Consider the following 55,726-nt stretch of genomic DNA (forward strand, 5'->3'; position numbering starts at 1 on the left):
GGATCCCACCATGGGTAAAGTTATCGGTATCGACCTCGGCACCACCAATTCCTGCGTGGCCGTCATGGAAGGCACGCAGCCCAAGGTCATTGAGAATTCGGAAGGCGCCCGCACCACGCCGTCCATCGTCGCCTTCACGGATGACGGCGAGCGCCTCGTCGGCCAGCCGGCCAAGCGTCAGGCGGTCACGAATCCAGAGCGTACGTTCTTCGCCATCAAGCGGCTCGTCGGCCGGACCTACGACGACCCGATGACCCAGAAGGACAAGGGCCTCGTGCCCTACCCGATCGTCCGCGGCGACAACGGCGATGCCTGGGTCGAGGCCGACGGCAAGAAGTATTCGCCCTCGCAGATCTCCGCCTTCACGTTGCAGAAGATGAAGGAGACCGCGGAGTCGCATCTCGGCCAGCCGGTCACGCAGGCGGTCATCACCGTCCCGGCCTACTTCAACGACGCCCAGCGTCAGGCCACCAAGGATGCCGGCAAGATTGCGGGTCTCGAGGTGCTGCGCATCATCAACGAGCCGACCGCCGCGGCGCTGGCCTACGGCCTCGACAAGAAGAAGGCCGGCACGATCGCGGTCTACGACCTCGGCGGCGGCACCTTCGACGTGTCGATCCTGGAAATCGGCGACGGCGTGTTCGAGGTGAAGTCCACGAACGGTGACACCTTCCTGGGCGGCGAGGACTTCGACAACCGCATCGTCGAGTACCTGACGGCCGAGTTCAAGAAGGAGCAGGGCATCGACCTGACCAAGGACAAGCTCGCCCTTCAGCGCCTCAAGGAGGCGGCCGAAAAGGCCAAGATCGAGCTGTCCTCGGCGACGCAGACCGAGATCAACCTGCCCTACATCACGGCAGACCAGACCGGCCCGAAGCACCTCGCGCTGAAGCTGTCGCGCGCCAAGTTCGAGTCGCTGGTGGACGATCTCGTCCAGCGGACGATCGAGCCCTGCCGCAAGGCGCTCAAGGATGCCGGCGTCTCGGCCTCCGAGATCGACGAGGTGGTGCTGGTCGGCGGCATGATCCGCATGCCGAAGATCCAGGAGGTGGTGAAGTCCTTCTTCGGCAAGGAGCCCCACAAGGGCGTCAACCCGGATGAGGTCGTGGCCATCGGCGCCGCCGTGCAGGCGGGCGTGCTCCAGGGCGACGTCAAGGACGTGCTGCTGCTTGACGTGACCCCGCTGTCGCTGGGCATCGAGACGCTCGGCGGCGTGTTCACCCGGCTGATCGACCGCAACACCACGATCCCGACCAAGAAGTCCCAGACCTTCTCGACCGCCGAGGACAACCAGAACGCGGTCACGATCCGGGTCTTCCAGGGCGAGCGCGAGATGGCAGCCGACAACAAGCTGCTCGGCCAGTTCGATCTCGTCGGCATCCCGCCGGCGCCCCGCGGCATGCCGCAGATCGAGGTGACCTTCGACATCGACGCCAACGGCATCGTCAACGTGACCGCCAAGGACAAGGCGACCAACAAGGAGCACCAGATCCGCATCCAGGCCTCGGGCGGCCTCTCGGACGCGGATATCGATCGGATGGTGAAGGACGCCGAGGCGAATGCCGAGGCCGACAAGAAGCGGCGTGAGCTGGTCGAGGTGAAGAACCAGGGTGAGAGCCTGATCCACGCCACCGAGAAGTCGGTGACCGAGTACGGCGACAAGGTCCCGGCCGCCGATAAGGGCGCGATCGAGACCGCGATGGTTGCGCTCAAGACCGCGCTCGAGGGTGAGGACGTCGAGGCCATCAAGGCCCGCACCACGGATCTGATGCAGGCTTCGATGAAGCTCGGCGAGGCCATGTATGCGGCCAACCAGGCCGCGGGTCCGGATGCCGGTGCTGAGGCGGCGGCCTCCTCCGAGAAGAAGGACGACGTCATCGACGCCGACTTCCAGGAAGTGGACGACAAGGACCAGAAGAAGCGCGCATAAGGGCACGCATGGTTCGCGAACGGGGCCGGAGCGATCCGGCCTCGTTCGCTGTCGTGCGGTCACGGGTTTCGAAAGGGACAAGTCCCTTTCGTGGGTACAGGGCAGAGCCCTGCAGTTGGGGGTGAAACCCCGATGCGTCGGGATATCACCCCGACGCCCCACCAAGGGGCTTGCCCTTCGGAAACCCGAATGACGCGTGGATCGGATTGTCCGGAGACGGGGCGGGATGTCGAAGCGGGACTATTACGAGATCCTGGGGGTCACCAAGACCGCCACGGAAAGCGAGATGAAGGTCGCCTTCCGCAAGCTCGCGATGACCTATCATCCCGATCGCAATCCCGGCGACAAGGACGCCGAGATCAAGTTCAAGGAAATCAACGAGGCCTATCAGTGCCTCTCCGACGGCCAGAAGCGCGCCGCCTACGACCGGTTCGGCCACGCGGCCTTCAGCCAGGGCGGCGCGGGCGGACCCGGATTCGGCAACGAGTTCGGCGACTTCATGTCGGACATCTTCGACAACTTCTTCGGCGACGGCCGTGGCGGCGGCGGTGGCCCAGCCAGGGGCCGGGGCGGAGCGCCGGGCCGCGAGCGCGGGGCCGACCTGCGCTACAACCTGGAGATCACGCTGGAGGAGGCCTACGCGGGCAAGGCCGAGACCATCAAGATCCCGACCTCGGTGACCTGCGAGGCCTGCGACGGTTCGGGCGCCAAGCCCGGCTCGAAGCCCCGGACCTGCCAGACCTGTGCGGGCTACGGCCGGGTGCGGGCCGCCCAGGGCTTCTTCGCCATCGAGCGGACCTGCCCGAACTGCCACGGCCGCGGCGAGATCGTCGACGATCCCTGCACCTCCTGCCAAGGCGCGGGCCGGGTCAACCGCGAGCGCACGCTCTCGATCAACGTGCCGGCCGGTGTCGATGATGGATTGCGCATCCGGCTGTCCGGCGAGGGCGAGAGCGGGTTGCGCGGCGGGCCGCCAGGGGATCTCTACGTCTTCCTGTCGATCAAGCAGCACGAGTTCTTCCAGCGCGACGGGGCCGATCTGTTCTGCCGCGTGCCGATCTCGATGGTCACGGCCGCGCTTGCGGGTGAGATCACCGTGCCGGTGATCGACGGCACGCAGACCCAGGTGCGGATTCCCGCCGGCACACAGACCGCCAAGCAGTTCCGCATCAAGGGCAGGGGCATGCCGGTGCTCCGCTCTCGGGAGGTCGGCGACCTCTACATCCAGGTCTTCGTCGAAACCCCGCAAAACCTGACCAAGCGCCAGCGCGAACTCCTGCAGGAATTCGATCAATCGGCCTCGCCGGAGAATCATCCGGAGTCTGCGGGCTTCTTCTCGAAGGTTCGGGACTTCTTCGGCGGCGCGGTCCGTCCGTGAGGGCGGATCCGAACGGCCCGCCGGCCTGTTATGCAACCGGCCGGCGTGGCTTGCGTACCCTAGGCGCCGTTGCAGCTTGACTGTAAGACAGCGGCGTCGATAGCCTTTCATTCTTATTCGGCATCAAGGAATCCAGGACTTGCCGCCGCTCCGCCGTCCTACCGCGAAGGCTCCCGTCCCCCGGAGCGCGATTTTCGGGCCGCGGCGCGACCCCCTGGAGGACGAGGCGCGGTTCCTCCGCTCTTGGCTGGAACGCCCACTCGTCACCGGCGCGGTGACGCCGTCCGGCAAGATGCTGGCCCGCACCATGGCGGCCTATGTCGATCCGCGTCGCGAGGGTCCGGTGGTCGAGCTCGGCCCCGGCACCGGTCCGGTGACCGAGGCGCTGATCCGGCGGGGCATCGCCCCTGAGCGGCTCATTCTGGTCGAGTTCAACCCCGATTTCTGCAAGCTCCTGACCCGCCGCTTCCCCGGTGTAACGGTGATCCGGGGCGATGCCTACGACATGCGAGCGAGCCTGCGGGACGCGCTGACGGAGCCCGCCGCGGCCACGATCTCGAGCCTGCCTCTGTTCACCAAGCCCCTGGAGCAGCGGCTCGACCTGCTCAACACGGCCCACGACCTGATGCAGCCGGGGGCGCCGTTCGTGCAGTTCACCTACGCGGTGGTGCCGCCGATCCCGGCCCGCTGCGAGGCAGGCAGCTACACGGCCGACCGTTCCAACAGGGTCTGGTTGAACCTGCCGCCGGCCCGGGTCTGGGTCTACCGCCGGCCCTGAGCTGAACACGGTCTGAGCGAGCAGCTCACATTCGCGTCAACTGCCGGGTGTCAGACCTGAGCCATAGCCGGTCGCGGTACCGCGACCCGCGTGGAGCAGGAGAACACCGATGTTCACCAAGACCGCACGCACCCGCTTGGCCGCCGCCCTGGCGGTCGGAGGACTGGCCATCGCAGCCCCCGCCATGGCGGCGCCCCTCGGGATCGATTCCGGATTGCGCCAGGGTGCCAGCGATGTCGTGACCGTTCAGTACGGCTACGGCTATGGGCCGCGTCATCACGGCTGGCGCGATCAGGGCGGCTTCGGTCCGCGCCATCACCATCACGGCGGCTGGGGCCGCGGTCGTCATGACGGCTGGGGAGGCCCGCGGGGCTTCGGTCCGCGCCACCATCACCACGGCGGCTGGGGCCACCGCCACGGCTACGGCCGCTGGTAAGTTAGCGCTGCGCCCGCTCGTAAAAGTCGTGCCCCTCGCGGCACGGGAACCTTCCTCCCCCTTTGCGGGGGAGGGAGGAACACAAGCGCTGCTCAACGCGTCGTCCTGTCCTGAAACTCGACGGCCGGCCTTCGACAGCAGGCCCTACAGCGCGATCTGCTCCCGGACCGCCACGTCCGGGTTCGAGGCGCCGCAGGTCGGCAGGCTCTCGACCGGGCCGTGGACCGCCGAGGTCGTCGCCGACAGGTCGTGGTAGCAGACGCAGCCCTCGGCGAAGTAGTGGTGCACGAGCGCCTTGCGCGACCGCTGAATATCGGCTCGGGCCGAGCCGCCATGCAGCAGATTCGCGTGCCAGAACAGCACGTCGCCCTTGCGGGCCGTGAAGTATTCCGGCTTGGCCCCGTGGTCCTGGATCTCGCGCTGGATCGCCGGCTCGTAGTGCTCGACATAAGCGCCGTAGCCGCGCTGTTGAAAATCCTCCGGCGAGATGCCGACATCGTGGCTGAACAGGTACGGCAGGCGGTGGGTGCCGGGATAGTAGACCAGCGGCCCCGAATCCGCGTGGATGTCCTCCATGGCGATCCAGCAGGCGGCGAGGTAGCCGACCGGGTAGGTCGTCATGTGGATCGAGTCCGAGTGTTCGGCCTGCTGGCTGCCCTTGTGGGACGCGATGGTCTGGAACGGGATCGCGGGGCGACCCAGCACCATGCTGCTGAAGTTGACCAGCACCGGATGCTTCAGGAGTTGGCCGATCTCTTCGACCTTCAGGTGCGGATTGAGGTAGCGGCCGGGATGCGGATCGTCCTCGCCGGCCTTTTCGGGGGCGAGGGTCACGTCGCCCCGGGCGATCGCAGCCTCGTAGGCGCCCCAGGCCTCGTCGATCGTGTCGGCATCGATGGCGCCGCGCAGGACGTAGTAGCCGTGCTCCTCCCAGGACCGGCAGATCTCGGCCTGCCGGGGCGTGATCTCCCGCCGCGCGACGCGCCGCGTGATGATCTCCTGCGCGTCCGGCTGGTCGAGCCACGGGCTGGGCCCGGATTCCGGAAAGTTCTCGGCCCGGAACACCTTGATGCAGCCGATATCGACCGGGACGTCGGCATCGACCACGAAGGGCGTTGGCGGCGGCGGCGCGTTAGGATCCCGTCCGGAATCTCGGTTTGATCGCGTCAGCGCGCGGGCAAGGTCCGCGACACGGCGGAACGGTCGAGCCATCATATCCTCCGCCCAACGGGCAGTGCTGCCGCATCTGCGGCGCGGGATCTACGCGACGCGTGGGACTTGCCGACGGACGTCACAAAGCTTCGCGGCATTCGTGAGACCGACCGAGCCGACGCTCGCATCGGCCGCTGCCTCAGGGCGCGATCGTCCTCGTACCCCGCACGGATCCGAGGATCGGCGGCCGTTCGGCAGGTGCCTCGCCCATCCGGTAGGCCGCGCGAAGGGCCGCCTCCGCCCGATCGGCGGCGGCCTCGTCGGCCGCGTGGACGATCCCGAGCAGCCCCCCGGACGATCCCGGTTCGGCGAGATCCGTGAAGCCGACCCGGGGGTCGATGGTATCCTCGGGGCGGGTGCGTCCGCCGCCGAGCCCGATCACCGCCAAGCCGATATCCCGCGTGGCAATAGCCGCTACCGTCCCGGCCTGATGGACGGGCCGCCGCACGGGCGCGGCGGGCAGGTGTCGTTCAGGCTCGTCGAGCAGGTCCGCCGGGCCGCCCAGTGCCGTGGCCATCTCGGCAAAGATCTCGGCCGCCCGACCTGAAGCCAGGACGGCTTCGAGCCGCTCCGCCGCGCCGGCCGCGTGCCGCGCAAGCCCCCCGGCCACGAGCATCTCGGAGGCCAGCGCCAGCGTGACCGCATGGAACCGTGGCTCCCGGCGCAGGCCCTTCAGGTAGTCGATCGCGTACACGACCTCGACGACGTTGCCGGCGGCACTGGCGAGCGGCGCATCCATGTCGGTGATGAGCGCCACCGTGCGCAGGCCCGCCCCCTCCGCTACCGTGACGATGCTCCCGGCCAGCGCCTCGGCTTCGGGCAGCGTCGCCATGAAGGCGCCGGAGCCCTGCTTGACGTCCATCACCAGCCCATCAAGCCCGGCGGCGAGTTTCTTAGACAGGATCGACGCGGTGATGAGGTCGAGCGACTCGACCGTGCCGGTGACGTCGCGGATCGCGTAGAGGCGCCGGTCGGCCGGGGCGAGATCGGCGGTCTGGCCGATGATCGCGCAGCCGACATCCCGGACGACCTTGCGGAACGCGTCGAGCCCCGGCGTCGCATCGTAACCCGGGATGCTGCCGAGCTTGTCGAGCGTCCCGCCGGTATGGCCGAGGCCACGCCCCGAGATCATCGGCACGTAGCCCCCGCAGGCCGCCACCATCGGAGCCAGGACGAGGCTCACCGTGTCGCCGATGCCGCCGGTGGAGTGCTTGTCGAGCACCGGGCCCGGCAGCGCCCAGCTCAGCACCGTGCCCGAATCCGCCATGGATCGGGTGAGCGCCACCCGCTCGGGCAGCGCGAGGCCGCGGAAGAACACCGCCATGGCGAAGGCCGCCGCCTGCCCCTCCCCAACGGTGCCGTCCGTGAGGCCCTGGATGAAGGCCCCGATCGCGTCCGGATCGAGCGGCAGGCCGTCGCGCTTGGCCCGGATGATCTCCTGCGGGAGCCGCATGTCAGAGGTCTCGCGCTTGAACCAGTGTGCCGTACAGGCTGCTCGCCCCGAGCCGGAAGGTTTCTGGAGTCACCCAGTCGGATCCCATGATCCGGTCGGCGAGCGCGAGATAGGTCGCGGCGTCGGCGACGCTGCGCAGGCCGCCCGACACCTTCAGGCCAGCGGGGCGGCCGCTCGCCCGAATCTCGGTCAGCATCAGTTCGGCGGCCTCCGGGGTGGCCGAGACGGAGCTCTTGCCCGTGGAGGTCTTCAGGAAATTGGCACCCGCCTCCAAGGCGAGCCGGCTCGCCGCCCGGATCGTCTCCGGATCGCCGAGTTCACCCGTCTCCAGGATCACCTTGAGGGTGGCCGTGCCGCAGATGTCGCGCACCGCCTCGACCATGTCGCGGGCCAAAGCCGCATCGCCCCGCTGCAGGGCGCGGTAGGGCAGGACGAGGTCGATCTCGTCCGCGCCGTCGCGCAGGGCCTCGGCCGTATCGTCGGTCGCCCGAGCGCAATCGTCACCACCTTCGGGGAAGTTGATCACTGTGGCGATCCGGATCCCGGTGCCAGCGAGCGCCCGCCGGCCCTGGGTGACGAAGCGTGGCCAGACGCAGATCGCCGCCACGGGGCCGACCTTCGCATCCCGGCACAGGACGTCGATCTTCGTCTCGGTGCAGGTCTCACCGAGGTCGGTGAGGTCGAGGAGCGGCAGCGCCCGGCGGGCGACCGCGCCGGTTCCGGGATCGGTCATGGCGTGTCTCCAACGGGCAGGCCGGCCACGAAGGCCCGGATCAGGCGGCCGAGCGCCGCCGCGGCCCGGGCCGCCACCGCCTTCGTCTCCGCATGGTGCGGTGCCCCCCCGGCGATCCCGGCGGCGAGGTTGGTCACCACGGAGACCGCCGCCACCGGCAGGCCGAGGAACCGGGCCAGGATCACCTCGGGCACCGTCGACATGCCGACTAGGTCGGCCCCCAGGATGCCGGCCATCCGGACCTCGGCGGGCGTCTCGAAGCTCGGGCCGGAGAACCACGCGTAGACCCCCTCCCCCAGCGGGACGCCGCAGGCGCTGGCCGCCGCGTGCAGGCGCGCGCGCAGGTCGAGGTCGTAGGCGTCGGTCATCGGCACGAAGCGGGCATCGCTCGCCTCACCGATCAGGGGGTTGAGGCCGGACAGGTTGATGTGGTCGGCAAGCAGGACGAGGCTGCCGGGGCCCACCGCCGGCCGCAGCGACCCGGAGGCGTTGGTGAGCAGCAGCCGCCGGGCCCCGATTTGCCGGGCGCAAGTAAGCGGCAGGCGCATCACCGCTGGGTCGCCCCGCTCGTAGGCGTGCGCCCGCCCCTCGAAGACCAGGACAGCCCGCCCCCCCAGGGACCCACGGTGCAGCCGCCCGGCATGGCCGCTGACTCCCGCTCCCGGGAAGCCGGGAATCGCTGCGTAGGCGAGGGAGACGGCATCCTCCAGGCTCCCCGCGATCCCGCCAAGGCCCGTGCCTGTCACGAGGGCGCAGGCGTAGTCCCCCGCGAAGCCCGCAGCGTGCAGCGCGTCGAGGGCGGCGGCCTCACTCACCGAGTGTCTCCGGTCCGAAGGATTCCGGCAGCAGCTCGGCGAGGGTGAAGGTTCTGGCGATGCCGTCCGGCGTGGCGGCGTGGATCGGCGTGTCCGGCCCCGCGAACTCACGGATGCGCTGGCGGCAGGCGCCGCAGGGCGTCACCAGGCCCGCGCCGTCGCCACAGACGAGGATCTCGGTGATGCGCAGCCCGCCGCTCGCCACCATGGCGGCAATCGCGCCGGCCTCCGCGCAGGTGCCGACCGGATAGGCGGCATTCTCGACGTTGCAGCCGGCATGGATGGTGCCGTGCTCGTCCCGGAGCGCCGCTCCGACGCGGAAGCGGGAATAGGGCGCATGCGCCCGCTCGCGGACATCCCGGGCGGCCGCCAGCAGGGCCGCCCCATTGTCCTCCACCCGTGCTGAATCCGTAGCCTGCATGACCAATCTTTGGCACCCGCTGGGGCGGAATGTCGAGGGTCATGGCGGGCCGGGATTCGGCATCGCAGCGGGTGCGGGTCCCAGCTTTGTGCGGGCCACGGCTTCACGATATGTACAGCATCCTGTACAGGTGCTGGCGGGCGGATGAGCCAGGTCAGCTACACCGAGTTCCGTGCCCACCTCGCCACGTATCTTGATCGTGTTGAGGAAGATCGGGCAGAGCTGATCGTGACTCGGCAGAACCGCCCGGACATCGTGGTACTGCCGCGGGCCGAGCTGAACAGCATCCGCGAGACGCTGCACCTGCTTTCGACGCCAGCGAACGCCAAGCGCTTCCTCGACAGCGTCGCACAGCTCGATGCCGATGCCGGTACCGAGCATGACCTCATCGAGCCGTGAAGCTCGTCTGGTCGGCGAACGCCTGGGAGGATTACCTGCACTGGCAGGCGACCGACCGGGACACGCTCGTCCGCATCAATGACCTGATCACGGTCAGCATGCGCACGCCGTTCGCGGGTATCGGGAAGGTCGAGCCTTTGAGAGGCAATCTCAAAGGGTGGTGGTCACGCCGGATCACGGGGGAACATCGTCTCGGCTACCGCGTGAAGGGCGTCGGGGACGACCAAGTCCTCGAGATCGCCCAATGTCGCTGGCACTACGACAGCTGAGGCGGCCCCGTCAGCGCGCCGCCGGCCCCGCACCGAGGAGCCCCGCCACCTGCCGGAGCCCGGCATCGTCCCGCGGGCCGATCAGCGCGTAGGCGGTTTCGCCCGCGTTCCAAGAGACGATATCGCCGTCCTCGGAGCCGGTGAGCGTTGCGGGGCCGCCGCGAATGCCACGGGTGGCGAACAGCGATGCCTCGCCGTAGTCCCCGGCCTCCAGCGCGACCTCGATACCGGTGCCGTGCCGGGCCGGGAAGATCTGGATGTCGCGCACCCGCCAGCCGTCCGGCAACGCCGGCAGGTCGATGCCCGTCACCGAGCGCAGGCGCACCCGGTCGTAGACCGGCCCGTCGGCCTGACCGCTGACGCTCTTGCGCAGCTGCGCCACGGCCCGGGCCTGCCGGGCATCGGCGATCAGCGCCGGGTCCGGCGTCGCCGCCAGGGTGTCGGGCACGCCGAAGCGGCCGATCTCGTCATGGGCGAGCCAACCCGCGCCGACCAGCACCGCGATGGCGGCGGCCCGCTTGAGGCGGGAGGCGACGCGGCGCCAGCGCATGTTCCGGTCGAAGCGGCGGGCGAGCGCGACGGTGCGGTCGGGCCCGGGGCCCGGGGCCCGCTCGAAACAGGCCCGCAGGGCATCGCGATCGTGCATCTCGGCCATCACCCGGGCGGCGGCCGCGGGATCAGCCGCCAGATGGGCCTCGACGTCCAGACGGCGCATCGGCTCGATCTGCCCGTCGACGAAGGCGATGAGATCGTCGTCTGTGATCGGATCAATCATCGTGAAGTCCTCGGTGCCAACGTGCCCCGGATCGCGCCGCCCTTCAACGGCGGTGGCCCCGGGCCTGTGTTACCGCATGGTGGAGTAGGAAAACCGGATGCCGCGTTCCCGCACCATGCCGCAGAGCGATCCGCCGGCCGCTGTCGTCAGTCCGCGCCGGCGCCGGGGACTGACCGATATCCTGATCCGATTGCTAGTTCTCTCCGGCCGCACGCCGGAGAGGCCAGGCGGACCGGCCCGGCGGCGTGTCGGACACGACGAGCCGGAGGGTCGAGGGCGCCCCGCGCCCCTTGTCGGGTGTCCGGTCGGCGGCCCTGGTTCTCAGCCTCCCCCCCGGAAGTCCGGTCGGTCCGCGCGCCCTCCTCGAAGGCCCGCAGGGCAGCCCGTCCGCGGCCGAGGCGGGACATCAGCGTCCCGATCGGAATGCCGAGGACCGCCGCCGCATCGGCGTAGGCCATGCCCTCCAGGGTCACGAGGTGCAGGGCGGCGCGCTGCTCCTCGGGCAACGTGAGGAACGCCTTCCGGATCTGGGCGAGGCGGACCTGCCCCTCCTGGGCGGGGGGCGCCATGTCCTCGGCCATCCGGACCAGCGTGTCGGCGTGGCGCGCCTCCACCTGCCGGCGGCGCTGCTCGTCGATGAAGGCGTTGTGCAGCACCGTCATCATCCAGGTGCGCAGATTGGTGTTGGGCCGGAGCGCGCCCTGCATCTCCAGGGCGCGCACCAGCGTGTCGTGCACGAGGTCGTCGGCCCGCAACGCGTCGCGGGTGAGAGACCGAGCGTAGCGCCGCAGGGGCACCAGCAGGTCGAGGAGGTCAGAGCGCTTCTGCTTGTCTGAGGCCATGGAGCGTCAACGCAGGGGCCCGGCGCTTTAATCCCGCGGTCCTGTGTTGCGGTGTTCAGGCCTGGTCGAGGTTGGCCGCGATCCCCGAGATCACCCGCGGGTCGGTGGGTTCGACCTGCGTGGCGAAGGCGGCGGCAAGCGTACCGTCCCGGGCGATCAGGTACTTGTGGAAGTTCCAGCGCGGCGTCTCGGCCGGACGCTCGGCAGCCGCCCACCGGTAGAACGGATGCGCCGCCGGCATCTTCACGTGAGTCTTGGCCGTGAGCGGGAAGGTGACGCCATGATTCTTCCGGGCGGCCTCCGCGATGGCCGGACCGTCCAAGGGCTCCTGATTGCCGAAATCCGGCGAGGGCACACCGAGCACAGTGAGACCCCGGTCGCCGAACCGTGTCCACAGGGTCTGGAGGCCGGCGAGCTGCCCGGCATAGCCGCAGGCCGTGGCGGTGTTGACCACGAGGATCGGCTTGCCCGCATAGGCCGATAGCGGCATCGGCGCGCCCTCTGGCGTCTCGAAGGCGAAGTCGGTGGCCCGCGTGGCCTCGGCGGCGCGGGCGCCGCTGGCCAAGCCGGCGCCGATCAGGATCAGGGCCTCGCGGCGCAGCAATGTCATGACGTCAGCCTCATCCGGGACGCAGTTCCCGGAACGCGGCACGAGGCCCGACGTTTCGCCCGCCGAGCCGGTCGATTCGCCGCAGGGCCGTGCCGCGCAGGGCTCTCTGCCCGAAACCGCCTCTCGGAACGACTCCCGAGAGCGCTCTCCGCCGAAGTGGATCCAGTTCGGCGCAAGAGAGCGCGTCACAACAAAGGCTTGGAGCGACGTCCGATCGCAGCGCGATCGGGCGTCGCTCTAAGCGGCCCGGACCGAGTCGAGGAAGCGACGGACCTCCGCCTCGAGGCTCTGGGCCTGGGTCGAGAGGCCGGAGGCCGAGCCCAGGACCTGGGCGGCGGCGGTGCCGGCATCCTCGGCCGCGCGGGCGACACCGACGATGTTGGTGGTGACCTCGCCCGTGCCCTACGCCGCCTGCCCGACGTTGCGCACGATCTCCTGCGTCGCCGCGCCCTGCTCCTCGACCGCCGCGGCGATCCCGCCGGCCAGCACGCTGATCTCGCTGATGCGGCTGACGACGACGGCGATCGCGTCCGACGCATCCCCGGTCCAGGACCGGATCTCCCCGATTTGCCGCGCGACGTCCTCGGTGGCCTTGGCGGTCTGGCTGGCGAGTTCCTTGACCTCCGTCGCCACCACGGCGAAGCCCCGGCCGGCCTCCCCGGCTCGGGCCGCCTCGATCGTGGCGTTGAGCGCCAGGAGGTTGGTCTGAGCCGCGATGCCCGAGATGAGGCTGACCACGTCGCCGATCCGGGCCGCACCCGCGCGCAGCGTCTGCATCAGGGCGGCGGACTTTTCGGCTTCCGCGACGGCCGCGGTGGCGAAGCCCGCCGAGCCGTGCACCTGCCGGCCGATCTCCGAGACGGAGGATCCGAGCTGCTCGGCCGCCGCCGCAACCGTGCCGACGTTCGAGGCCGCCTGCTCGGCCGCCGAGGCCACGGTGACCGATTGCTGCGCAGTCTGCGTGGCAGCCGCGCTCATGGTCTCGGCGGTGGATTCCAGCTGGGTCGCCGCCGCTGCGACGGCGCGCACGACGCCGCCGACCGCCGCCTCGAAGCGATCGGCCAATTCGCGCATTGCGGTCTTCCGCTGCGTCTCGACCGCCGACCGCGCCTCGGCCGCCTCCGACTCCAGCACCTGAGCCCACGCGAGCTTCTCCCGGAAGACCTGTACGGCGTCGGCCATGGCTCCGACCTCGTCGCGGCGCCCCGCGCCCGGCACCGCGACCGACAGATCGTCGGCGGCGAGCCGGGTCATCGTGCCCGTAATCGCGCGGATCGGCCGGGCGATGCCGATCTGGAGGAGGACCAGCCCACAGTGGGCCGCCAGCACGATCGCTCCCAGACCGGCGCAGCTGGCCCAGCGCGAGGACGCGATGGCAGCCGTCGAGGCCGTCGTGCGCACCTTCAGGAGGCCCCCTTCGACCTCCGCAAGTTCGGCCGCCTTGGCGCGCAGGCCGTCCATCGTGGCCCTGCCGATGCCCGAACCTTCGAGATGGCGCGCCTCCTCACGTGTCGCGGGCTCCTGCATCAGGGCGATTTCGCGATCCGCGACGGTCCGGCCCCACTCCTCGGCCACCCGCTTCAGCTCCGCGAGGCGCGCCTGCTGGGCGGCGTTGTTGCTGGTCAGGCTTCGTGCTGCCTCCCAGGCTGCCGCGAAGGTCTTCCGGCCCGTCTGCTCGGGTCCGAGAAAGGCGGCATCCGCGGAGATCAGGTAGCCGCGCAAGCCCGTCTCCCGGTTGATCATCGCGGCGGTCATCCGGTCGATCTCGGACAGGACCTTGTGGGTGTGGACGGTCCAGGCGTCCGACTCCTCGATGACGCCAACGTTTCGGAGCGAGATCGCCGCGACGCCGATCGTGATCGCCAACATCACCGCCATGATCAGCGCGATCTTCGCGCTGATCTTCAAATTGACCAATCTTTCGCTCATGGGCCGCCTCTGCCTACAGGCGAAGGCGCCCACTCTGGCCCCATTCCACCGGTCGCAGGCAGAAGATAGCGGCTCAGATCCGGTTCAGCGTAATAAAAAAACTTAGCGCTCAAACAAGACGCAAATACATTTTCTGATGCCCATAAAGACTCAGACCCGACGCCTGCGAAGATACCCGCCGCACGGGCACTGGACTACCATCGAATCTTGATACTATTTCGGGCCTGCGAACCTACTGATACGTCTGCTGCAGGTCGATGGTGCAGCTCCGGCCGACGGCGTCGTAATTCTCTGCCAGCCAAGCCTGCGCGGCGGCGCGGCCCTTGTCGCGCAGGCGCTTGAACACGGTCCAGCGGGCGTCGAGCTTGGAGGCGGCGTTGTAATCCTCCAGGGCGTCGGTGCCGTCGATCCGGTGCACCAGCACCCGGCGGTACTGGCCCTGGCCGAGGGTGCCTTCCTCGATCAGCCCGTCGAGGAAATCGATCGCCCGCAATTCCCGCATCAGGTTCGCGTTGAAGGTGATCTCGTTCAGCCGGTCGCGGATCTCGCTCTCCGTGCGCGGGGTCTCGCGCCGCTCCACGGGGTTGATCTGGACGAGGAGGATGTCGCGCGTCTGGGCCCCCCGGTGGAGCGGGTAGAGCGGCGGGTTCCCGAGATAGCCGCCATCCCAATAGGGCACGCCGTCGATCTCCACCGCCTGGAAGACGGTGGGCAGGCAGGCCGAGGCCATCAGGTGATCGACGGTCAGGCGCTCGCGCTCGAACACGGCCAGCTTGCCGGTCCAGACATTGGTGGCGGAGACGAACAGGCCGGCTGTGTCGGCCTCACGCAGGCGCTCGAAATCCACCTGATCGGCCAATGCCTTGCGCAGCGGGTTGATGTTGAGCGGGTTCGACACGTAGGGGCTGGGCGAGAACGCCTTGGCCCAGAACTCGGCGACCGGATTGCCCTTCCACAGGCTGAACAGCCCGCTGACGAAGTTGCGCTGGGCCGGGCCGAGGTCGCCATCGAGGCTGACCTCCCGCCAGAACCGCTCCAGCCCCTCGCGGGCGCCGTCCGGGCCGCCCTTGAGCCAGCCATCGACCAGCACGACGGCGTTCATCGCCCCCGCGCTCGCTCCGGTCACGGCCTCGAAGCCGAGACGCCCATCCTCGATCAGCGCGTCGAGCACGCCCCAGGTGAAGGCTCCGTGCGCGCCGCCGCCCTGGAGGGCCAGGGCCACCGACTTCTCGGCGTTCGGCCCGGCCAGCATGTGGTTCGGGCTCTGTGCGGGCAGCGCGTCGATCGCGTCCGAGACGGGCGTCTCGGGCACCGCGGTGACGGGGTTGTGCGGCTCGGCGCCGCCGTGTTGCTCGCTCATGTCGGCCTCCTGACGTCCCGTGAGAGATGGGATGCTGCGCTGCAACATCAACGGTTCGCCAGGGTTGCAAGCCGCGAGGAGCGGACGCGCGGCCGTCAGCGAATCGGCAACAGGGCCGGACGAAAACACGTTTGCGGCCGCGGTGGGCCATCGAGCGGGCGCAGGAAACTCGACATCCGCGCCCGGATACGACATGACAGCCGCGATGCTGTCTTGCACGATGCCGTCCTGCGCGGCGCCGGCTTGAAGCGGCACCGGGTCATCCGCAGCTAACCCGCGGCAGCCCCGAAGTTCCGGCGAGGCGTGTCCCCGGGGACCGGCCCGGCAGCCATCAAGGCTCCGGCACCCCGCGAGGCGCGCACGCGAAGGTCCGCGATGGAAGTCATGGAAGCCACCCGTTCCGATAACCTTGCCGAGGCCCCGCTGTCCTATGGCGGCCCGGAGATCGCCGGCCCAACGCCACGGCACCGCACGGTCGGCGTCACGGTCGGCGAGGGCGAAGGGGCAGTCACGGTCGGCGGCGGCGCCCCGATCGTCGTCCAGTCGATGACCAACACCGACACGGCCGACATCGACGCCACGGTGGCGCAGGTGGCCCAGCTCGCCCGGGTCGGCTCGGAGCTGGTCCGCATCACGGTCGATCGCGACGAGGCCGCCGCCGCGGTGCCGAAGATCCGCGAGCGCCTCGACCGGATCGGCGTCCACGTGCCGCTGGTCGGCGACTTCCACTATATCGGCCACAAGCTGCTCGCCGATCATCCGGCCTGCGCCGAGGCGCTGGCCAAGTACCGGATCAATCCCGGCAATGTCGGCTTCAAGGACAAGAAGGACACGCAGTTCTCGTCGATCATCGAGCAGGCGATCAAGCACAACAAGACCGTGCGGATCGGCGCCAACTGGGGCTCGCTGGACGGCGAGCTACTCACCCACCTGATGGACGAGAACGCCAAGCTGCCGCGGCCGATCGATGCCCGCGCGGTGATGCGCGAGGCGATGGTGCGCTCGGCGATCGGCTCGGCCGACCGGGCCGTGGAACTCGGCCTGCCGCAGAACAAGATTATCCTGTCGGCCAAGGTCTCGGCCGTGCAGGACCTGATCGCGGTCTACCGCGAGGTCGCCCGCCGCTCGGATTACGCGATCCATCTCGGGCTGACCGAGGCCGGCATGGGCTCGAAGGGCCTGGTCGCGGCCTCCGCCGCCATCGGCGTGCTGCTTCAGGAGGGGATCGGCGACACGATCCGCTACTCGCTGACGCCCGAGCCCGGCGGCGACCGGAGCGTCGAGGTGAAGGCGAGCCAGGAACTCCTGCAGACCATGGGGTTCCGCACCTTCGTGCCGATGGTGGCGGCCTGCCCGGGCTGCGGCCGCACGACCTCGACGACGTTCCAGGAGCTGGCCCGCGACATCCAGAACTGGCTGATCACCTCCATGCCGGAATGGAAGAAGACCTATCCGGGGGTCGAGGGGCTGAACGTCGCCGTGATGGGCTGCATCGTCAACGGCCCGGGCGAATCGAAGCACGCCGATATCGGCATCTCGCTCCCCGGCACCGGCGAGACCCCGACCGCCCCGGTCTTCATCGACGGCAAGAAGGCGATGACGCTGCGCGGCGCGACGCTCGCCAAGGATTTCGAGACGGTGGTGATCGACTACATCCAGCGCCGATTCGGCCAGCAAGGCGGCGGGACGCGCACCGCGGCCGAGTGAGGGAGCAGAAACTCGCGCCTTTCCTCTCCCTTTGCGGATTCCGACCTCTCCACGCGGCACCAACGCTTTGAGAGCAAAACGCTTTTCCCCTCCCCCTTGTGGGGAGGGGTGAGGGGTGGGGGTGGTGCAGGATCGAGCGGTCCGGTGCCTGCTGCACCACCCCCACCTCCAACTGCTCCCCCGCAAGGGGGAGGAGCGCGCATCGGCGCAGTTGGGTGAACCTCGTAGCCCACAGAGGGGGAGGAAAACCGCGCATCGCGGCCTGACCTTCGCACTTGCTGCCTCCCACGGCCCGACCGCGCCGAGACCCTGCCCCCCACCCTTCGCAACGCAACACGGTTTCCGCCCGCACGCGGCCGTGGTAGCAACGCACCACGATCCCGTGAGTGGTCGGCCCGGTGGCCGGCCCGCGCGGTTCGGCGGAGTCTTCGCGTTTGCCGCATGGCCCCGACGGGCCCCCTGAGCCGAATCGCGAAACGCCGGCCACGCCCGAGCCTCCGACAATCCGCATGAGCCAGACCTTCGCACCCGGCGTAGACGCCCAACCCGTGCCCGCGGCATCGGACGCCGCGGCGACCGGCGGCCCCGATGTCGGGCAGGGACCGGCCCCCGCCGGCTCCCTCGATTCCCCCGAGAAGGCCGAGACCCGCCACGGCCATGCCGGGTTCTGGACCCTGCTGGTCGGCTCGGTGGGCGTCGTCTACGGCGATATCGGCACCAGCCCGCTCTACGCGTTCCGCGAGGCGCTGGTCCCGGCCCGGACCGACGGCATCCTGCTGCCCGAGGAGGTGATCGGCACCGTCTCACTGATCCTCTGGGCGCTGTTCATGATCGTGACGGTGAAATACGTCGCGATCCTGCTGCGCATGGACAACAACGGCGAGGGCGGCATCCTCTCGCTGATGGCTTTGGCCCGCAAGGCGCTCGGCGGCTCGCGCATCGTGTTCATGCTGGGGCTGCTCGGCGCCTCGCTGTTCTACGGCGACGCGGTGATCACCCCGGCGATCTCGGTGCTCTCGGCCGTGGAGGGGCTGAAGCTCGTCACCCCGGCCCTGAACGATTACGTGCTGCCGATCACCGTGACGATCATCGTCATCCTGTTCCTCGTGCAGAATCGCGGCACCGCCAAGGTCGCGGCCTTCTTCGGGCCGATGACCGTGGTGTGGTTCGTCGCCATGGCGCTCGCGGCCCTGCCGCATATCGGTTTGCACCCGGAGGTGTTCCGGGCGATCAACCCCTGGTACGCGGTGCATTATCTGCTCGGCCATGGCAGCGGGGCGCTGGTGGCGCTCGGCGCGGTGTTCCTGGCGGTGACCGGCGCCGAGGCGCTGTTCGCCGATCTCGGGCATTTCGGCCGCAAGCCGATCCAGGTCGCCTGGGTCTGCCTCGTCTTCCCGGCGCTCGCCCTCAACTATCTCGGGCAGGCGGCCCTGGTGCTGGAAAAACCCGACACCGCCGATCCGTTCTTCCAGCTTGTCCCGGCCTGGGGCCTGCTGCCGATGGTGGTGCTGGCGACGCTGGCCACGGTCGTGGCAAGCCAGGCGGTGATCACCGGGGCGTTCTCCCTGTCCCGGCAGGCGATCCAGCTCGGCCTGCTGCCGCGGCTGGAGATCCGCCACACCTCCGAATCGCATGCCGGCCAGATCTACCTGCCGCAGATCAACGGGCTGCTGATGGTCGGCGTCGTGCTGCTGGCCGTGCTGTTCAAGACCTCGTCGTCGCTGGCCTCGGCCTACGGCATCGCGGTGACCGGCACGATGCTGCTCACCGCCTCCATGACCTTCCTGGTGATCTGGCGGATGTGGGGCTGGTCGCCGGTGGCGGCCGCCGCCGTGATGCTGCCCTTCATCATCCTCGAATTCCTGTTCCTGCTCTCCAACCTGATCAAGGTGGTGGAGGGGGGCTACGTGCCGCTGCTGCTCGCGGGCGGCCTCGTCATCCTGATGTGGACCTGGGTGCGCGGGGTCACGATCCTGTTCAACAAGACCCGCAAGACCGACGTGCCGCTGGTGGAGCTGGTCGGCATGCTGGAGAAGAGCCCGCCCCACCACGTGCGCGGCACCGCGGTGTTCCTGACCAGCGACCCCGAGATCGCCCCGGCCGCGCTCCTGCACAACCTGAAGCACAACAAGGTGCTGCACGAGAAGAACGTGATCCTCACCGTCGAGACGGTGGACACGCCCCGCTCCAACCAGGCCGACAAGGTGCGGATCGAGCCGGTCGGCCCGCATTTCTACAAGGTCGTGATGAAGTTCGGCTACATGGAGACGCCGAACATCCCGAAGACCCTGGTGCTGCTGCGCCGCCAGGGCTTCAAGTTCGACATCATGGCGACCTCGTTCTTCCTGTCGCGCCGCTCGATCCGGCCGGCGGCCCATTCGGGCATGCCGCTCTGGCAGGACCGGATCTTCATCACGCTGGCCAAGAACGCCAACGATGCGACGGACTTCTTCCAGATCCCCACGGGGCGGGTCGTGGAGGTGGGCACTCAGGTGACGGTTTGAAAAATCATATGGACTGATTTATTTTCCTTCCTCTAAGGCTCAGTAAAGCAAGTCAAGAATTCGATTTGCGCAATTTTTACTTACAATTGCAGTGTAGTTTCGCTCTGCCCAAGGTTGCCGTCCAGCGCGCGAGACCGCAGATAGGCTCTTTTTCGTTGATTTTTTGATAAAAACCTATGCCTGTCGGGGCTAATAGGAGGACGCAATGCGGACTGGCCCTGGCATCGACAGTGCAATTGCTGCGCGGCGCGCAGAACTGGACCATCTCCAGCACGTCGTCGACGAACTTAGAATTGCGCTACGGACAAAGGAATACGACCCTAATCAACCCCGCATTCCTGCTCATCAAACTGGCGCGGGGCGCTGGACAAAAGACGGGAGCGCTGCAGGGATAGATGTTACAAAAACTGATCAATTCAAGAAACAACTCTACGCTACATCAAGTCGGCTAGAGGAATGCGCAGAAATGAATCGGCGCGATTTGATCGTTTGCAAATTTACTGGCCTTAGGCCCTGCTATGCGCAAGCAATGGTGAGATTTTTCGCATGTGAGAACGGCCACCCAATCCCTCCATTGAACTTGTGATGGTGATATCATGATCATTGCGGAGCGATCACTTTCAATTCAAAGCGGCACAGAATCTAAGGAGTGCAAAATATCCATAAGCGCTCCAGAATTTTCCGATGGCATGTGGATCTGTCGCTACACTATTGGGTGGCCAGATGCCGCTTGGGATAGTTTTGGCGCAGGCGTGGATTCTGTGCAGGCTATTCATCTAACCCTGCAGAAAATCGGCGTTGAGCTTTACGGCAGCGCTTATCACAAAGCGGGCATCTTGGTGTTCGACAAGCCCGGCGATGGATACGGCTTTCCTATCCCGAAAAACGGTCGCTATCTCTTGGTTGGTGCGGACAAGACCTTCGAGGGGTGAGCGGACGGTAGGATTCGCTCATCGAGTTGGTAGGCGGCGCCACCAGGAGGGGCGCGCCCAGAATCACAACAGTTCCGTCGGCACCCTCAAAGCGCTCCCCGCCTCGGCGAGCTTGCGATCGAGGGGTGCAATGCCCCATCCGGCCCCGAATGCGATGGCAAGGTGCAGCGCGTCGCCGGCTCGCACTCCGAACGGAGCTAGGCGGCAAATCGAGCTGCAACCCGGTAATGCCGGTCGCACACCGCGAGGACGTGGAACGACTCTGCCGTGATCCGAGAGAAGGCGGACAGGGCCGCGGCCCGATGTTCGAGCCCGAGCTGGCCTGAGCGGATCTTCAGCGAGAGAGCGGCCGAGAACTCCCTCACGACCCAAGGACTGATCGCCAAGCCGCCTGGATTCTGATGCGCCATCCAGGCCTGCACATCCGCAGTCCGGGTCTCGTTGGTCAGCGCTGAGACCAAGACCGAGGTGTCGACATAGGATCTCAATAGCGGTCTTCATCCCGCATGGTGCGGATGAAGGACCCAGCGCTCTCACCTTGCTCCGGCATGGCGACGGTCACCGCGCGGAGGACGTCAAGACTGATGGGCTGCAACGGGATGTCGGTACGGGTCAGAAGCGCAACCGGACGACCGTCACGGGTGATCGCGACCGAGTCGCCGATCGCGACGCGGTCGATCAGAGCGCCGAGCTGTGTCTCCGCATCCGCGAGGCTGATCGTGTCCATCAGCCGAGATCCGAAGTTAGAACCAGGGGGCTCGTTTTATACCGCGTCGCAGCGCGGTGGGCCAGCGGGCGCCGTCGGCCAGAGCACGATGACCGCGCGTGTCTTATCAGCTCGATTCACGTGCGCCACCGCACGTGGCATACCCGGAACGCAACCACGGTGGGATGACCCGCCCCCTCCCCGCGTTGCGCCCGACCCAGAGCCTGCTTTAGAATATTTATTATTCTGAGCTTGAGCGTTCGACCGGCGGCGTGGCCGCCCGGCAGACGTGAGCCGGCAAAGCTGGCCTTGGCCCCCGGCCCGGCTCGGACCCGACTGAACGCCGCTCCGGCGCCGCCAGACAGGACGCAACGATGATCAAACTCACCGTGAACGGGGCTGCGCGCAGCTTCGACGGCGACCCCGACATGCCGCTGCTGTGGTACCTGCGGGACGAGCTCCAGCTCACCGGCACCAAGTTCGGCTGTGGCGTCTCGCTGTGCGGAGCCTGCACGATCCATCTCGGCGGCGCGGCGACCCGCGCCTGCATCACCCCGGTCTCGGCGGCGGCCGGCCAGGAGGTCGTCACCATCGAGGGGCTGTCGCCGGACGGCAACCATCCGGTGCAGGCGGCGTGGCGTGACCTGAACGTCGCCCAATGCGGCTTCTGCCAGTGCGGCCAGATCATGCAGGCCGCCGCCCTGCTCAAGGACACGCCCAAGCCCTCCGATCAGGACATCGACGACACGATGAGCGGCAACATCTGCCGCTGCGGCACCTACCCGCGCATCCGCGCGGCGATCCATCAGGCTGCCGGCCAGACGGCCCCCGCCACCAAGGGAGAGCGCCTGTGATTCACGACGCCAAATTGTCCGCTGAACTCGTCGCCGGCACCAAGCCGGCCCTCGACAACGTCAGCCGCCGCGGCATCCTCGGCGGCGCCGGCGCCCTGGTGTTGGCCCTCTCGCTGCGCCCCGCACGGGCCGACGAGACCCAGACCAAGGAGCAGAAGGAACAGAAATTCGGCGCCGACGGTATGCCGCACGGGTGGCGCGACGATCCGAAGGTTTTCGTCGCCATCGCGCCGGACGGCACCGTCACGGTAACCAACCACCGCTCCGACATGGGCCAGGGCATCCGCACCTCGGTGGCCTTCACGGTCGCCGACGAGCTGGAGGCCGATTGGTCGAAGGTGAAGGTGGTCCAGGCTTGGGGCGACGAGAATCGTTTCGGCAACCAGGACACCGACGGCTCGCGCTCGACCCGCCACTTCTTCCAGCATTTCCGCCATGCCGGCGCCGCCGCACGGCTGATGCTGATCCAGGCCGCCGCCAAGCAATGGGGCGTGCCGGCCACCGAGGTGACGGCCGTCAACCACACCCTGACCCACGCCAAGTCGGGCCGGACCCTCGGCTACGGCGCGGTGGCGCAGGCCGCCGCCGAACTGCCGGTGCCCACCGACGTCAGGCTGAAGGACCCCAAGGACTTCCGCTACATCGGCACCGGCAAGGTCGGGTTGATCGATAACTTCGACATCACCACGGGCCGGGCCATCTACGGCCTCGACACCAAGCTCGACGGGATGCTGTACGCGGTCGTCGCGCGCCCGGCCGTCTATGGCGGCACGGTGAAGTCCTTCGACGACAGTGAGGCCAAGAAGGTCCCGGGCGTCGTGAAGATCTTCAAGATCGACGGCGGCGCGATCCCCTCCGAGTTCATGCCGCTTGGCGGCGTGGCGGTGGTGGCCAAGAACACGTGGTCGGCCATGAAGGCGCGGGACGCCCTCAAGATCACCTGGGACGACGGCCCGAACGCCGGCTACGACACCGACGTGTTCCGCAAGGAGCTGGAGGCCGCTGCCCGCAAGCCCGGCAAGGTCGTGCGCACGCAGGGTGACGTCGACGGCGCGATGGCCAAGGCCAAGACGAAGCTTCAGGCCGAGTACTTCGTGCCCCACCTTGCCCAGGCCCCGATGGAGCCCCCGGCCGCTGTGGCCCGGGTGAAGGACGGATTCTGCGAGGCCTGGGCCTGCGTGCAGGGTCCGCAGGCGGCCAACGACCGCCTGATGAAGGCGCTCAAGCTGCCCGACGACAAGGTCAAGGTCAACGTGACGCTGCTCGGCGGTGGGTTCGGGCGCAAGTCCAAGCCCGATTACGTGGTCGAGGCGGCGCTCTGTTCGCAGGCCGTCGGCGGCGCGCCGGTGAAGCTCGCCTGGACCCGCGAGGACGACATCCACCACGGCTTCTACCACACGATCTCGGTGGAGCACCTGGAGGCCGGCCTCGACGAGAAGGGCATGCCGGTGGCGTGGCTGCACCGCTCGGTGGCGCCGACGATCGGCTCGATCTTTGCGCCGGATCCGAAGCACGAGCTGCCGTTCGAGCTCGGGATGGGGCTGGTCAACACCCCGCTGAACATCCCGAACATGCGGCTGGAGAACCCCGAGGCCGCCGCCCATGTCCGGGTCGGCTGGTTCCGCTCGGTGTCGAACATCCCGCACGCCTTCGCGATCCAGTCCTTCGTGTCGGAGCTGGCGCATGCCGCCGGCCGCGAGCCGAAGGAATATCTGCTCGAACTCCTCGGCCCCGATCGGAAGATCGACCCGACCGAGATCGGCGATGTCTGGAACTACGGCGAGGACCCGAAGCGCTACCCGATCGACACCGGCCGCCTGCGCGGCGTGATCGAGGCGGCTGCCAAGGGCGCGGGTTGGGGTCGTGAGATGCCCAAGGGCCGCGGCCTCGGCATCGCCGGCCATTACAGCTTCGTCACCTACACGGCGGTGGCGGCCGAGGTTGAGGTCGACGACAAGGGCCAGGTCCAGGTGAAGGCAGTCGACATCGCGGTCGATTGCGGGCCGCAGGTCAACCCGGAGCGCATCCGTTCGCAGATGGAGGGCGCGGTGGTCATGGGGATGGGGCTCGCCCTCACCTCCGAGATCACCTTCAAGCAAGGCCGGGCGGTGCAGAACAACTTCGACGGCTACGAGATCACCCGGATCGACGCCGCCCCGAAGGTGATCCGCGTGCACCTCGTGTCGACCGGCGCCTATGACGGTCCGCTCGGCGGTGTCGGCGAGCCCGGCGTGCCGCCGGTCGCACCGGCCATCGCCAATGCGATCTTCGCGGCCACCGGCCGGCGGGTCCGGCAATTGCCGATCCGCGATCAGCTGAGCGCCTGAACCGTCACCCGTCGCGCGACGTTGGGGCCGTAGGGAAACCTGCGGCCCCTTCTTTTTGGAAAGCGATCTGATCCGATGATGCGTCCCGCCCTGACGGCCTGCCTGATCCTGATGGCGGCCCCCGCCCTCGCCTCGCCCTGTAGCGACCGGATCGACAGCGTGTCGAAGCGGGTGCAGGCCGAGGTCAGCCAGTCGATCTCGGCCAATACCAGCGGCCAGGGCAACGCTGCCAAGCGCGGCGGCGAGGGCGTGACCGGCACGGAGGGCCAGCGGGCGAACGAATCCCCCGAGGCCCCGCCTGAGAAGTCGGCGCAGGCGGGCCAGGGGGCCGACGCCGCCCAGCAGGCGAAGGTCGCCCTGGAGGAGGCCCGCACGGCGGATTCGAAGGGTGACGCGACGGGCTGTGATGCGGCCGTCTCGCGAGCCGAGCAGCAGCTCAAGAAGGCCCCCTGACCGCAAGTCAGGGTTTGAAAAGGTCGGGGACCTTTTGCGGGTGCAGGGCAGCGCCCTGCGATGAAGCTCCGCCCGAAACACCAGGGCTCCGCCCCGGCAACCCGCCAAAGGGCTCGCCCTTTGGAAACCCCGTGCCGCCTGCCCTCACGGGACCGGACGATCCCGCGGGATCGTCAGGGCATGATTTTTCGGAGGCTGAATCCGGTCTTTGAGGGAAGCGGGGCACGGGTCCCCCGCGATCGGGAAGGATCCAGCTCCGGCGGCGCTCCCGCTCATCTTGGAGGGATCGTCCCGTGCGTATCCTGCGTGCGGGATATGGGAGCGGCTGCACCGCTCCCGACAGCCTCAGGCTGCTTTAGCCGCCAGGGCGTGGCGGTGGCCGCTGAGGCCGGCGCAGAGATCGTCGATCTCCGTCAGGTTCAGGGACTCGCCAGTGTGGCTGGCGATCGTGTCGATCAGGTGGTCCTGGCGGGGGTCGAAGGGATGTCCCTGCATCCGGTAGAATTGATAATAGCGCAAAGCCGCCAGGACGGTGTCACGCTCGCGGTCGGTTACGGTGAAGTGCTGCATGGGTCGTGGCTTCCCCTTGTGGCTTCAACGAACGCTTGGGAGGGCCGCGACGCTGAGCCCAAGCTTGACCTTTGTAGCCGGCCGGCAACGCTCCGAACAGTTCTTGACAGCGCGCAGGGACGTGATTCGCAAAAATTAGGACATATATCCTCGACGACCGCAACCTACCTGGGGTCGAAATGCACAGCCGTTACAAGGCCTTGCTGCATTGGGTGCGGTTACAGACCGAGATCGGCCAAGTACCGCGGCAGCGCCTCGCTGGCCGGCCCGTACCGGGCCGCGTCGAACGCGTCGGCGTTGTCTGAGGGTTCGAGGTTGATCTCGCAGGTCGGAATTCCGAGCGTCCGGGCCTGTCGCACATAGCCGGCCGCCGGGTAGACCGCCCCCGACGTGCCCACCGCCACGAACAGATCCGCCTCCGCCAGTGCCCCCTCGATCGCGTCGAGGTGCATCGGCACCTCGCCGAACCAGACCACGTCGGGCCGCATCCGGCCCGCGACGCCGCAGGCCGGGCAGGATTCCGCCCGGGTCAAGTCCGCGCGCCAGGGCGTGACCGCCTCGCAGGCGCAGCAGCGGGCCTTGAGCAACTCGCCGTGCATGTGGGTGACCGCCCGGGAGCCCGCCCGCTCGTGCAGGTCGTCGACGTTCTGCGTGCACAGGAACAGCCGCCCGCCCCGCGCAGAGAGGCGCGCCTCGGCCTGTGCCAGGGCAAGGTGCGCGGCGTTGGGCTCGGCCGCGATCACGCCCCGGCGGCGATGGTCGTAGAAGTCGAGCACCGTGTCGGGATCGGCCGCATAGGCCTCCGGGGTGGCGAGCTTCACGGGATCGAACCGTGCCCAGATCCCGCCGCGGTCCCGGAACGTACCGAGCCCACTCTCGGCCGAGACGCCGGCACCGGTCAGGACGAAGAGTCTTTCGGGGTGTGCCGTCATGCGCGTGCTCCGGGCGGTTGCGTAGGATGGCCGGAAATGTCCGCTCGTTGGCGGCACGGTTGCTTTCGCGCCGAACCCGGGAGACGGATGCTCACGCGGCATTCACCCCTCGGGAGGCACGAAATGTCCGATGTTGCGCTGCTGGTCATCGATGTCCAGGAATCCTTCCGGCACAGGCCGTTCTGGATTGACGCCGGCATCCGGCGCTTTACCGAGCGCCTGCAGGCGCTCATCGACGGCGCCGTAGCGTGCGGCATCCCGGTGCTGCAGGTGTTCCACCTCGCCGAGACCGGCCCATTCTCGCTGGAATCGGGCCATGTCCGCACCCTCGATCCCATCGTGATTGCGCCGTCGGCTATCTTCCACAAGCGCCGGCACAGCGCCCTGGTCGATACCGGCTTGGCGGGCTGGCTGACGCAACACGGGATCCGCCGCCTGATCGTGTCGGGGATTCGGACCGAGCAGTGCTGCGAGACCACCACCCGCCACGCCTCCGACAGCGGCTGGCAGGTGGATTTCGTCACGGAGGCGACGCTGACCTTCGCCATGACCCATCCGGACGGCCGCCGCTCCGCGGCCGATGACATCAAAACCCGCACCGAGCTGGTGCTCACCGAGCGCTTCGCCCGCATCGCCACGGTGGAGGAGGCGCTGGCCGGCCGGGCGCTGCCCGCCGCCGCATGACCGGGTCGGGGCGCCGCATTCCGGTCCTGGTGGTGCTGCCGCCCCGCGCGCTGCTGCTCGATCTAGCCGGCCCGGTGGAAGTGCTGCGGATCGCCGGGGCAGTGCAGGACCGGATCGCGTTCGACCTGCGCTACGCGGCGCCGCAGGGATCAATCCGCAGCTCGATCGGGCTCGATCTCCGCGGGGCCGGCCCGCTGCCGCCGGAGATTGCGCCAGGGACGGTGGTGCTTCTGCCCGGCGCGACCGAGCACCCGCTCGGCCCGGCGCGAGATCACGCCGCGGATGAAGCCGTGGAGGCCGAGATCGTGGCGTGGCTGCGCGCCGCGATCCGGCCGGGCCACACGGTCGTGACGGTCTGCGAGGGCGCGCTGCTGGCGGCCCGGGCCGGCCTGCTCGACGGCTACGCCTGCACCACCCATCACGGCAGCTGCGCTCGCCTCCGGGTAGCGGCACCCCGGGCGAATGTGCTGGAGAACCGGCTGTTCGTGCAGGACCGCGACCGGTTCAGCAGCGCCGGCGTCGCCGCCGGCATCGACCTGATGCTGCACCTCGTGGCGGAGTGGGCCGGTCCGGCGACAGCCGTCGTGGTGGCGCGCACCCTGGTCGTGTACACGCGCCGCGGCCCGGACGATCCGCAGCTCTCCCCCTGGCTCGAAGGCCGCAGCCACCTGCATCCGGTGGTCCACCGGGCGCAGGACGCGATCGCGGCCGAGCCGGCCCGGGACTGGTCGCCCGTCACGCTGGGCAAGCTGGCCGGGGCGAGCCCGCGCAATCTCGCGCGGCTGTTCCGGCACCATGCCGGGATGACCGTGACGGAGGCGGTCAACCGCGCCAGGATCGCACGCGCCCGGGATCTGATCGCGCAGACCGACCTCGGCCTCGAACAAGTGGCCGAGCGTGCAGGCTTCGCCTCGGCCCGGCACCTGCGGCGGGTGTGGGCGCAGTTCCACGCGACGGCGCCCTCGGTTCTACGCGCCAAAATCCAGGATTCGAAAGGTCGGGACCTGTCGCGGGTTCAGGGCAGCGCCCTGATGGGCTCGGGCGAAGCCCGCCATCGGGGCTCTGCCCCGATCCCCCGCCAAAGGGCTGAGCCCTTGGAAACCCATGACCGGAAGTCGCTGGACCCCGACGATCGGCTGTGACCTCCTGCCGCCGTGATGGCGGTCGCCCGAATCGGCGCGGACCGTGCATCGGCCCCTCGGCGCAGAGGAGGAACCGCATGCCCGAATTCGATCTGGCGATCCGCGGCGGCACCGTCGTCACGGCGAGCGATACGGTGCGGGCGGATATCGGCGTGCGCGGCGGCCGGATTGTCGCGGTGGCCGAGGCCATCGCCGACGCCGCCCGGGTGATCGACGCCTCCGGCCTGCTGGTCCTGCCGGGCGGCATCGACAGCCACGTCCACATCGCCCAGGATTCCGGCCCCGGCATCGTCATGTCCGACGACTTCGCCAGCGCCACCCGGGCGGCGGCGGCCGGCGGCAACACCTGCGTGATGCCGTTCGCGCTCCAGCCCCGGGGCGCCTCGCTGCGGGGCGCGGTCGATGCCTATCGTGCCAAGGCCGAGGGCCAGTGCCACGTGGACGTGGCGATCCACATGATCATCTCGGACCCGAGCAAGGCCGTGCTGGGCCAGGAGCTGCCGGCACTGGTGGCCGACGGCTACACCTCGTTCAAGGTCTTCATGACCTACGACGATCTCGTGCTGAACGACCGTCAGTTGCTGGACGTGTTCCACGTCGCGCGGCGGCAGGGCGCCCGGGTGATGGTCCACGCCGAGGGCTACGACGCGATCCGCTATCTCAGCGAGCGGCTGGAGCGCGCGGGCGAGACCAGGCCTTACGGCCACGCCCTGTCCCGCCCGGAGGTGGTCGAGCGGGAGGCGGCCCACCGGGCGATCAGCCATGCCGAGCTGATCGACCTGCCGATCGTCATCGTCCACGTCTCGGGCCGCGAAGCCACCGAGCAGATTGCCTGGGCGCAAGCGCGGGGCCTGAAGATCCGGGCCGAGACCTGCCCGCAATACCTGACGCTGACGGCCGAGGACATGAAGGGGCTCGGCCAGGACGATCCCATGGCGGGGTCGAAATACGTCTGCTCGCCGCCGACGCGGGACGTCGAGAGCCAGGAGGCGGTGTGGTCGGGGATCCGGCGCGGGATCTTCGACGTGGTCTCCTCCGACCATTGTCCGTTCCGCTACGACGACCCGCAGGGCAAGCTGAACCCGCGCGGAAAGACCTCCTTCCGCTGGATCCCGAACGGCATCCCCGGCATCGAGACGCGGCTGCCGGTGTTCTTCTCGGAGGGCGTGTCGAAGGGGCGGATCAGCCTCAACCAGTTCGCCGCGCTGACCGCCACGAACCACGCCAAGCTGTACGGCCTCTACCCGCGCAAAGGCTCGATCGCCCCGGGCTTCGATGCCGATCTCACCCTCTGGGATCCGAACCGGCGCGAGACCATCCGCCAGGCTAACCTGCACCACGGCTCGGACTACACGCCCTGGGAGGGGTTCGAGGTCACCGGCTGGCCGGTGATGACCATCGCGGGCGGGCAGGTCATCGCCGAGGACGGGAAGGTCCTGTCCGCGCCGGGCCGTGGGCGGGTGCTCGACCGGGCGGTCGATCCGGCCGAGCGGCGGGACGCCTGACGGCCGCGCTGGCCCGTGGCTTGCGTGATCTCCGGGGGAGCCTTGCATGAATGTCGAGCTGATCGGCCTGACCAAGCGCTACGGCGCGGCGATTGCGGTCGACGGCATCGACCTGAAGGTGCCGTCCGGCGCCTATTGCTGCCTGCTCGGCCCCTCGGGCTGCGGCAAGACCACGACGTTGCGGATGATCGGCGGCCACGAACGCGCGAGCGCCGGCGATGTGGTGATCGGCCCGAAGGCGGTGGGCGATGCGGCCCCGGCCGAGCGCGGCACCGCCATGATGTTCCAGAGTTACGCGCTGTTCCCGCATCTCGACGCGCGCGACAATGTCGCCTTCAGCCTCAAGATGCGTGGGGTCGGCAGGGCGGAGCGCCGCGCCAGGGCGATGGCGATGCTCGACCTCGTGCAGATGAGCCACCTCGCCGGGCGCCTGCCGGCTCAGCTCTCCGGGGGCCAGCAGCAGCGCGTGGCACTCGCTCGCGCCCTCGTCACCGGCCCGAAGGTGCTGCTGCTCGACGAGCCGCTCTCGGCCCTCGACCCGTTCCTGCGGGTGCGGATGCGGGTCGAGCTGAAGCGGATCCAGACCGAGCTCGGCCTTACCTTCATCCACGTCACCCACAGCCAGGAGGAGGCGATGGCGCTCTCCGACCTCGTGGTGGTGATGAATGCCGGCCGGATCGAGCAGGCCGCCGACCCGCGCACCGTCTTCGAGCGGCCGGCCACCGCCTTCGTGGCCCGGTTCATCGGCGGCCACAACGTGATCCGGCTGCCCGACGGGCTCGTCGCCGTGCGGGCCGATCGGATGCGGCTCGGCGCCGAGGCCGGCCACGCCGCGCTGCCGGCCCGGGTGGTGGCGGTCGAGTACCAGGGCACCAGTGTCCATGTCGGCCTCGACGCCGAGGGGCTGGAACGCGCGCCCGAGAGCCCGGCCGCGCTGACCGCAATCCTCAGCGACGCGGATTTCGCGGCCCGGCCGCTCCGCCTCGGCGACACGATCCCAGTCGGCTGGGAAGCAGCCGCCGCCCACCGCCTCGACGCGTAACAGGTACGGAGACGACCATGGACCTGCCCTCGAAGCCGAGCCGGCGCACGCTCCTGAAAGGTGCCGCCGCGCTGGCCGCCACGCCGGTGACCGGTTTCCCGGCGGTCCACGCCGCCGAGCCCGTGACCCTGCGCTACCTCGGCACTGCGGTGAACCAGTCCGCCGACATCGCCAAGAAGGTGAAGGAGGATCTCGGCATTACCCTCGAGTACATACCGGTGGTCACCGACGAGGTGACCAAGCGCGCCGTCACCCAGCCGAACTCCTTCGACCTGATCGACACCGAGTATTTCAGCCTCAAGAAGATCCTGCCCTCGGGCAACCTGCAGGGCATGGACGCCAAGCGGATCAAGCTCGCAGACAAAATTTCTTCCGTTTTCACCAAGGGGGAAGTGGCCGGCAAGCGGATCGGCGACCAGGGCACGGCGCCTCGCAAGGTCTTCTACCTGGAAGGTCTGGATTCCAAAAAGTTTGCCGGCGAACAGACCCAGTGGATCTCGCTGATCCCCACCGTTTACAACGCCGACACGCTGGGCATCCGGCCGGACCTGATCAAGGTGCCCGTCACGAGCTGGAAGGAGCTCCTGAACCCGGCCTTCAAGGGCAAGGCCTCGATCCTCAACATCCCGTCGATCGGCATTATGGACGCCGCCATGGTGGTGGAGGCGACCGGCGACTACACCTACGGCGACAAGGGCAACATGACGAAGCCCGAGATCGACCGCACCATCAAGGTGCTGATCGAGGCCAAGCGCGCCGGTCAGTTCCGGGCCTTCTGGCAGGACTTCAACGAATCCGTGAACCTGATGGCCTCGGGCGAGACGGTGATCCAGTCGATGTGGTCGCCCGCCGTCACCAAGGTCCGCGCGCAGGGCGTACCCTGCACCTACCAGCCGCTGAAGGAGGGCTACCGGGCCTGGGCCTCGGGCTTCGGTATCCCCAAAACGTTGAGTGGCAAGAAGCTCGACGCGGCCTACGACTTCATCAACTGGTTCCTGTCCGGCTGGGCCGGGGCCTACCTCAACCGGCAGGGCTACTATTCCGCGGTGCTGGAGACCGCCCAGGCGAACATGCAGCCCTACGAGTGGGCCTTCTGGATGGAGGGCAAGCCCGCCGAGAAGGACATCCTCGGCCCTGACGGCACGCTGATCGAGAAGGCCGGCGCCACCCGCGACGGCGGTTCCTTCGACGCGCGGATGGGCGCGGTCGCCTGCTGGAACGCGGTGATGGACGAGAACACTTACATGGTGCGCAAGTGGAACGAGTTCATCGCAGCGTGAGGGCGGTGCGCGCCAGTTCCCCCTCCCCCCTTTGCGGGGGAGGGTGGCCCGCGAAGCGGGTCGGGAGAGGGGAGCGCCGCATCCGAGAAGGGGGCGACGGGCTTCACATCCCGAACCGTCGCGCCGCCCCTCTCCCGACCCTCGCTGACGCGAGGGCCACCCTCCCCCGCAGAGGGGGGAGGGATGCGTCGGCGCGCGCAGGGCGAACCCGATGACCGATCTCGCTCTGCCTGCCCCTGCCACGGTGGCCGCAGCGCCCGCCGCGACAGCGCCCCGCCCGCGCCGCGCCCTCGCCTATCTTCAAGCCGCGCCGCTGGCCCTCGTCTTCTTGGTCTTCCTCGTGGTGCCGCTGGTGCTCACCGGGATCGTCTCGCTCTGGGAGTACAACGAGTACGAGATCATCCCGGCGCTGACCCTGCAGAACTACGTCGACGTGTTCGACGGCTGCCTGTCGGCCGACCTCTGCACCACTGTGCGGACTTACCTCTCGACGGTGAAGTTCGTCGTGCTGACGCTGGCCATCACCCTGCCGCTGGGCTTCGCCATCGCGTACTTCCTCGCCTTCCACATCCGCTCCGGCACGGTGCGGATGGGCCTGTTCCTGCTCTGCACGATCCCGTTCTGGACCTCCAACGTGATCCGCATGATCTCATGGATCCCGCTGCTCGGCCGCAACGGCCTCATCAACGACACGCTCCGCACCCTCGGGCTGATCCGCGAGCCGATCGAGGGCCTGCTCTACTCCGACTTCGCGGTGGTGCTGGCCTTCGTGCACCTCGACACGGTGTTCATGATCGTGCCGATCTTCAACAGCCTCGCCCGCATCGACCGGCGGCTGATCGAGGCGGCGCGCGACGGCGGTGCGTCCGGCGCACAGATCCTCTGGAACGTGATCCTGCCGCTCGCCAAGCCCGGCATCGCGATCGGGACGATCTTCGTGACGACCCTGGTGATGGGCGACTTCGTCACCGTGGGCGTCATGGGTGGCCAGCAAATCGCCAGCGTCGGCAAGGTGATCCAGGTGCAGATGGCCTATCTGCAATTCCCGGCCGCCGCCGCCAACGCCATGGTGCTGCTCGCCGCGGTGCTGCTGATGATCCTGGGGCTGACCCGGATGATCGACCTCCGGCGGGAGCTGTAGCGATGGACCAGCCCCGCGGCCTTGCCTTCTACGGGCTTGCTGGACTCTTCGCCCTCTACGTCCTGTTCCTCTACGGGCCGACGCTGACGATCCTGGCGCTGAGCTTCCAGGGCCCGTCCGGCGGCCTGACCTTCCCGATGAACGGCATCTCGACCCACTGGTTCGCCAAGCTGTGGGCGGGCGTCGGCGTCGTCGACATCTGGGCAGCGCTCCGGCGCTCCCTGGCGCTCGGCCTCGTGGTGATGGCGCTCACCGTGACGATCGCGTTCTTTGCCGGCCTCGCCTTCCGCAAAGGCTTTCGCGGCGCCGGCCTCGTCTTCGCCCTGGCGGTGTCGAGCCTGATCGTGCCCTCCATCGTGGTCTCCCTGGGCATCGGGCTGGAGTTCCGGCTCCTCGACGACGCCATCAAGGCGCTCGCCGCCGCCACCGGCTGGGGATTCCTGCAGGACCACGGCACCCTGATGGGCCTCTACAGCTCGGCGCTCGGCGCGCACCTCACCTGGACGCTGCCCTTCGGCCTGCTGATCATGTTCGCGGTGTTCAACCGGTTCGACCCGGCCTACGAGGAGGCCGCCCGCGACCTCGGCGCCAGCGGCCCGCAGACGCTCCGCCACGTGGTGGTGCCGATTCTTGCGCCCGCGTTGGTTGGCGTCGCACTGTTCGGCTTCACCCTGTCGTTCGACGAGCTCGCCCGCACCAGCCAGGCGATCGGCGGCCGCAACACGCTGCCTTTGGAGTTGCAGGGACTGACCACCACCGTGACAACGCCCGAGATCTACGCGCTCGGCACGGTGACCACCACGGTCTCGGCCCTGGTGATCGGCACGGCGCTCGGCCTGACCCTGTGGCTGCAGAAGCGCCGGGCGCGGCGGGCGCTGGCGGGGTTGCCGTAGGTCGCTTGCCATCTCATCCTGCTTACATGCGAGTCGATGAGGGTCGCTTGTGTGGCTGGCCGGATCCGTTGCGGTCACGATTCTCGATTACGGCCGTGGAAATACGGTCCTGATCGAGATTGAGACTCCTATCGGGCGGCTGCAGGCGGTGGGCGAACTGGAGCAGATCGGCCAAACATTGTATTTTCGTCGTGCCCATATCCAGGGGCTGCACACGGGCGCCCTCGGGCGGGTTCGGCTCAACGCGATCGGTGCGGCGATCTTGAGAGAGGCTGAAGTCGATGCGATCGTCATTGAAGGAGGCACTCGAACGACGGGGGCGGGACCGAAACGAGGGCGCCGACCACCGCCCTTCCGGTATCCCCGTTGAACTCGTGCTCCAGGCGTCGAGCCCAATCGAGCAACCCGTCAGCCTCGTGCGAGCGCTAATGGCCTTCGGCCTGGACTTGCGAGACGCGCACGACACCGTCGATCGCCTTGCGAGTGGCGATCAAGTCTCCGTCACCCTGCATCTGATGCCGGATAGCGACTCGCCCTTCGCCCTGCGCAAGTTCGGTGTGGCAGCGTCCGCGCCCCAGCCAGACGATGCGTCAACGATCCCCGGGGATGTGCTCGGCGCGATCGATGCGTGGCGTTTGTCGAGACCGGAGCGGCCGAGCCGCGAGGAGGCAATCGGCATCATCCTTCGGCGAGGCCTCGCGGCCGCGTAGGAGCCCCACCCGAACATTGCCAATTCCACCTCATCCGTGTATGCGCACCGCGCGCCCTCCGACACCCTTGGAGGCAGGGGCGCGCCGGGAAGGTCACAGCCGTCCGCGTCGGGCGGCTTTTTCGTTTTCCGGATCCCATTATCATCTGAAGGATCACGCCATGAGCGCAGTAAAGACGCTTGAGGCCGTGGCACGCGACCGGGTCGGCAAGGGGGCCGCCCGGGCCGTTCGTCGCCAAGGCCAAGTTCCCGCCGTCATCTACGGGGGCGGCCAGCCGCCGGAATCCATCGCGGTCGACCTCGTCCGCGCCCGCACCCTGATCTACGCTGGCGGCTTCAAGACCACGCTGTTCGAGATCAACGCCGGTGGCAAGAAGATCCGCGCGATCCCGCGCGACTTCCAGCTCGACCCGGTGAGCGGCGTCCCGCTGCACGTCGATTTCCTGCGCGTCGTCTCGGGCCAGACTGTCACGGTTGAGGTGCCGGTGCACTTCATCAACGAGGACGAGGCCCCCGGCATCAAGCAGGGCGGCGGCACCCTCAACATCGTGTCCCACACGCTGGCCCTCGACGTCGCCCCCGACCAGATCCCCGACGCGATCGAGGTCGACCTGACCGGCCGGCAGATCGGCGACGTGATCCACGTCTCCGACATCAAGATCCCGGCCGGTACCTACACCGGCGAGCAGACCGACCCGGTCGCCAACATCGTGCCGCCGACCGTGCTCGGCGCCGAGGTGGAGGCCGAAGAGGCCGCCATCGCCGAGGCACAGTCGGCCGAGGCCGCTGAGGAGAAGGCCGAAGCTGAGGCCGAGGCCGAAGGTGCCGAGGACGAGAAGAAGGACGGCGAGGAGGCCTGAGCCTCGTCGCACCGCGCACGCGAGAGCCCCGGTTTGGCCGGGGCTCTCTTCGTTTCGGGACGACAGCCTTAGGGATAGAGCCGCGCCCGGTTCCAGCCGTCGCCGGTCCGGGTGAAGCGAACCCGGTCGTGCAGGCGGAAATCGCCGTTCTGCCAGAACTCGATGCTCGTCGGCGCGATGCGGAAGCCGGTCCAATGCGCGGGCCGGGGGATCGGTCCGTCGCCGTAGCGCGCGGCCAGTTCCGCCACCGTGCCCATCAGCGTGGCGCGGTCGGCGAGCGGGCGGGATTGCTGGCTGGCGATCGCGCCGAGGCGGCTCTCCGGGTGACGGCTCGCGAAATACGCATCCGCCTCCTCCGGGCTCACCGGTGAGACTTGGCCGCGGGCGCGCACCTGCCGGCGCAGGCTCTTCCAGTGCAGCACCAGGGCCGCCTGCGGATTCTGCGCCAGCTCCTCGCCCTTGGCGGACTGGGCATTGGTGTAGAACACGAAGCCGCGCGCATCGAAGCCCTTCAGGAGCACCACGCGGACATCGGGCAGCCCGTCTGAGCCGGCAGTGGCAAGCGCCATCGCGTTCGGATCCTCAGGCTCGGCAGCCTCCGCCTCCTTCATCCAGACGGAGAACAGGGCGACCGGGTCGTCGCTTTGGGTGAAGTCCGCCCCTCGCGGGTCATCGGTCCTTAACTGATCCACGCCAAGACTCCTGCTTGCCGCGTCCAGGGGCCTGAGGGGGCACCGACATCGGCATGTTCGGTCGAGCGGAAAGCCCGTCGTGAGTCAGGTGTAATGCGGCGATGCGCGTGTAAAGGGCCACGGCTGCGGTCACGCTTCGGTGCGACCACACTGCCGCTGGCGATGATGCTGGTCCTGGGCGGCTGCAGCCAGCCGCTGCTGGTCTTCCGTGGAGAAGGCGAGGCGCCGCGCGAGGTCGCGGAGCCCACCGTCACCGGCAGCATCGAGAAGCGGCCCCTGAGCTTCGGCAACGATCTCGCCGAGGAGGATTGGCGCCGGGCCCGGGCAGCCCTGACGGTCGCGCTGGATCCGCAGGGCAACGGGCGCCCCGTGAAGTGGGACAACCCCGAGACGAGCCTGCACGGCACCGTCAATCCGACTGGCCTACCCTACGTGGCCGACGACCTGATCTGCCGCAACTTCCTGGCGTCCATCGTCGGGCCTAGGCGCAGCCGCTTCGTGCGCGGCACCGGCTGCAAACCTTCGGGCGGCGCCTGGACGCTCACGCGCATCCGGACAGCGAAGGGTCCGAATGCTTCTGATGACGGCCGGCCCCGTAAGGAGGCCGGCTCAGGCGGGACGTCTCAGTAGGGATAGCCGTAATACGGCCGCATGCGCAGCCGCGGCTGGGCAGCCGGCGGTGCGGCGTAGCGGGCGGCAGCCTCCGGATCATAGGTCCGGATGTAGGGATCGAGCGCCGGGTCGCGATAATTGCCGTTGTTCACGCCCGCCGAACGGTCGTTGCCGCTGAGCGCCGCGTAGGGCGAGAGTCCGCTACCGCTGTCACCGCCGCCGCCGCCACCGAACGCGAAGGCCGTACCCGGCAGGGCGACGAGGAGCATTGCCGTAAGCGTCAGCGTCTTGCGCGTCATGTCCTGTCTCCAAAACCTCTGACTCGGCGAACGGCGCAGCCGAACGGGGAGTTCCCGAGCGGCCCGGATCAACCGCGCGACATGGTATCTCGGCCGCGCAGCAGAGATTTACGATGCCGGATGAAACGTATCAATTTTTGATGACGCTGGCAGGAATCGCCCGGCATGACCGGCCTGCTGTGGTGGACAACCGATCGGTCTTGCTGGATCGTGCCGCCAAGCAACAGTTTCCGAGCCCGCATCGACCGTATTGGCGGCCGTCTGAGGGCGTTTTCCAGGGCCCTTCACCGTGCGCGTCGTGACGCAATACGATAGGCCGAGCCCAAGGCCGCTCGGCTGATGGAGCGTGTGATCGGCGGCTCGGACCGACCGATGGCCGGCATTCGGGCTCCGGCCTGTCCCGTCCTTCAGCCGCCGCGTTCAGGCGCGGCCGCGCGGTCCGTCACCGTACGCCTCGACCGCCGGTCCCTGCGCGGCTGGCATATCCGCCTCCTCGACCAGCTCGGGCAGCATCCGGACCGGCGCGTCCGGATCGCCTGGGTCACGCAGGGCAGTGGCCTGCCGGCGAATGCCGAATTGCTGTTCCGCCTGGAGGCGGCGATTCACGGGCTGCCCCGACCCGGCCTCGCCACCGCGGCCGAGCCGGTCGCCCTCGCGCCCTACGAGGCCGGGCCGGACGGGACTGTGAAGACTGGGGACGACATTGTTCTCGACCTCTCGGGCGCCCCCGCCGACCCGACCGACTCCTCGACCACCGCGCCGGTCTGGCGGCTCGATTTCGACGGCCTGCCCGGGGAGGCAGGCCTGCTCGCCGCCCTGTTCGCCCGCCGGGCACCGGTGGCGGCCCTGCGCGGGCCGAACGGCGCCCCAGTGGCGGTCGGCCGCCTCGGGGCGGAATCCCACACCGTGATGCTCGCCGCCTTCGAGGATTACCTCGCGCGAACGATCACGCTGATCGCCGCCGCCCTCGACGGGGCCGGATCGCAGAGCCTGCCGGACGGCGCCGAGGCGCCGCTGCAGCCTGGTAGGGCCTTCGACCTCGACGGGTTCGGGGCCGGGCGGCGCGCCGCCGGGGGGCTCGCCCGGCAGATCGCCCGCCGGCTCTACGCCCTCTGCTTCCAGGGTCCGCAATGGCGGGTGGGCTGGCGGCAGGTCGTCGGTCCCGACCTGATCGACCTGCGCCGCCACCCGGAGGGCGGCTGGAACGACCTGCCGGACGACGGGCGCCGCTTCTACGCCGACCCCTTCGCCATCGCCCGGAACGGGGCCGTGACCCTGTTCGTCGAGGAGTTCGACTATCGTCGCGGCAAGGGCGTGATCTCGGCAGTCGATTTCGAAGCGGACGGCCCGCGGGGCCGCCCGGAGCCGGTGCTCGAACTCGAAACACACCTCTCCTACCCGTTCGTCTTCGAAGCGGATGGGCAGGTCTGGATGATCCCGGAATCCCACGCCTCCGGGACGATCGACCTCTACCGGGCCACCGCTTTCCCGCGGGGCTGGGTCCACGAGGCGGTGCTGGTCGACGGGGTCGTGGCGAGCGACGCGACCCTGCTGCACCACGGGGGACGCTGGTGGCTGTTCGCCACCGTCCGGGCCGGCGGAGGCAGCTATTCCGACACGCTGCACCTCTGGCACGCGCCGCATTTCCGTGGCCCCTGGACGCCGCACCGCCGAAACCCGGTGTTGATCGATGTCGGCTCGGCCCGGGCCGCCGGGCCGGTCGTGGCGCGGGGCGGCGCGCTGATCCGGCCGGTGCAGGATTGCCGCAACGGCTACGGCGCGGCGCTCGGCCTCGCCCGGATTCTGCGCCTCGACGAGGACGGCTACGCCCAGCGGGTTGAGACCCGGCTCGGGCCTGGAGCGGCCTGGCCGGGTTCGCGCCTGCACATGCTGAGCGCGGCCGGGGGCCTCGAATTCATCGACGGCTCGCGCCCGGCCCGGCCGCGTCTGCTGCGCTGATCCGGCGCGCACGATTCCCTCCGGTGCCGAACGGCACGCGCTTGCGGCTCGCATCCCGGCGCCGGCCGCGCTAATCGGAGGGCTCACGCGCGAACCGTAGAAGAACCGCCGGGACGATCTTCATGGCGAGCCCCGTCGAACATGCGAGCTTCCTGCCGCCGGTCCTGACCTTCCTGTCGGCGGCGGTGATCGGCGTGCCGATCTTCCGGCTGATCGGCCAGAGCGCCGTGCTCGGTTACCTCGTGGCCGGCGTGCTGATCGGTCCCTCCGGGCTGTCGCTGATCGCCGAGCCCGAGACCGCCGCGAGCGTCGCCGAGATCGGCGTGGTGCTCCTCCTGTTCATCGTCGGGCTGGAACTGCACCTGTCGCAACTGGTCTCGATGCGGCGCGACATCTTCGGCCTGGGCGCCGCGCAGCTGGTCGTCTGCGCCCTGGTGCTGGGCGGGGCCGGCCTGCTGGCGGGCCTGAATTTCGGGGCGGCCGCGGTGATCGGCCTCGCGCTGGCCCTGTCGGCGACCGCGGTGGCGCTGCAACTCCTGGAGGAGCGGGGCGACCTGAACAGCGCCTACGGCGCCCGCGCCTTCGCGGTGCTGCTGTTCCAGGACCTCTCGGTGGTGGGCATCCTGGCGCTGATGCCGCTGCTGGCCTCGGCGGGTGGGGCGACCGACCCGGCCTGGCTGGGGGATGCCGCGCTCTCCACCGGCAAGGCGGTCGCCGCGATCCTGACGGTGGTGCTGGTCGGCCGCTACGGCCTGAACCCGTTCTTCCGGCTGCTCGCGGCCAGCGGCGCCCGCGAGGTGATGACGGCCGCCGCCCTGCTGGTGGTGCTCGGCACCGCCCTGCTGATGGAACAGGTCGGCCTCTCGATGGCGATGGGTGCGTTCCTCGCCGGGATCCTGCTCGCCGAGTCGAATTTCCGCCATCAGCTGGAGGCCGATATCGAGCCGTTCCGCGGCATGCTGCTCGGTCTGTTCTTCATGAGCGTCGGCATGTCGATCGACGGCAATCTCGTGCGCGAGGTCTGGCCGGCTTTGTTCGGGGCGACGCTCGCCGCCATTTTGGTGAAGGTCGCCCTGGTGGCGGGCCTGTTCCGGCTGTTCGGCTCGGACACGCTCGGGGCGCTGCGCGGCGCGGCCGTCCTGGCGCCGGCCGGAGAATTCGCCTTCGTACTGCTGCCGCAGGCTGCGGATCTCGGCCTCACCGGCGCGACGGCGACGCGCTTCGCAGTGGCGCTCGCGGCGCTGACCATGCTGATCGGGCCGATCGCCGCCAAGGGGCTCGACAAGCTGATCGAGCGGCGCAATGCGCGGACCACGCACGACATCGAGGAGCCGTCGACTGAACTCGCCGAGAGCGGCGACGCCCGCGTCCTGGTGATCGGCTTCGGGCGGTTCGGGCAGCTTCTGACGCAGGTGCTGCTCGCCGAGGGCATCAACGCCACCGTCATCGACAAGGACGTGGAGCAGCTGCGCGCAGCCTCGCGCTTCGGCTTCCGCATCTATTACGGCGACGGCACCCGGCTCGACGTGCTGCGCGCCGCGGGCATCGGGCGGGTCGAGCTGGTCTGCATCTGCGTCGACGACCGGGAGGGCGCCCTCAAGATCGTCGACATCGTGCACGAGGAGTTCTCCGAGGTGCGCACCTTCGTGCGGGCCTACGACCGCCTGCACGCGGTCGAGCTGATGAACCGGGACGTCGACTACCAGATCCGCGAGACCGCGGAATCGGCCCTCGCCTTCGGGCGCGCCGCGCTGGAGGCGCTCGGCCTGTCGCCGGAGGCCGCGGCCGCCCGGACCGACGACGTGCGCAAGCGCGACATCGCCCGCCTCGTCCTGCAGCAGGCGGGCGCCCTGCCGGACGGCTCCAGCTGGATGCGCGGGGCCGCGGCGGGCCTGAAGCCCGAGCCGCTGACCTTACCCGTCCGGCCCGCCCGGGCGCTCAGCACCGAGACCCGCGACCTCGTGGGCAGCGACCGGCGCGAGGCGGCCGAGCGCGTGCTCGAGAGGCCGGCGCTGGCCCCGCAGGAGGTAGACGCCGCCGAGGGCGATCCGGAGGCGGAGCTGGAGACGGAAGGCGGCATCCGGGATGCGTGATCGTCCCGATGCCTGACGCGCACGATGTCTGACGGCCTGCCCCCACCGGAGTCCGGCCGCTTCGTCACGGGCTCGATCCTCCGGCACGTCGTGGTGATGGGCGCCACCGGCTCGGTGGGTCTGCTGGCGATCTTCGCCGTCGACCTGCTGTCGCTGCTCTACGTCTCGACGCTGGGCGACCCGAACCTCACCGCGGCGGTCGGATTCGCCGGCATCGTGCAGTTCTCCGCCACCGCGGTGAATATCGGCCTGATGATCGCCGCGGGCGCCCTGGTGGGGAGGGCCGTGGGTGCGCACGATCTAGCCTCGGCCCGCCGCCTCTCGACCTCGGCGCTGACGCTCGGAACCCTCGTCTCCGCCCTGATCGCGGGGCTGATCGCGCTCTACGCCGAGCCGCTTCTGACCCTGATCGGCGCACGCGGCGAGGCCCTGCGGGTGGCCACGCTGTTCCTGCACATCACCCTGGTGTCGAACCCCCTGCTGGCCGCCGGCATGTTGTTCACAGGCCTGCTCCGGGCGGTCGGCGCGGCCGGGCAGGCGATGCTGGTGACGCTCGCCGGCGCCGTGATCACGGCGCTCCTCGACCCGGTGCTGATCTTCGCCGCCGGCCTCGGCGTGGAGGGCGCGGCGATCACGGTCTGCGTGGCGCGGGTGACCTTCGTGGCGGTGGGTCTGCGCGGCGTCGCCCGACATGGCCTCCTGGGTTGGCCCCGCGGCGCCGACCTCCGGGGCGACACGGTTACCCTGGCGATCGTCGCGGGCCCCGCCATCCTCACCAACCTCGCGCCCTCGGCGGCGAGCGCGTTCCTGGCGCGTCTCTATGCCGGTTACGGCGCCGAGGCAGTCGCGGCCGCCTCGGTGATCGACCGCCTGACGCCGGTGGCCTTCTGCGGCCTGTTCGCCCTGTCGGGGGCGATCGGGCCGATCCTCGCGCAGAACTGGGGCGCGGGCCGGTTCGACCGGATGCGCGGCGTCCTGCGGGCCGCCGCCGGGGTGACGCTCGCCTACGTGAGCACGGTCTGGCTCGCCCTGGCGCTCGCCCGTGGCCCGATCGCCGCCCTGTTCGGCCTGCACGGGGTTGCGGCCGAGCTGTTCGGCTTCTTCTGCCAGGTCGGCGGCGCGATCTGGTTCTTCAACGGGCTCCTGTTCCTGGGCAACGCCGCCTTCAACAATCTTGGCTTCCCCTTACGCTCCACGCTGCTGAACTGGGGGCGGGCGACGCTGGGCACGATCCCGCCCGGCCTGCTCGGTGCCGCGCTCTACGGCCCCCGGGGGGTCGTGGCCGGCATGGGGCTCGGCTCGCTGGTCTTCGGGGTGCTGGGATTTTTGCTCGCGCGTCGCACCGTCGACCGGCTGGAGGGCGCCGGGCCGAACCTGCTGCCGGCCACGGGCGCGTCGGAGGTGCCCCACCGGGTCGCGCCCCTGCCGGTGGGCCATGCTCAGCACGGTCCGGCAAGCTGAACACGACGGTCGAGTCGCACTGAGCACAAGTTCCGCGGGTAGGAACTGGTATTTCCCCGCGCGACGGGTCACGATGCTCCATCCCGGCTGGTCCGACCGGGCCAGGATCAAGGCGTCATGTTCAACCCGCTCGAGATGTTCCAGGCCCAGGGCGAAGCCGGGTTCCAGGCCCTGGGTCAGCAATTCGGCCTGACGAATGAACAGACGGCCCGCGCCTTCGAGGCGCTGATGCCGGCCCTGACCCTCGGCCTCCAGCGCAGCGTCGGCATGGACCCGAGCAGCCTGACCCGGATGTTCGGCCTCCCCGATGCGGCGCGCCCCGCGGGGCGGCAGGGACTCGATCCCTTGAGCCAGATGTTCGGTTCGGCCCAACTGCTGCAGGGGGTGCTGCAGCAGGCCTCGGCCACGAGCGGCGTGGGCGCGCAGGTGCTTCGCCAGATGCTGCCGATGATGGCGGGTGCCGTGGTGGCCAGCATCGTCCACGTGCTGATGAACCAGCCGCAGCCTGCGCCCGCCCAGGCGCGGGCGAGCGCGCCGCCGCCGCCCGTGCCGTTCCCGTTCGGCCCGGCCTGGGCCGAGATGGCCAAAGCGTTCATGCCCGCCGAGCCCCCGCCCCCCAAGCCGGTGCCCAAGCCGCCGGGGGCGAAGCCCGGCGAGGGCGGCTCGGACATGCTCCAGCAGATGCTGCGCACCGGGGCCGAGGTGCAGGGCAACAACATCCGGGCGATGCAGGACCTGTTCGAGACCTTCTGGCCCTCGACGGGGACGACGGCCGACGGCCCCCGGGATGCGCAGGCTGGCAGGTCACACGAGCCGCAGGCCGCGAAGGCCAGGCGCGGGCGCCCGCCCCAGGGCGGGACCGGGTGACGCAGGGACGAAGCCCCCGCGGCCGTTGCCTCGGCGGATCCGCGTCGCATCTCGTGCCGGTACCGGTCCGATCCTGTCCGGCTGCCGGGAGAGTCCATGGATGACCGACCACCTGACCGTCTGGGACGACCGGGCAGAGAGCGTCGCGGCCAACGGCGTCGCCAAACGCACGATTCCGGGCGCAGGGGCGAGCCTCGTGCGCGTGGTGGTGCCGGCCGGCGTCTCCGCCGCGCGCCACAACCACGATCACGAGCAGTTCGTACAGGTTGTCTCGGGCTCCGGGATCCTTGAGACCGAGCAGGGCCGCAAGCCGTTCACCGCCGGCAGCGTGTTCCACTTCCCCGCCGGGGCGTGGCATGCCGCCGCATTCGAGACTGAGACGGTGTTGATCGAGACCAACCTAGCGCTTTGAAGAGCGCCGCCTTCAATTTCTTTCATCCCGGCTGAAAAAAGGCCTGTGCTTGGCCTGAGGGTTCGGCCCGTGTAGAAATCGGACTTTCAACGCCCGCCCGTGCACGCCGACGAAAGGCCGGGCATTGCCCCTACCAGAACAGAGGCTGACCATGAGCGCCGGTACTGCCGCCGACAAGCACTTCTCCAATAGCTTCTTCGCGGCTCCCCTGACGGATGCCGATCCCGAGATCGCCGAGGCGGTGGCCAAGGAACTCGGTCGTCAGCAGCATGAGATCGAGCTGATCGCCTCGGAGAACATCGTCTCCCGCGCCGTGCTGGAAGCTCAAGGCTCCGTGCTGACCAACAAGTACGCGGAGGGCTATCCGGGCCGGCGCTACTATGGCGGCTGCCAGTTCGTCGACATCGCCGAGGATCTCGCCATCGAGCGCGCCAAGCGCCTGTTCGATTGCGGCTTCGCCAACGTGCAGCCGAATTCCGGCTCCCAGGCCAACCAGGGCGTGTTCCTGGCTCTGTTGCAGCCCGGCGATACGTTCCTCGGCCTCGACCTCGCGGCCGGCGGTCACCTGACCCACGGCGCTCCGCCGAACGTCTCGGGCAAGTGGTTCAAGCCGGTTTCCTACACGGTGCGCCGGGACGACCAGCGCATCGACATGGAGCAGGTCGCCCAGCTCGCGCAGGAGCATAAGCCGAAGGTGATCATCGCCGGCGGCTCGGGCTACCCGCGCCATTGGGATTTCGCCAAGTTCCGCGAGATCGCGGATTCGGTCGGCGCCTACTTCATGGTCGACATGGCCCACTTCGCGGGCCTCGTGGCGGCCGGCGTCCATCCGTCGCCGTTCCCGCACGCCCACGTCGCCACCACGACGACCCATAAGACGCTCCGCGGCCCGCGCGGCGGCATGATCCTGACGAACGACGAGGCGCTCGCCAAGAAGTTCAATTCGGCGATCTTCCCGGGCATTCAGGGCGGCCCGCTGATGCACGTCATTGCCGGCAAGGCGGTGGCCTTCGGCGAGGCGCTGAAGCCCGAGTTCAAGATCTACGCCCGTCAGGTGGTGGAGAACGCCAAGGCGCTCGCCGACACGCTGATGTCCGGTGGCTACGACATCACCTCGGGCGGCACCGACAACCACCTGATGCTGGTCGATCTGCAGCGGAAGGGCCTGACCGGCAAGGCAGCGGAAGCCGCGCTATCGCGGGCCGACATCACCTGCAACAAGAACGGCGTGCCGTTCGACACGCAGAAGCCGACGATCACCTCGGGCATCCGGCTGGGCACCCCGGCCGGCACGTCGCGCGGCTTCGGCGTCGCCGAGTTCAAGCAGATCGGCGGCTTCATCGTCGAGGTGCTGGACGGTCTCGTCGCCAAGGGCGAGGCGGGTGACAGCACGGTTGAGGCCGACGTCAAGACCCGCGTCCATGCGCTGACGGACCGGTTCCCGATCTACGGCTGAGGCTTGAGCGGGGCCGGCCTTCCGGGCCGGCCATGCGTGGTCTAGGAAACGGCCGCGGATCGATCCGCGGCCGTTTCCATGTCCGGGTACCCCATCCATGCGCTGTCCCTATTGCGGCGGCTCCGAGACCCAGGTGAAGGATTCGCGGCCCTCCGAGGACGGCGCCGCGATCCGCCGCCGCCGGGTCTGTCCGGATTGCGCGGGCCGCTTCACCACCTTCGAGCGGGTACAGCTGCGCGAGGTCGTGGTCCTCAAGCGCTCGGGCAAGCGCGTGCCCTTCGACCGGGACAAGCTCCAGCGCTCCATCGACGTGGCCCTGCGCAAGCGCAGCGTCGCGCCGGAGCGGATCGAGCGGCTGGTGAGCGGCATCACCCGGCAGCTCGAGAGCGCCGGTGAGCCCGAGGTGACCTCCGAGGTCATCGGCGAGTTGGTGATGGCGGGGCTCAAGGGTCTCGACGACGTCGCCTACGTGCGCTTCGCCTCGGTCTACAAGAATTTCCGCGAGGCCAAGGATTTCGAGGATCTGCTCGGCACGCTGAGCGACGGCACGCTGCCGCCGGTATCCGAGACCGCCCTGGAGGCGGAGCCGGAGCCCGAGGCCCCGGGACGCCGCCGCTCCGGTCGGACATGAGCGACGATACGACCTTCATGCGCCTCGCCCTCGCCCTGGGCCGGCGGGGCCTCGGCAGCACCTGGCCGAATCCGTCGGTCGGTGCCGTCGTGGTCGAGCCCGACACAGGCCGCATCCTGGGGACGGCCGCCACGGCGCCGGGCGGCCGCCCGCACGGGGAGCCGCTGGCGCTCGCTGCCGCGGCGGATGCCGCCCGGGGCGCGACCCTCTACGTCACCCTGGAGCCCTGCTCGCATCACGGCCGCACGCCGCCCTGCACGAACGCGATCCTGGCCGCCGGGATCGCCCGGGTGGTCAGCGCCCTGGAGGATCCCGACCCGCGTGTGGCGGGTCGCGGCCACGATCTCCTGCGGCAGGCGGGGGTAACGATCGAGACCGGGTTGATGCGGGATGAGGCGGCGCGCGACCATCTTGGCCACGTCACCCGGGTGACGCGTGGCCGGCCCGCCCTGCACCTCAAGCTCGCCCGCACCCGCGACGGCTTCTGCGCGGCGGCCGGTCCCGAGCGCCTGCGGATCACCGGGCCGGTGGCCGATGGGGCGGTCCATCTCTGGCGGGCCCATGCCGATGCGATCCTGATCGGCATCGGCACCGCCCGGGCCGACGATCCGTCGCTCACCGTACGGCTGCCGGGGCTCGCCGGGCGCTCGCCCCTGCGGATCGTGCTCGACACGCATCTGCGGCTCTCGCCGGCGAGTGTCCTGGCCCGGACCGCCCGCGACACGCCGACCCTGGTGCTGACCACCCGCTCCGCCCCGGCCCATGCCAAGCGCGCCCTGGAGGCACTGGGCGTCGAGGTCGCCACCGTGCCGGCGGATGCGGCCGGCGGGATCGATCTGCCGGCCGCCCTGGCGCATCTGGGCGAGCGCGGCCTGACCCGCCTGTGCAGTGAGGGCGGCCCCCGCCTTGCGGAAGCGCTGGTCCGCGCCGATCTGATCGACACCTGCACGCTGGTGACCGGGCCGGTGGCGCTGGGGCCGGCCGGGGGCCTTCCGGCGCTGGGGCCCGCTCTGGCGGACGCTCTGGCGAGTGACCGGTTCCGCGAGGCCGAGCGGCTTCAGCTCGGTCCCGACACGGCCGTGACCTACGAACGCAACAGGACGTAAGCGATGTTCACGGGGTTGGTCAGCGCCATCGGCACAGTGGTCTCGGTCTCGGGCGAAGGCGACCTGCGCCGGATCGTGATCCAGACCTCCTACGATCCCGCCACGATCGCGCTCGGCGCCTCGATCGCCTGCGCGGGCCCGTGCCTCACGGCGGTCTCGGTGCAACCGGCCGAGGGCGGCTGTGTCTTCGCGGTGGACGCGGCCGCCGAGACCTTGATGCGCACCACGGTCGGCTCCTGGGCGCCGGGCACGCGGATCAACCTCGAACGCTCACTGAAGATCGGCGACGAACTCGGCGGCCATCTGGTCACCGGCCATGTCGATGGCCTCGCCGAGATCGTCGAGCGTACGAGCGTCACGGCTGATGCCTCGGGGGCCAGCGAGCGCTTCACCCTGCGGGCGCCGGCTGCTGTGAAACATTTCATCGCCGAGAAGGGCTCGGTCTGCCTCGACGGCACCTCGCTCACGGTGAATTCAGTCCAGGACGACCGATTCTCGGTGCTGCTGATCCCGCACACGCTCCAGGTCACCACCTGGGGTGAGCGACGCGCCGGGGACCGGCTCAACCTGGAAGTCGATCTGATCGCCCGCTACGCCGCGCGGCTCGCCGAAGCGCGGGCCTGAATCCGCTCAGCGCGGCGGGATCGAATAGGTCCCGGTGGCGTGGCAGACGAGGTCGGGGTTGCCGTCCGCGCTGATCAGAACCTCGCCCACCGCGAGCCGCCGGCCGAGCTTGAGCAGCCGGCATTCCGCCAGGAGATCCCCGGAGGCCGGCTTGCGCAGGAAGTTGAAATTGAGGCTCGTGGTCACCGCGAGCGCGACGGGGCCGATATTGGCGAGGATCGCCGCGTAGAGGGCGTAATCGGCCAACGCCATCATGGCCGGCCCCGAGACCGTCGCGCCGGGGCGCAGGAAGCGCTCCTGCGCTTCCAATCGCATCCGTGCCGTAAGCGGGCCCACGGCTTCGAGATGGTAGGCGCGCCCGCCCGCCTGCATCTGCGGGAATTCCTGGTCGAGAAAATTGCTGGTTTCTTCGAGGGTGAGGATCGTAGCGGTCATCGCGTCAAGCAGCACGGCCGTACCGCCAAGGCAATCTCGGGCTGCTCCCGACCAAACACCTCAGGATGAGGGTGCGGGAGGGAAGTCTCCTGGATCAGAAAAAAATCGGCCGCGCGCTGGCGGTGATCTCGCCCAGCACCGTGCCGGTGGCAGGCTCGACCTCCTTGAGCACCACGTCGTAGCCCCAGAGGTCGGCGAGGTGCTGCAACACCCGCTTGGCGTCGTCCTTCTGCAGGGTGATCTTGTTGATCGCCTTGTGGTGCAGGATCAGGCGACGATCCCCTTCGAGATCCACATCCACCACCTCGATATCCGGATCGAGCCACGCCACGTCGTATTGCCGGGCAAAGGAGCGGCGCATCTTGCGGTAGCCGCGCTCGTCGTGGATCGCCTCCACCCGCAATTCCGGCTCATCGGGGTCGTCGACCACGTGGAACAGGCGCAGGTCGCGCATCAGCTTGGGCGAGAGGAATTGCTGGATGAAGCTCTCGTCCCGGTAATTCTCCCAGCAGTCGCGCAGGACCGCCATGGCGTCGCCGGTGCCGGCGATCTCGGGGAACCAAGCCCGGTCCTCGTCGCTCGGCTGCTCCACGATGCGGGCGATGTCCTGCATCATCGCGAAGCCGATCGCGTAGGGGTTATGACCGCCATAGGAACGGTCGTCGTAGTTCGGCTGCCGGATGACGTTGGTGTGGGATTGCAGAAACTCGAGGTAGGCCGCCTCGGTGATCTGCCCGGATTCCGACAGGGCGTTCATGATTCGGTAGTGGCTGTAGGTGGCACAGCCCTCGTTCATCACCTTGGTCTGGCGCTGTGGGTAGAAATACTGGGCGACCAAGCGGACGATGCGCAGGATCTCGCGCTGCCACGGCCGCAGGCGCGGGGCGACCTTCTCCAGGAAGTAGAGAATATTCTCCTGCGGTAGTTCGAGGAGCGCCTTGCGCCGTTCCGCCGCCAAGTCCGGCCGCACGGTGCCGATCTTCTGCGGCAGGGTACGCCAGAGGTCGTTGTAGATCTGCTCGCCGTGCTCGATCCGCTCCCGCTCGCGCCGCTGCTCGGAGGCGAGGTCCGGCCGCTTCTTGCGCGGGTAACGGTGGACGCCCTGGCTCATCAGCGCATGGGCGGCGTCGAGCACCTGCTCCACCGCCTGATGGCCGTAGCGCTCCTCGCAGCGGGTGATGAAGCCTTTCGCGAAATCCAGATAGTCCAGAATGCCTTCGGCGTCGGTCCATTGCCGGAACAGATAGTTGTTCTTGAAGAAGTGGTTATGGCCGAAGGCGGCGTGCGCGATGACCAGCGTCTGCATCGTCGCCGTGTTCTCTTCCATCACGTAGGAGATGCACGGGTCGGAGTTGATGACGATCTCGTAGGCGAGCCCCATCAGGCCGCGGCGATAGCCGGCCTCGTGCTGGGCGAAGTGCTTGCCGAACGACCAGTGCTTGTAGAACAGCGGCATGCCGATCGACGCGTAGGCGTCGAGCATCTGCTCGGCCGTGATGATCTCGATCTGGTTCGGATACCACGACAGGCCGAGCTGCGGCCCGGCGATGGCCTCGCACGCGTCGTGGATGCGCCGGATCGTGTCGAAATCCCAGTCGTTGCCGATGAACAGGGGTTTCTGGCTGCCGGAGATGATCTGGGGCGTGCGTGCCTTGACGAGCGTCATGCGGCCTCCCGTTTTTTTGGACCCGGCCCCACAAGAACGCGGGATGGGGACTCCCTCCCCCCTTTGCGGGGGAGGGTGGGCCTCGCGTCAGCGAGGGTCGGGAGAGGGGCAGCGCGACGGTTTAGGAGGCGGGATCCGTCGTGCCCATTCCGGATATGGCGCTCCCCTCTCCCGACCCCCTTCGGGGCCCACCCTCCCCCGCAGAGGGGGGAGGAAGATGCGGCGCGGGTCATTATCACCCCTCCGCCTCCGCCCGCGCATCCTGGCGGCCGAACAGCTCGCGGAAGACCGCGTAGATCTCGCGCCGGTGGTTGACCTTGCGCATGGCGATTGGGCCGCCGGACTTGGCGATCGCCTCATAGGTCCGCCACAGGGTGGTGCGGTGCTCCACGAAGCCGGCGCGCGGGCCGTTCTCGTCGCCCACCTCCAGATAGGCGAAGTGCTGGCAGGCCGGCAGGATATGCGCCCGCAAGAGCTCCGTGGAGGTCGGCCCGTCCGAGGAGACGTTGTCGCCGTCCGAGGCCTGGGCGGCGTAGATGTTCCAGTCGTTGGGGTCATAGCGCTCGGCGATGATGCGCTTCATCTCGACCAGCGCCGACGAGACCAGCGTGCCCCCGGTCTCCCGGGAGCCGAAGAAGGTCTCCTCGTCCACCTCGGTCGCCCGGTCGGTGTGGCGGATGAACACGATCTCCACGTGCCGGTAGCGGCGTGTCAGGAAGATGTGCAGCAGGATGTAGAACCGCTTGGCGAGGTCCTTCATGTGCTCGGTCATCGAGCCGGACACGTCCATCAGGCAGAACATCACCGCTTGCGCGATCGGCCGTGGGTAGGGCTCGAACCGGCGGAAGCGCAGGTCGAGCGGGTCGACATACGGGATGCGCTTGGCCCGCTCGCGAAGCTTCAGCAGCGCCTGCTCCAGCTCTGCGCGTTCGGGGTCACCCTCCGACAGCGCGTCGAGCTTCGCCTGCAGGGCCGCGACCTCCTCGGGCTTCGGCCGCTTGAGGGCGATCCGCCGGGACATCGAATTGCGCAGCGTGCGGGTCAGCGCCAGGTTGGCGGGCGAGCCCGTCACGGTGTAGCCGGCCCGGCGCAGACCCTCGGTCTCGACCACCGCCAGCCGCCGCTTGGCGAGGTCCGGTAATTCCAGATCCTCGAGGAACAGCTCCAGGAACTCCTCGCGGGTGAGCACGAAGCGGAACGCGTCCTCGCTGTTCTCGCCGCCATCCCCGCCCTCGCCGGAGCCACGCCCGCCACCGCCGCCCGGCGGCCGCTCGATCGTGTCGCCCTCCACGTAGGTCTTGTTGCCCGGCAGGATGTGGTCCTGAAGCCCGGTACCCGGCTGGCGGGAGAAGCGCGGCTCGCGCACGCCATCGGCCGGTACCGTGACCCGGCCGTCCTTGCCCAGATCCTTGATGTCCTTCTCGCGGGCGGATTCGCGCACAGCGCGCTGGGCCACGTCCTTGACGCGGCGCAGGAAGCGCTGGCGGTTGGGGAGGCTCTTGCCGCCCGGGTTCAAACGTCGGTCGACGATGTGCATCCGCTGCGAAAACCCTCGTCCGCGTGTGCCGGCCGGGTTCCGACCCTTGTCGTACCATGCTGCGGCCGGAAGAAAGGATCCCAGGTTCGCAGCAGGGCCGACATCGTCACCGGCCGGTCGTCCGAAACTGTGGCGGTGGAGGGTCGGAACGGGGCCCGACTGACCGGGCCCCGTCGTCCCTCAGCCGGCCTGCTTCACCCGCATGTACCATTCCACCAGACGGCGGACCTGCCGCTCGGTGTAGCCGCGCGACACCATCCGCTCGACGAACTCGCCGTGCTTCTTCTCGGTGTCGCCATCCTTCTTGGAGCCGAAGGAGATCACCGGCAGCAATTCCTCCACCTGGGAGAACATCCGCCGCTCGATCACTTCGCGCAGCTTCTCGTAGGAGGTCCAGCTCGGGTTGCGGCCGCCATGCTGCGCCCGGGAGCGCAGGGCGAACTTCACCACCTCGTTGCGGAAATCTTTCGGGTTGGCGATGCCCGCAGGCTTCTCGATCTTGGTCAGCTCCTGGTTCAGCAGCTCGCGATTCATGAGCTGGCCGGTCTCGGCATCCTTGAAGTCCTGGTCCTCGATCCAGGCGTCGGCGTAGTCGATGTAGCGGTCGAACAGGTTCTGGCCGTAATCGTGGTACGATTCGAGATAGGCCTTCTGGATCTCGTGGCCGATGAACTCCGCGTAGCGCGGGGCCAATTCGGTCTTGATGAATTCCAGATACTTCTTCTCGGTCTCGGGCGGGAGCTGTTCGCGCTTGAGCGCTTGCTCCAGCACGTACATCAGATGCACCGGGTCAGCCGAGACCTCGGTGGTGTCATGGTTGAAGGTCGCAGCCAGGACCTTGAAGGCGAAGCGGGTCGAGATCCCGTCCATGCCCTCGTCGACGCCGGCCGTGTCCTTGTATTCCTGCATCGAGCGAGCGCGCGGATCGACCTCGCGCAGGGACTCGCCGTCATAGACCCGCATCTTCGAGAAGGCGTTGGAATTGGCGTGCTCGCGCAGGCGCGACAGCACCGAGAACCGCGCTAGCATCTCCAGCGTGCCGGGCGCGCAGGCCGCATCCGACAGTTCCGAGCCGGAGATCAGCTTCTCGTAGATGTGCTGCTCTTCGGTGACGCGCAGGCAGTACGGGACCTTGATCACGTAGATCCGGTCGATGAACGCCTCGTTGTTCTTGTTGGTCTTGAAGGTCTGCCACTCGGACTCGTTCGAGTGGGCGAGGATCACGCCGGTAAACGGGATCGCGCCGATATTCTCAGTGCCGACATAGTTGCCCTCCTGCGTGGCGGTGAGCAACGGGTGCAGCATCTTGATCGGCGCCTTGAACATCTCGACGAATTCGAGAACGCCCTGGTTCGCCCGGTTCAGGCCGCCCGAATACGAGTAGGCGTCGGGATCCGCCTGCGACAGGGTCTCGAGGCGACGGATGTCGACCTTGCCGACCAGCGAGGAGATGTCCTGGTTGTTCTCGTCGCCCGGCTCGGTCTTGGCGATGGCGATCTGGCGCAGGCGCGAGGGCCGGACCTTGATCACCTTGAAGCGCGAGATGTCGCCGTTGAACTCGTCGAGGCGCTTGAGTGCCCAGGGGCTCATCAGGCCGGTGAGCCGCCGGCGCGGGACGCCGTAGCGCTTCTGGATCTCCTCGCCCATCGTGTCGGGGTCGAACAGGCCCAGCGGGCTCTCGAAGACCGGCGAGACCTCGTCCCCGGCCTTGAGCACGTAGACGGGGTGGACCTCCATCAGCAGCTTCAGCCGCTCGGCGAGGGACGACTTGCCGCCGCCCACGGGCCCGAGCAGGTAGAGGATCTGCTTGCGCTCCTCCAAGCCCTGCGCGGCGTGGCGGAAGAACGAGACGATCCGCTCGATCGTCTCCTCCATCCCGTAGAACTCCCGGAAAGCCGGATACGTCCGGATCGTCCGGTTCATGAAGATCCGGCCGAGGCGCGAATCCTTCGAGGTATCAACGAATTCGGGCTCGCCGATCGCCGCCAGGATCCGCTCGGCGGCCGAGGCGTACATCAGGGGCTCGTCGCGACAGGCTTCGAGATACTCGGAGAGCGTCATCTCCGTGTCGCGGCGGGCCTCGTAGCCTCGGGCGAAGCTCTGGAAAAGGTCGTTCGTCGCATGCATCGGCATTCGATAACCCTCTCAGACCGTGACAGCTTCATCCTGTCTCGGCTCGGATGCAACCGACAGGCCCGCTTTTGTCGCAGTGCGGCGAGCATGTCGCCGGGCATGTCGATTGCATGCAACACTCTCCGGCCATGACGGCGGCGCAAACCAGAGTCTGTGCCGCCTTTGGGCATGTGTCGAGAGCCGAAAAACTGCGCAGGTGCCGCAGTTGTTCGCCGCGACTCACAAATCGGTGCCCTCTTTCTTGGCATCGTCTCCGGATTTGGCACCGCTTCCACCGACCGTGATTTTCACGGTCTGCGTCTGGACTTGCCCGTCGGAGGCTCTCACCTCGAAGGTGACTTCGTCGGTACCCGTGAAGCCGGCATTGGGCTGATAGAACAACGCTTGGACCGAGGCCTCCTTGTTGGGGCAGCGGTAGCTCGCCGGGGTCTTCAGCTTGCCAACCTTGGTGATCACCGAACCGTTCTTCGGCGGCCCGGAGACCTTGAATTCGGGCATCGGGCCGGGCGAGCAGTCCTTCTTAAGGTTCGGAGCGATCTCGAGCCGCACCGTCTTGCCGGGGGCGACCGTCTTCGATCGGCTCGTCGGGGATTGAGCCAGGGCCGGCCCGGCCAGAGCCAGACTCCCTGCGAGCAGCACGGCGAGCGGACGAAGGGCGATCATGAAAGCGTCTCTCCGGTGCCGATGCGGGCGCGCTCTCCGAAGGCCGCTCCGGGTGCCCCTTCCATCGGTGACCAGCATGTGGGGATGCCCGGCGCGGGCGTCGAGTGCGCCCGGCACCGGTTCATCGGGACGCTGCTTAATTCTGAAGCACCGCCGCCACGATCCCGGTGACGCGGGCGATCTGCGCGGCGTCAAGCTCACCCGCCAGGGCGGCGTTGAGGCGTGCCTCGACGCGGGCGCGCTCGCCGGCGTCGGCGATCGGCATGGAAGGTATCTCATCCTCGGCGAGGCGGCAGACACGGCGGATCGCCTCCGCGGCCGAGAGCAGTTTCTCCCGGTCGGCCGGGCCCATCTCCCAGAGCGGGTTGCGCAGGCGGCTGATCACGCGCTTCGCGTCGCGGTATTCCCGGTCGACGCTGGTGGCAGCCTCGATCTGGCTGACGAGGAACATCAGTTCCAGCATCTCCCCGGCCGCCTCTGGGCAGGTGCGGACGATCCGCATGATACGGGCCATCAGTTCCTGGCTGGGCGACAGCTTGGATCGGGGCGAGGCCATGCGGGCGACAACGCGGGGTCCTGGCGAAAGTTCGCCCAGCCCCTGCAAGAGCTTTGCCGTGAGTTTTATCGTGGCTTGGCCGCGCGCCCCGGGACCGGAGCGTCAGGCGTCCGGGGGCGTGCGCAGGCCGTCCAGCAGGGCGCGGCAGGCGCGCAGCTCGTCGAGGGCCACCGCGAGGGCCGCACGCTCCGGATCCGCGAAGGCACCGGTCTCCGCCTCGGCATCCTGGACCAGGGGCTCGGCCGCTACGGCCTCGCCACGGCCGACCGCTTGGACGAAGCGGACGCCGTTCTCCTTGAGCACCCGCTGCGCGCCCGCGATGGTGTAGCGCTGAACGTGCAGGAGCTGGCGGATGCCGGCGACGAGTTCGACATCGTTGGGCCGGTAGTAACGCCGCCCGCCCGCGCGCTTGACGGGGCGGATCTGGCCGAAGCGGGTCTCCCAGAAGCGCAGCACGTGCTGGGGCACATCGAGCTCCTCGGAGACCTCGCTGATCGTGCGGAAGGCATAAGCGCTCTTCTCGCCGGCTTCAGAGAGGTGTTCGGCGGCGAGGGCTGGCGGCATGGCGGTTCGACGGCGGTTCAGCGGCGGTCCGGAGCGATCTTGCCGGGTCATGGGGCCAAGCTCAAGCCTGTTCGGCGCCCGAGCGGATCGTGCCGCTTGTGGCGCCGGCCGCTTCGGTCTAACCGTCCTCCCCTCGCGGGCGCCCCGTGCCGCCCGTCAACCCCCAAAAACTCGGCTGGACGAGAGCCATGGTCGCCCATACCCGCGCCGACGCGGCGCCGAAGCCCCAGGACCCGGCGCTCGCCGGGGCCCGCATCCTCGTGGTCGAGGCGCGCTACTACGACGCCCTCGCGGACGAACTCCTGGCCGGCGCCCGCGCGGCGATCGAAGCCGCCGGCGCGCACGCGACCGTGGTGACGGTGGCGGGCGCCCTGGAGAT

General features: G+C 68.9%; 54 protein-coding genes and 2 pseudogenes (1 of these 56 only partly in view). 33 read left to right on the forward strand and 23 right to left on the reverse strand.

All coding sequences use genetic code 11. The features are described from left to right. Positions 1-10 precede the first annotated feature (10 nt). The 4 genes from dnaK to MKK84_RS09700 all read left to right on the forward strand — a co-directional run bounded on the left by dnaK (position 11) and on the right by MKK84_RS09700 (position 4,522). Positions 11-1,930, forward strand: coding sequence for a molecular chaperone DnaK (gene dnaK, locus MKK84_RS09685; protein WP_243919146.1), 1,920 nt, complete (start codon positions 11-13; stop codon positions 1,928-1,930). 226 nt (positions 1,931-2,156) lie between these two features. Continuing rightward, positions 2,157-3,308: a molecular chaperone DnaJ gene (gene dnaJ / locus MKK84_RS09690; RefSeq protein ID WP_243919147.1), complete on the forward strand. Its 1,152-nt coding sequence runs from the start codon at positions 2,157-2,159 to the stop codon at positions 3,306-3,308. 139 nt (positions 3,309-3,447) lie between these two features. After that, positions 3,448-4,086, forward strand: a complete 639-nt coding sequence (locus tag MKK84_RS09695; protein WP_243919150.1) for a class I SAM-dependent methyltransferase — start codon at positions 3,448-3,450, stop codon at positions 4,084-4,086. Positions 4,087-4,195: 109 nt separating this feature from the next. After that, positions 4,196-4,522 carry a hypothetical protein gene (locus MKK84_RS09700; RefSeq protein WP_243919151.1) on the forward strand — a complete coding sequence of 109 codons (327 nt, stop codon included), beginning with the start codon at positions 4,196-4,198 and terminating at the stop codon, positions 4,520-4,522. A 144-nt stretch (positions 4,523-4,666) separates the two neighbouring features. Here MKK84_RS09700 and MKK84_RS09705 read toward each other — a convergent pair whose 3' ends face one another. The 5 genes from MKK84_RS09705 to MKK84_RS09725 all read right to left on the reverse strand — a co-directional run bounded on the left by MKK84_RS09705 (position 4,667) and on the right by MKK84_RS09725 (position 9,156). Then, positions 4,667-5,629, reverse strand: a complete 963-nt coding sequence (locus MKK84_RS09705) for a phytanoyl-CoA dioxygenase family protein (protein WP_243919152.1) — start codon at positions 5,627-5,629, stop codon at positions 4,667-4,669. A 244-nt stretch (positions 5,630-5,873) separates the two neighbouring features. Then, positions 5,874-7,187, reverse strand: coding sequence for a thymidine phosphorylase (gene deoA / locus MKK84_RS09710; protein ID WP_243919154.1), 1,314 nt, complete (start codon positions 7,185-7,187; stop codon positions 5,874-5,876). Position 7,188: 1 nt separating this feature from the next. Beyond that, complete coding sequence (gene deoC, locus MKK84_RS09715) at positions 7,189-7,920, reverse strand: deoxyribose-phosphate aldolase (protein WP_243919161.1); 732 nt, start codon at positions 7,918-7,920, stop codon at positions 7,189-7,191. Further along, positions 7,917-8,735 (reverse strand): purine-nucleoside phosphorylase, encoded by an 819-nt coding sequence (locus MKK84_RS09720; protein ID WP_243919164.1) that lies wholly within the window; start codon positions 8,733-8,735, stop codon positions 7,917-7,919. The genes deoC and MKK84_RS09720 overlap by 4 nt, the downstream gene beginning before the upstream one ends. Continuing rightward, entirely contained in the window at positions 8,728-9,156 is a 429-nt protein-coding gene (locus MKK84_RS09725) for a cytidine deaminase (RefSeq protein ID WP_243919166.1), read from the reverse strand. Before MKK84_RS09725 ends, MKK84_RS09720 begins: the two co-directional genes overlap by 8 nt. A gap of 144 nt (positions 9,157-9,300) precedes the next feature. Between MKK84_RS09725 and MKK84_RS09730 the strand changes: the two genes are divergently transcribed. Further along, positions 9,301-9,555: a type II toxin-antitoxin system Phd/YefM family antitoxin gene (locus tag MKK84_RS09730; protein ID WP_243919168.1), complete on the forward strand. Its 255-nt coding sequence runs from the start codon at positions 9,301-9,303 to the stop codon at positions 9,553-9,555. Continuing rightward, entirely contained in the window at positions 9,552-9,824 is a 273-nt protein-coding gene (locus MKK84_RS09735; protein WP_243919169.1) for a Txe/YoeB family addiction module toxin, read from the forward strand. Before MKK84_RS09730 ends, MKK84_RS09735 begins: the two co-directional genes overlap by 4 nt. A 10-nt stretch (positions 9,825-9,834) precedes the next feature. On the opposite strand, the gene MKK84_RS09740 is transcribed toward MKK84_RS09735, so the two are convergent. The 5 genes and pseudogenes from MKK84_RS09740 to MKK84_RS09760 all read right to left on the reverse strand — a co-directional run bounded on the left by MKK84_RS09740 (position 9,835) and on the right by MKK84_RS09760 (position 15,340). Next, positions 9,835-10,599 (reverse strand): anti-sigma factor family protein, encoded by a 765-nt coding sequence (locus MKK84_RS09740; protein ID WP_243919170.1) that lies wholly within the window; start codon positions 10,597-10,599, stop codon positions 9,835-9,837. Between the two features lie 193 nt (positions 10,600-10,792). Beyond that, a pseudogene (locus MKK84_RS09745) lies at positions 10,793-11,441 on the reverse strand (sigma-70 family RNA polymerase sigma factor). Positions 11,442-11,496: 55 nt separating this feature from the next. Then, positions 11,497-12,051, reverse strand: coding sequence for a glutathione peroxidase (locus MKK84_RS09750; protein WP_243919171.1), 555 nt, complete (start codon positions 12,049-12,051; stop codon positions 11,497-11,499). A gap of 237 nt (positions 12,052-12,288) precedes the next feature. Beyond that, positions 12,289-13,980: pseudogene (locus tag MKK84_RS09755) on the reverse strand (methyl-accepting chemotaxis protein). A 232-nt stretch (positions 13,981-14,212) separates the two neighbouring features. Further along, the gene (locus MKK84_RS09760; protein WP_243919172.1) at positions 14,213-15,340 is read right to left on the reverse strand and encodes a patatin-like phospholipase family protein; all 1,128 of its coding nucleotides are present in this window, start codon (positions 15,338-15,340) and stop codon (positions 14,213-14,215) included. Between the two features lie 375 nt (positions 15,341-15,715). Here MKK84_RS09760 and ispG point away from each other — a divergent pair, with 375 nt between their 5' ends. The 3 genes from ispG to MKK84_RS09775 all read left to right on the forward strand — a co-directional run bounded on the left by ispG (position 15,716) and on the right by MKK84_RS09775 (position 20,483). Continuing rightward, positions 15,716-17,047, forward strand: coding sequence for a flavodoxin-dependent (E)-4-hydroxy-3-methylbut-2-enyl-diphosphate synthase (gene ispG, locus MKK84_RS09765; protein ID WP_243919173.1), 1,332 nt, complete (start codon positions 15,716-15,718; stop codon positions 17,045-17,047). 509 nt (positions 17,048-17,556) lie between these two features. After that, positions 17,557-19,551: a potassium transporter Kup gene (locus tag MKK84_RS09770; protein WP_243919175.1), complete on the forward strand. Its 1,995-nt coding sequence runs from the start codon at positions 17,557-17,559 to the stop codon at positions 19,549-19,551. 596 nt (positions 19,552-20,147) lie between these two features. Then, positions 20,148-20,483, forward strand: a complete 336-nt coding sequence (locus MKK84_RS09775; RefSeq protein WP_243919177.1) for a DUF6968 family protein — start codon at positions 20,148-20,150, stop codon at positions 20,481-20,483. Between the two features lie 197 nt (positions 20,484-20,680). Here MKK84_RS09775 and MKK84_RS09780 read toward each other — a convergent pair whose 3' ends face one another. Beyond that, on the reverse strand, positions 20,681-20,971 hold the full coding sequence (locus MKK84_RS09780) for a type II toxin-antitoxin system VapC family toxin (protein ID WP_313899326.1): 291 nt from the start codon (positions 20,969-20,971) through the stop codon (positions 20,681-20,683). After that, the gene (locus MKK84_RS09785) at positions 20,968-21,210 is read right to left on the reverse strand and encodes a type II toxin-antitoxin system Phd/YefM family antitoxin (RefSeq protein WP_243919179.1); all 243 of its coding nucleotides are present in this window, start codon (positions 21,208-21,210) and stop codon (positions 20,968-20,970) included. The genes MKK84_RS09780 and MKK84_RS09785 overlap by 4 nt, the downstream gene beginning before the upstream one ends. 353 nt (positions 21,211-21,563) lie before the next feature. Here MKK84_RS09785 and MKK84_RS09790 point away from each other — a divergent pair, with 353 nt between their 5' ends. The 3 genes from MKK84_RS09790 (at position 21,564) to MKK84_RS09800 (ending at position 24,823) form a co-directional block, all read left to right on the forward strand. Next, complete coding sequence (locus tag MKK84_RS09790; protein ID WP_243919181.1) at positions 21,564-22,043, forward strand: (2Fe-2S)-binding protein; 480 nt, start codon at positions 21,564-21,566, stop codon at positions 22,041-22,043. Continuing rightward, on the forward strand, positions 22,040-24,370 hold the full coding sequence (locus tag MKK84_RS09795) for a xanthine dehydrogenase family protein molybdopterin-binding subunit (RefSeq protein ID WP_243919183.1): 2,331 nt from the start codon (positions 22,040-22,042) through the stop codon (positions 24,368-24,370). The genes MKK84_RS09790 and MKK84_RS09795 overlap by 4 nt, the downstream gene beginning before the upstream one ends. Before the next feature lie 75 nt (positions 24,371-24,445). Beyond that, complete coding sequence (locus MKK84_RS09800; protein WP_243919185.1) at positions 24,446-24,823, forward strand: hypothetical protein; 378 nt, start codon at positions 24,446-24,448, stop codon at positions 24,821-24,823. Positions 24,824-25,168: 345 nt separating this feature from the next. Here MKK84_RS09800 and MKK84_RS09805 read toward each other — a convergent pair whose 3' ends face one another. Both MKK84_RS09805 and MKK84_RS09810 read right to left on the reverse strand, forming a co-directional pair. Next, on the reverse strand, positions 25,169-25,393 hold the full coding sequence (locus MKK84_RS09805) for a hypothetical protein (protein WP_243919186.1): 225 nt from the start codon (positions 25,391-25,393) through the stop codon (positions 25,169-25,171). Positions 25,394-25,611: 218 nt separating this feature from the next. Then, complete coding sequence (locus tag MKK84_RS09810) at positions 25,612-26,325, reverse strand: SIR2 family NAD-dependent protein deacylase (protein ID WP_243919187.1); 714 nt, start codon at positions 26,323-26,325, stop codon at positions 25,612-25,614. Between the two features lie 123 nt (positions 26,326-26,448). Here MKK84_RS09810 and MKK84_RS09815 point away from each other — a divergent pair, with 123 nt between their 5' ends. From MKK84_RS09815 to MKK84_RS09860, 10 genes are all read left to right on the forward strand, one after another. After that, a complete protein-coding gene (locus MKK84_RS09815) occupies positions 26,449-27,009 on the forward strand; it encodes an isochorismatase family protein (RefSeq protein WP_243919188.1) in 561 nt (186 codons plus the stop codon). Next, complete coding sequence (locus tag MKK84_RS09820; RefSeq protein WP_243919189.1) at positions 27,006-28,151, forward strand: GlxA family transcriptional regulator; 1,146 nt, start codon at positions 27,006-27,008, stop codon at positions 28,149-28,151. The genes MKK84_RS09815 and MKK84_RS09820 overlap by 4 nt, the downstream gene beginning before the upstream one ends. A gap of 77 nt (positions 28,152-28,228) precedes the next feature. Next, positions 28,229-29,656 carry a dihydropyrimidinase gene (gene hydA, locus MKK84_RS09825; protein WP_243919190.1) on the forward strand — a complete coding sequence of 476 codons (1,428 nt, stop codon included), beginning with the start codon at positions 28,229-28,231 and terminating at the stop codon, positions 29,654-29,656. A gap of 46 nt (positions 29,657-29,702) precedes the next feature. After that, positions 29,703-30,698 (forward strand): ABC transporter ATP-binding protein, encoded by a 996-nt coding sequence (locus tag MKK84_RS09830; protein WP_243919191.1) that lies wholly within the window; start codon positions 29,703-29,705, stop codon positions 30,696-30,698. A 17-nt stretch (positions 30,699-30,715) separates the two neighbouring features. Then, on the forward strand, positions 30,716-31,978 hold the full coding sequence (locus MKK84_RS09835; protein ID WP_243919193.1) for a PotD/PotF family extracellular solute-binding protein: 1,263 nt from the start codon (positions 30,716-30,718) through the stop codon (positions 31,976-31,978). Positions 31,979-32,189: 211 nt separating this feature from the next. Continuing rightward, complete coding sequence (locus tag MKK84_RS09840) at positions 32,190-33,119, forward strand: ABC transporter permease (protein ID WP_243919195.1); 930 nt, start codon at positions 32,190-32,192, stop codon at positions 33,117-33,119. 2 nt (positions 33,120-33,121) lie between these two features. After that, the gene (locus tag MKK84_RS09845) at positions 33,122-34,012 is read left to right on the forward strand and encodes an ABC transporter permease (protein ID WP_243919197.1); all 891 of its coding nucleotides are present in this window, start codon (positions 33,122-33,124) and stop codon (positions 34,010-34,012) included. A gap of 49 nt (positions 34,013-34,061) precedes the next feature. Continuing rightward, entirely contained in the window at positions 34,062-34,382 is a 321-nt protein-coding gene (locus MKK84_RS09850) for a hypothetical protein (protein WP_243919199.1), read from the forward strand. A gap of 58 nt (positions 34,383-34,440) precedes the next feature. After that, a complete protein-coding gene (locus MKK84_RS09855; protein WP_243919201.1) occupies positions 34,441-34,722 on the forward strand; it encodes a hypothetical protein in 282 nt (93 codons plus the stop codon). A gap of 160 nt (positions 34,723-34,882) precedes the next feature. Further along, the gene (locus MKK84_RS09860) at positions 34,883-35,581 is read left to right on the forward strand and encodes a 50S ribosomal protein L25/general stress protein Ctc (RefSeq protein ID WP_243919203.1); all 699 of its coding nucleotides are present in this window, start codon (positions 34,883-34,885) and stop codon (positions 35,579-35,581) included. Between the two features lie 68 nt (positions 35,582-35,649). On the opposite strand, the gene pdxH is transcribed toward MKK84_RS09860, so the two are convergent. Then, positions 35,650-36,273 carry a pyridoxamine 5'-phosphate oxidase gene (pdxH, locus tag MKK84_RS09865; RefSeq protein WP_267357748.1) on the reverse strand — a complete coding sequence of 208 codons (624 nt, stop codon included), beginning with the start codon at positions 36,271-36,273 and terminating at the stop codon, positions 35,650-35,652. A 93-nt stretch (positions 36,274-36,366) separates the two neighbouring features. Between pdxH and MKK84_RS09870 the strand changes: the two genes are divergently transcribed. Further along, positions 36,367-36,903 carry an RT0821/Lpp0805 family surface protein gene (locus MKK84_RS09870; protein ID WP_243919204.1) on the forward strand — a complete coding sequence of 179 codons (537 nt, stop codon included), beginning with the start codon at positions 36,367-36,369 and terminating at the stop codon, positions 36,901-36,903. Here MKK84_RS09870 and MKK84_RS09875 read toward each other — a convergent pair. Beyond that, positions 36,897-37,184: a hypothetical protein gene (locus tag MKK84_RS09875; RefSeq protein ID WP_243919205.1), complete on the reverse strand. Its 288-nt coding sequence runs from the start codon at positions 37,182-37,184 to the stop codon at positions 36,897-36,899. The two genes, MKK84_RS09870 and MKK84_RS09875, sit on opposite strands and share 7 nt — an antisense overlap. A gap of 339 nt (positions 37,185-37,523) precedes the next feature. Between MKK84_RS09875 and MKK84_RS09880 the strand changes: the two genes are divergently transcribed. From MKK84_RS09880 to MKK84_RS09920, 9 genes are all read left to right on the forward strand, one after another. After that, positions 37,524-39,143, forward strand: a complete 1,620-nt coding sequence (locus tag MKK84_RS09880) for a formyl transferase (protein WP_243919206.1) — start codon at positions 37,524-37,526, stop codon at positions 39,141-39,143. A 122-nt stretch (positions 39,144-39,265) separates the two neighbouring features. After that, positions 39,266-41,236, forward strand: coding sequence for a monovalent cation:proton antiporter-2 (CPA2) family protein (locus tag MKK84_RS09885; RefSeq protein WP_243919207.1), 1,971 nt, complete (start codon positions 39,266-39,268; stop codon positions 41,234-41,236). Between the two features lie 24 nt (positions 41,237-41,260). After that, entirely contained in the window at positions 41,261-42,697 is a 1,437-nt protein-coding gene (locus MKK84_RS09890; protein WP_243919208.1) for an MATE family efflux transporter, read from the forward strand. Positions 42,698-42,814: 117 nt separating this feature from the next. Continuing rightward, on the forward strand, positions 42,815-43,564 hold the full coding sequence (locus tag MKK84_RS09895) for a DUF937 domain-containing protein (RefSeq protein WP_243919209.1): 750 nt from the start codon (positions 42,815-42,817) through the stop codon (positions 43,562-43,564). Positions 43,565-43,664: 100 nt separating this feature from the next. Then, positions 43,665-43,976, forward strand: a complete 312-nt coding sequence (locus MKK84_RS09900) for a cupin domain-containing protein (RefSeq protein ID WP_243919210.1) — start codon at positions 43,665-43,667, stop codon at positions 43,974-43,976. 151 nt (positions 43,977-44,127) lie between these two features. Continuing rightward, positions 44,128-45,432: a serine hydroxymethyltransferase gene (glyA, locus tag MKK84_RS09905; protein ID WP_243919212.1), complete on the forward strand. Its 1,305-nt coding sequence runs from the start codon at positions 44,128-44,130 to the stop codon at positions 45,430-45,432. A gap of 97 nt (positions 45,433-45,529) precedes the next feature. Further along, positions 45,530-46,063 (forward strand): transcriptional regulator NrdR, encoded by a 534-nt coding sequence (gene nrdR, locus MKK84_RS09910; protein ID WP_243919214.1) that lies wholly within the window; start codon positions 45,530-45,532, stop codon positions 46,061-46,063. Next, positions 46,060-47,169, forward strand: a complete 1,110-nt coding sequence (gene ribD / locus MKK84_RS09915) for a bifunctional diaminohydroxyphosphoribosylaminopyrimidine deaminase/5-amino-6-(5-phosphoribosylamino)uracil reductase RibD (protein ID WP_243919216.1) — start codon at positions 46,060-46,062, stop codon at positions 47,167-47,169. Before nrdR ends, ribD begins: the two co-directional genes overlap by 4 nt. A 3-nt stretch (positions 47,170-47,172) precedes the next feature. After that, positions 47,173-47,793 carry a riboflavin synthase gene (locus tag MKK84_RS09920; protein WP_243919218.1) on the forward strand — a complete coding sequence of 207 codons (621 nt, stop codon included), beginning with the start codon at positions 47,173-47,175 and terminating at the stop codon, positions 47,791-47,793. 6 nt (positions 47,794-47,799) lie between these two features. Here MKK84_RS09920 and MKK84_RS09925 read toward each other — a convergent pair whose 3' ends face one another. The 7 genes from MKK84_RS09925 to MKK84_RS09955 all read right to left on the reverse strand — a co-directional run bounded on the left by MKK84_RS09925 (position 47,800) and on the right by MKK84_RS09955 (position 55,347). Then, complete coding sequence (locus MKK84_RS09925; protein WP_243919220.1) at positions 47,800-48,228, reverse strand: PaaI family thioesterase; 429 nt, start codon at positions 48,226-48,228, stop codon at positions 47,800-47,802. Between the two features lie 94 nt (positions 48,229-48,322). Further along, positions 48,323-49,894 (reverse strand): SpoVR family protein, encoded by a 1,572-nt coding sequence (locus MKK84_RS09930; RefSeq protein WP_243919222.1) that lies wholly within the window; start codon positions 49,892-49,894, stop codon positions 48,323-48,325. A 235-nt stretch (positions 49,895-50,129) separates the two neighbouring features. Next, a complete protein-coding gene (locus MKK84_RS09935) occupies positions 50,130-51,431 on the reverse strand; it encodes a YeaH/YhbH family protein (protein WP_243919224.1) in 1,302 nt (433 codons plus the stop codon). A gap of 180 nt (positions 51,432-51,611) precedes the next feature. Beyond that, entirely contained in the window at positions 51,612-53,564 is a 1,953-nt protein-coding gene (locus MKK84_RS09940; protein WP_243919237.1) for a PrkA family serine protein kinase, read from the reverse strand. Positions 53,565-53,783: 219 nt separating this feature from the next. Then, positions 53,784-54,227 carry a cadherin-like domain-containing protein gene (locus tag MKK84_RS09945; protein WP_243919238.1) on the reverse strand — a complete coding sequence of 148 codons (444 nt, stop codon included), beginning with the start codon at positions 54,225-54,227 and terminating at the stop codon, positions 53,784-53,786. Between the two features lie 136 nt (positions 54,228-54,363). Continuing rightward, positions 54,364-54,783, reverse strand: coding sequence for a hypothetical protein (locus tag MKK84_RS09950; protein ID WP_243919239.1), 420 nt, complete (start codon positions 54,781-54,783; stop codon positions 54,364-54,366). Positions 54,784-54,885: 102 nt separating this feature from the next. Continuing rightward, positions 54,886-55,347, reverse strand: coding sequence for a MerR family transcriptional regulator (locus MKK84_RS09955; RefSeq protein WP_243919289.1), 462 nt, complete (start codon positions 55,345-55,347; stop codon positions 54,886-54,888). A 188-nt stretch (positions 55,348-55,535) separates the two neighbouring features. Between MKK84_RS09955 and ribH the strand changes: the two genes are divergently transcribed. Continuing rightward, positions 55,536-55,726, forward strand: partial view of a 6,7-dimethyl-8-ribityllumazine synthase gene (gene ribH, locus MKK84_RS09960; protein WP_243919241.1) — the beginning only. Its footprint extends 304 nt past the window's final position; only the first 191 of its 495 coding nucleotides appear in the window; its start codon is at positions 55,536-55,538; its stop codon lies beyond the right edge, outside the window.

Origin of the sequence: Methylobacterium sp. E-065 (assembly GCF_022829605.1) — a bacterium.
GTDB lineage: Bacteria > Pseudomonadota > Alphaproteobacteria > Rhizobiales > Beijerinckiaceae > Methylobacterium.

Bases quoted from the DNA above. Each gene is read 5' to 3' on its own strand.
- dnaK (WP_243919146.1), top strand. From the start codon at position 11: ATGGGTAAAGTTATCGGTATCGACCTCGGCACCACCAATTCCTGCGTG.
- dnaJ (WP_243919147.1), top strand. From the start codon at position 2,157: ATGTCGAAGCGGGACTATTACGAGATCCTGGGGGTCACCAAGACCGCC.
- MKK84_RS09700 (WP_243919151.1), top strand. From the start codon at position 4,196: ATGTTCACCAAGACCGCACGCACCCGCTTGGCCGCCGCCCTGGCGGTC.
- deoA (WP_243919154.1), bottom strand. From the start codon at position 7,187: ATGCGGCTCCCGCAGGAGATCATCCGGGCCAAGCGCGACGGCCTGCCG.
- deoC (WP_243919161.1), bottom strand. From the start codon at position 7,920: ATGACCGATCCCGGAACCGGCGCGGTCGCCCGCCGGGCGCTGCCGCTC.
- MKK84_RS09725 (WP_243919166.1), bottom strand. From the start codon at position 9,156: ATGCAGGCTACGGATTCAGCACGGGTGGAGGACAATGGGGCGGCCCTG.
- MKK84_RS09730 (WP_243919168.1), top strand. From the start codon at position 9,301: ATGAGCCAGGTCAGCTACACCGAGTTCCGTGCCCACCTCGCCACGTAT.
- MKK84_RS09740 (WP_243919170.1), bottom strand. From the start codon at position 10,599: ATGATTGATCCGATCACAGACGACGATCTCATCGCCTTCGTCGACGGG.
- MKK84_RS09750 (WP_243919171.1), bottom strand. From the start codon at position 12,051: ATGACATTGCTGCGCCGCGAGGCCCTGATCCTGATCGGCGCCGGCTTG.
- MKK84_RS09760 (WP_243919172.1), bottom strand. From the start codon at position 15,340: ATGAGCGAGCAACACGGCGGCGCCGAGCCGCACAACCCCGTCACCGCG.
- ispG (WP_243919173.1), top strand. From the start codon at position 15,716: ATGGAAGTCATGGAAGCCACCCGTTCCGATAACCTTGCCGAGGCCCCG.
- MKK84_RS09770 (WP_243919175.1), top strand. From the start codon at position 17,557: ATGAGCCAGACCTTCGCACCCGGCGTAGACGCCCAACCCGTGCCCGCG.
- MKK84_RS09775 (WP_243919177.1), top strand. From the start codon at position 20,148: ATGATCATTGCGGAGCGATCACTTTCAATTCAAAGCGGCACAGAATCT.
- MKK84_RS09785 (WP_243919179.1), bottom strand. From the start codon at position 21,210: ATGGACACGATCAGCCTCGCGGATGCGGAGACACAGCTCGGCGCTCTG.
- MKK84_RS09790 (WP_243919181.1), top strand. From the start codon at position 21,564: ATGATCAAACTCACCGTGAACGGGGCTGCGCGCAGCTTCGACGGCGAC.
- MKK84_RS09800 (WP_243919185.1), top strand. From the start codon at position 24,446: ATGATGCGTCCCGCCCTGACGGCCTGCCTGATCCTGATGGCGGCCCCC.
- MKK84_RS09805 (WP_243919186.1), bottom strand. From the start codon at position 25,393: ATGCAGCACTTCACCGTAACCGACCGCGAGCGTGACACCGTCCTGGCG.
- MKK84_RS09810 (WP_243919187.1), bottom strand. From the start codon at position 26,325: ATGACGGCACACCCCGAAAGACTCTTCGTCCTGACCGGTGCCGGCGTC.
- MKK84_RS09815 (WP_243919188.1), top strand. From the start codon at position 26,449: ATGTCCGATGTTGCGCTGCTGGTCATCGATGTCCAGGAATCCTTCCGG.
- MKK84_RS09820 (WP_243919189.1), top strand. From the start codon at position 27,006: ATGACCGGGTCGGGGCGCCGCATTCCGGTCCTGGTGGTGCTGCCGCCC.
- hydA (WP_243919190.1), top strand. From the start codon at position 28,229: ATGCCCGAATTCGATCTGGCGATCCGCGGCGGCACCGTCGTCACGGCG.
- MKK84_RS09830 (WP_243919191.1), top strand. From the start codon at position 29,703: ATGAATGTCGAGCTGATCGGCCTGACCAAGCGCTACGGCGCGGCGATT.
- MKK84_RS09835 (WP_243919193.1), top strand. From the start codon at position 30,716: ATGGACCTGCCCTCGAAGCCGAGCCGGCGCACGCTCCTGAAAGGTGCC.
- MKK84_RS09840 (WP_243919195.1), top strand. From the start codon at position 32,190: ATGACCGATCTCGCTCTGCCTGCCCCTGCCACGGTGGCCGCAGCGCCC.
- MKK84_RS09845 (WP_243919197.1), top strand. From the start codon at position 33,122: ATGGACCAGCCCCGCGGCCTTGCCTTCTACGGGCTTGCTGGACTCTTC.
- MKK84_RS09855 (WP_243919201.1), top strand. From the start codon at position 34,441: ATGGCCTTCGGCCTGGACTTGCGAGACGCGCACGACACCGTCGATCGC.
- MKK84_RS09860 (WP_243919203.1), top strand. From the start codon at position 34,883: ATGAGCGCAGTAAAGACGCTTGAGGCCGTGGCACGCGACCGGGTCGGC.
- MKK84_RS09870 (WP_243919204.1), top strand. From the start codon at position 36,367: ATGCGGCGATGCGCGTGTAAAGGGCCACGGCTGCGGTCACGCTTCGGT.
- MKK84_RS09875 (WP_243919205.1), bottom strand. From the start codon at position 37,184: ATGACGCGCAAGACGCTGACGCTTACGGCAATGCTCCTCGTCGCCCTG.
- MKK84_RS09880 (WP_243919206.1), top strand. From the start codon at position 37,524: ATGGAGCGTGTGATCGGCGGCTCGGACCGACCGATGGCCGGCATTCGG.
- MKK84_RS09885 (WP_243919207.1), top strand. From the start codon at position 39,266: ATGGCGAGCCCCGTCGAACATGCGAGCTTCCTGCCGCCGGTCCTGACC.
- MKK84_RS09890 (WP_243919208.1), top strand. From the start codon at position 41,261: ATGTCTGACGGCCTGCCCCCACCGGAGTCCGGCCGCTTCGTCACGGGC.
- MKK84_RS09895 (WP_243919209.1), top strand. From the start codon at position 42,815: ATGTTCAACCCGCTCGAGATGTTCCAGGCCCAGGGCGAAGCCGGGTTC.
- MKK84_RS09900 (WP_243919210.1), top strand. From the start codon at position 43,665: ATGACCGACCACCTGACCGTCTGGGACGACCGGGCAGAGAGCGTCGCG.
- glyA (WP_243919212.1), top strand. From the start codon at position 44,128: ATGAGCGCCGGTACTGCCGCCGACAAGCACTTCTCCAATAGCTTCTTC.
- nrdR (WP_243919214.1), top strand. From the start codon at position 45,530: ATGCGCTGTCCCTATTGCGGCGGCTCCGAGACCCAGGTGAAGGATTCG.
- ribD (WP_243919216.1), top strand. From the start codon at position 46,060: ATGAGCGACGATACGACCTTCATGCGCCTCGCCCTCGCCCTGGGCCGG.
- MKK84_RS09920 (WP_243919218.1), top strand. From the start codon at position 47,173: ATGTTCACGGGGTTGGTCAGCGCCATCGGCACAGTGGTCTCGGTCTCG.
- MKK84_RS09925 (WP_243919220.1), bottom strand. From the start codon at position 48,228: ATGACCGCTACGATCCTCACCCTCGAAGAAACCAGCAATTTTCTCGAC.
- MKK84_RS09930 (WP_243919222.1), bottom strand. From the start codon at position 49,894: ATGACGCTCGTCAAGGCACGCACGCCCCAGATCATCTCCGGCAGCCAG.
- MKK84_RS09935 (WP_243919224.1), bottom strand. From the start codon at position 51,431: ATGCACATCGTCGACCGACGTTTGAACCCGGGCGGCAAGAGCCTCCCC.
- MKK84_RS09940 (WP_243919237.1), bottom strand. From the start codon at position 53,564: ATGCCGATGCATGCGACGAACGACCTTTTCCAGAGCTTCGCCCGAGGC.
- MKK84_RS09945 (WP_243919238.1), bottom strand. From the start codon at position 54,227: ATGATCGCCCTTCGTCCGCTCGCCGTGCTGCTCGCAGGGAGTCTGGCT.
- MKK84_RS09950 (WP_243919239.1), bottom strand. From the start codon at position 54,783: ATGGCCTCGCCCCGATCCAAGCTGTCGCCCAGCCAGGAACTGATGGCC.
- MKK84_RS09955 (WP_243919289.1), bottom strand. From the start codon at position 55,347: ATGCCGCCAGCCCTCGCCGCCGAACACCTCTCTGAAGCCGGCGAGAAG.